This is a genomic window from Streptomyces sp. NPDC059499, assembly GCF_042749285.1.
Lineage (GTDB): Bacteria > Actinomycetota > Actinomycetes > Streptomycetales > Streptomycetaceae > Streptomyces.
On sequence record NZ_JBHYTT010000004.1, the window covers coordinates 310,068 to 366,792 of the forward strand.

Sequence of the window (56,725 nt, forward strand, 5' to 3'; positions counted from 1 at the left end):
TTGGTGTGCAGCGACTGGGTGTGGCCCTGGGTGGCCGCCATCGCCTCCACGCACGTCCGCGTGACGTTGTTGAAGACGTCCTGAGCGGTCAGCGACCACCCGGATGTCTGCGAATGGGTGCGCAGCGACAACGACTTGGAGTTCTTGGGCTCGAACTCCTTCACCAGCTTGGCCCACAGGAGCCGGGCCGCGCGCAGCTTGGCGATCTCCATGAAGAAGTTCATGCCGATCGCCCAGAAGAACGACAGCCGCGGCGCGAACGCGTCCACGTCGAGGCCGGCGTCGCGTCCCGCCCGCAGGTACTCCACACCGTCGGCCAGCGTGTAGGCCAGCTCCAGGTCGGCCGTCGCCCCCGCCTCCTGGATGTGGTAACCGGAGATGGAGATGGAGTTGTAGCGCGGCATCTTCTGCGAGGTGAACGCGAAGATGTCGGAGATGATCCGCATCGAGGGACCGGGCGGATAGATGTAGGTGTTGCGGACCATGAACTCCTTGAGGATGTCGTTCTGGATGGTCCCGGCCAGCTTCTCGGGCGGCACGCCCTGTTCTTCCGCGGCCACGATGTACAGCGCGAGCACGGGCAGCACCGCGCCGTTCATCGTCATCGACACCGACATCTTGTCCAGCGGAATGCCGTCGAAGAGCTGGCGCATGTCGTAGATCGAGTCGATCGCCACGCCCGCCATGCCGACGTCACCGGTCACCCGGGGATGGTCGCTGTCGTAGCCGCGGTGCGTGGGCAGGTCGAACGCGACCGAGAGACCCTTCTGGCCGGCCGCCAGATTGCGCCGGTAGAAGGCGTTCGACTCCTCGGCCGTGGAGAACCCCGCGTACTGCCGGATCGTCCAGGGCTGGTTGACGTACATCGTCGGGTACGGGCCGCGCAGGTACGGGGCGATGCCCGGATAGGTCTCCAGGAAGTCGAGACCCTCCAGGTCCTGCCCGGTGTACAGCGGCTTGACCGCGATGCCCTCGGGGGTGTCCCAGAGCAGCTCGTCCTCGGACGTTCCGGTCGACTCCTTCACCGCGGCGCGCCACTGGTCGGCGGACACCTCCGCGGGGGCTTCGGCGGCCAGGGGGACATCGGAGAAGTCCGGAACAGGTGTTCCCGCACCCGGGGTCCCGGAGGTCTCGGTGGTCTGCATCACGCCACTCCCATGCAGTCGAGTACGGAGGAGAGGACGGCGACCACATCGCAGCCCGCGAACACGTGGCCGTCGACGGCCGGGTAGTCGCCGGGCCGGCCCGCGAGGAGGACCTGCAGGGCTCCGGCCGAGGCGAGGGCCCCGGCGACGGCGTCGGCCTGCTCGGCGTAGAGCGCGTCGGAGGAGCACAGGCAGGCGATCGTCGCCCCGCTGGCGACGAAGGCGCCGGCAGCGGTGGTGGCCTCCACGGAAGCCGGCTCATGGACGGGTTCGATGCCGCCCGCGACGAAGAGGTTCGCTGCGAAGGACGCCCGCGCCGTGTGCACCGATGCCGGGCCCAGGGCGGCGAGGAACACCTTCGGGCGGCTACCGGTGGCGGCCAGGTGGCGGTCCGACCGGGCCCGCAGGGCCTCGAAGGCCTCGTCGCGGCGGACCTTGGGCAGTCCTCCCGACGCGGGGGCGGGGTGGGGCTCGCGCTCCACGGGCCGCTCGCTGAGCGTCGGGAACTCGCTGACGCCCGTCACCGGTTCCTTGCGCCGGGCCAGGTCCTTGCTGCGGGCGGCCCAGGTACCGGCGAGCCTCTCCTCGACCATGCCGGAGCGCAGCGCGGCGGCCTGACCGCCCGCCCGCTCGACCTCCTGGAAGAACGACCAGGCCGCTGCGGCGAGTTCATCGGTCAGACGCTCCACGTACCAGGAACCGCCCGCCGGATCGATGACCCGGGCCAGATGCGACTCCTCCATGAGGATCGTCGACGTGTTCCGGGCGATCCGCCGGGCGAACGCGTCCGGCAGACCCAGTGCGTGATCGAACGGCAGAACGGTGACGGAGTCGGCCCCGCCGACCCCCGCGCCCAAGCAGGCGAGCGTCGTCCGCAGCATGTTCACCCACGGATCGCGGCGGGTCATCATCACGGGCGAGGTCACGACGTGCTGCTGCTGCGCACCCGCCGCGGTGCTTCCGCACACCTCTGCGACCCGGGCCCACAACCGTCGCGCAGCCCGCAGTTTCGCGATCGTCAGGAACTGGTCGGCCGTCGCCGCGTACCGGAACTCCAGCTGCGCACACGCCTCTTCGACGGAGGCTCCCGCCTCGGTCAGCGCCCGCAGATAGGCGACGCCCGTCGCCAGCGAGAGCCCCAGCTCCTGGGCGGCCGAGCCGCCCGCCTCGTGGTACGGCAGTGCGTCGACGGCCAGCGTGCGCAGCCCGGGGTACTCGCGGCCGCACAGCCGCGCCCAGTGGACGGCGGCCGTCAGGTCCGGCTCGCCGCCGGTACGGGCCGCGTGGCCGAGCGGATCCGCGCCGAGGCTGCCGCGCGCGGCGGACTTCGCGACGCCCCGCGCCTCGTAGAGCGCCAGCAACTCCCGTACCGCAGGCTCGAAGTCGCTCCCGGCGTCGAGCGATACGGGCGCCAGGTCGAGATAGACGCCTTCGAGCGCACGGGCGAGGCCGGTGGCCGGAACCCCGCCGGGCCCGCCCACGGCCAGCCACAGCGAGGTGACGCCGTTCTCGAGGTCGCCGAGTACGGCCTCGTTCAGGCGTACGGGGTCCGTCAGCGCGTGGCGTTGCCGTACGTCCCAGCCGCCCGCGATGCTGCCCGCGGCCTTGCTGCCTCGGGTGAAGGGCGCAAAGCCGGGGAATCCGGGGTCGGCTGATACGTCGTCGGAGGTGTACAGGGGGCGGGCGGTGAGCCCGTCCCCGAGCGCGGTGGACAGCGCTTCCTCGGCGGCCGTGCCCGTGACCTCATTGCCAGACTTGCGCAGTACGCCTTCGACAAGGCTCTGCCACTGATCATGGGAGGGGTCAGGGAACTCGGCGGCCAGGGAGAGCCCGTCAGCAGGCAGGACCGTCATGCTCAGATGCTAGGTCAGCGCTCTGGCGAGCAGCAGTGGCACCGGCTGTGACCTTGCCCTCTCCGGAACGCACCTGATCCTTTACGGACCGTCGCGTTTCGCCCGTCCGGGGGACGAGCGGGTCCGGCCCCGTCGTACGCATCGATGATGTGCAATGAGATGAATACGTTGTCTTAACCATGAAGTCTCACAGTGCGTCACTGAATGTCCGAAGTTATGCTTCTGACGTTCCAGCAACGCAGGAAAGGGGCGCGTCGTGGCCGTGGGACCCGTGGAGTACCTCGTCGTCGTCTTTCCCGGCAGCACCCTCACCGGTCCGATGGCATCGGCTCTGGCCGACGCGGTCGCGTCCGAGGCGGTGCGGGTCCTGGACCTGGCCTTCGTCCACCGCGGCGAGGGCGGCACGCTCGCGTTCAAGGAGCTGCGGGACGTCGACCCCGACGGGCTGGTGTCGTTCGAACCGGTCGCCGGTGAGGTGGCAGGCCTGTCGGCCGTCAAGGACATCGACTCACTCGGCCGGAACGTACCACCGGGCAACTCGGCCGCGCTGATCGTGCGCGAGGACCTCTGGGCGGTGCCCGTCACCCGTGCGGTCCAAGAGGCCGGCGGACAGCTCGTGGCGCATGAGCGCCTTCCCGCGGAGGGGGGCGCGGAGGAGCCCAAGGACGGCGGGGACGATGTCATCACGCTGCTCGAGCGGCTCGCCGAGCTGCGGCAGCAGGACGTACTCACCGACGCCGAGTTCGCGGCGCAGAAGACGAGGATCCTCGCCGACTGACATCCACGCCGGTACCCGGCTCTTTCCTTTGTCGATTTTCGCGCTACGTGCGACGTTGATTCTGACCTGTGGAGTTCGTCGGGAATGAGGCAGTTCATCGTGCAGACAGCCCGGGCCGTCCCTGCCGCCACCGTCGTCAACCTGCGCGACCTGGGCGGCATCGCCCTGGGGCGCGACCGCCGCCTGCGCCAGGGAATCCTGTTGCGTTCGGGCCAGCTGAGCGACTTCGACGCCGAGAGCGACATGGCGGTGTCCGCGCTCGGCATCCGTACCGTCGTCGACCTCCGCACCGCGGACGAGCGCCAGTGGGCGCCCGACCGCCTGCCGCCCGGCGCACGGCTCTTCGTCGCCGACGTGCTGGGAGACAACCCCGGCGTCGCACCGGCCAGGATCAGGGCGCTGCTCTGCGACCCGGACGGCGCAGCGAGTGTGCTCGGCGACGGGAAGGCCGAGGAACTGTTCGCCCAGACCTACCGGAAGATGGTTCTCTCGCCCGGTGCCGCGGCCGCCTACCGCGCCTTCCTGGAGACAGCCGCGGACCCGCGTGCGCGACCGGTGCTGTTCCACTGTGCGACCGGCAAGGACCGGACCGGCTGGGCCGCCGCGCTCCTGCTGCTCATGGCGGGCGCGTCGCGTGACGTCGTCCGGGCGGAGTTCCTGGCCGTGAATCCGGCGGTCCGGGGCGCTTTCGGGCCCGCCGTCCAACGCTTCCTCGAGGCGGGCGGCGACCCGGACATCGCGTCCGCGATCATCGAAGTCCGCCCCCGCTACCTCGAAGCGGCCCTGGACGCGATGGACGAGAAGTGGGGCGGACTCGACGGCTATCTCCACAAGGCGCTGCGGGTACCCCCGGCGGTGGTGGAGCGGTTGCGCGCCGACCTGGCGGTACCGGCCTGAAACGCCGCGCGGCCCGGTGCGACGTCCTCGAAGGACATCGCACCGGGCCGCTGTCGCGGGGTCCGGGTCAGACTCGCAGGAGCCGTTCGCCGACGTCACGGTACTGCTGCAGGGCCACCCGCAGCTCTTCCGTCCGGGCCTCGGTGTCCTGTGCCTGCCAGCTCGTGCGCAGGCTGCGCCTGCGCTCCTCGAGCGCCTCGGTCAGATCCGCCACGATCCTGTCGAACGTGCTTTCAGCCTCCTCGACCGCCTGGCGCGGGCTCTCGACGAAGTCGGCGACCGCCTGCTGCATGCGCTCGGTCAGCGACTCCTGCTCCTTGACGGGGAGCAGGGGCATGCCCGCCGGGGTGGCCTCCGGCCGTCCGGCCTGCCTGCCTGCCGGGGCCGACGCGGTGGACGGGCGTGCGGCGGGCGGCGCACCGGCATCGCCGGGACCCCGGTTCATGACCTGGGTCGGGTCGGGGCCGGGTGTCGCGGTCCGCGTCGCGGCAGTCCCGGGCGCCGGGTCGTGCCGCGGTTCCGGGGTGGTCCGGGGTGTCTCGGTGCGCCCCGTTTCCGTCGAGGCCGGAGAGGTCTCGACGCGTCGCGCTTCCGCCGCGGTCCGGGTCGTCCCGGTGCGGGGGGCCTCGGTCGCGGAACTGTCAGTGGGTCCGGTGCGGTGCATCATGCGGTCCTTCCGTTCGTCCGGTGCCGGCTCGCGTGGGCCGGTTCGTCCGGGGCGTGTCCGAGCAGTACGTCGAAGAGGGCGCGGGACTCGATCAGCGCCTTGCGCATGTCCTCGGTGCCACCCTGGCCGCGCACCGCCGTGTGCACCTTGCGGTACGCGTCGACATGCTCGGCGTGGTGCACCGAGAGGGCGGCCGTCTGCTCCTCGAAGCCGGCCCCGTCGGGGAAGCCCCGGTCCCGGGCGAGCTGCGCCAGCAGCGCGTCGGCCTGCGCGACCGCTTCGGTGGGCGAGTCGATGAACTGCTCCTGCACCGCGGCCCAGCGGTCGGTGTATCCCTCGCGCACCTCCGGGGGCAGGGGTCGCTCCTCCAGGTGGCCGTGCAGCTTCACGCGCTCGGCGAGCTCGTGCTCGGCGGCCTTCGTGTCACCGTTGTGCCGCTCGACCGTGCGGTCGTACTCGGGTCCGAAGCGGCGCCGCAGCCCATGGCCGCCATCCGTCCGGCGACGGACGAGGAAGTAGCCGAGTGCCGCCAGCAGGACGACGGCAACGATGATCACCACAGTCGTCATGACTGACCCTCCTGTCGGTTCGCGGTCGGTGCGTAGCGCTGTCTCACTTTCGTCAACTCCCTTCGGACGGGCCCGGTCGACGTGCCGGGCCGTGTGCAAGCAGTCGTGTACCCGCTTGACGGAGTTCATGCGGACGGGCCGCTCGGTATCGTGGAAAGCGCCGGACCCGGGTCCGAACCCGGAGTCCTGCCGGACGAGTTCTGAGAGGGGTACACGGTGACCGAGCGCAAGCCCACCGGCGTCAGCTTCGAATCCTGGGTGGACAAGCAGATCCACGAGGCCGAACAGCGGGGCGACTTCTCCGCGTTGCCCGGTTTCGGCAAGCCGATCCCCGGGCTCGAACGGCCCTACGACGAGACGTGGTGGATCAAGGCCAAGATGCAGCGGGAGGGGCTGTCCGTGCTCCCGCCGTCGCTGACCCTGCGGAAAGAGGCGGAGGACGCCAGAGAAGCGGTCTCGGCTGCCAGGACGGAAGCCGAGGCCCGGCGCCTGCTGAACGAGATCAACGACAAGATCCGCAAGGCGCTCCTCATGCCGCCCGAGGGCCCGCCCCTGAACCTCAGGCCCTTCGACGTCGAGGCCGTCGTGGGGGAGTGGCGGGAGCAGCGGGGCCGGGGCTGAGCCGGAACCGGTGGGCCTCCTGGGCACCGGGTCCCTGCGCGCCGGGAGTGGTGGGTACGTAATACTCGCAGTATGAAGTCGAGCGTTACGTACCGGCGTGGCGGGTCCACCGGACCCGCAGGGGTCCGCATCAGGCGGGCCGTCGCACGGGATGCCAAGCGGCTCACGCGTCTCGTCACCACCTCCCGCGCCTACGACGGGCCGTACGCGCCGATGGTCCAGGGGTACCGGGTGGGCCCGGACTACATCGAGGCCCACAGGGTCTTCGCCGCCGTCGGCGCCGACGACCGCGTGCTCGGCTTCTACTCGCTGATCGTCTCCCCGCCCGAACTCGACCTCATGTTCGTCGGCGACGACGCCCAGGGGCTGGGCATCGGGCGCCTCCTCATCGGTCACCTGCGGGACGAGGCGCGCCGCGCGGGACTCAGCGGCGTGCGGGTGGTCTCGCACCCGCCCGCCGAAGGCTTCTACCTCGGTGTGGGCGCGGAGCGCACCGGTACGGTGGCGGCCCGCCCGCCCGCCGTGATGTGGGACCGCCCCGAACTGACCCTCCCGGTCGAGGGAACCTGACGGCGGGTGGCCCGGCCGGATCCCGGCCGGGCCACCCGGATGCGCTACGGACTGCCGCTGTTACGACCAGCCGCCGTAAGGGCGGGTGATGAGTTCCATCCCGTGCCCGCTCGGGTCGGGGAAGTAGATCCCGCGCCCGCCGTCGTTGTGGTTGATCTCGCCGGGGATCTTCTGATGGGGATCTGCGTAGTACGTGATCCCCTGCGCCTTGATCCGCTCGAAGGCCGTGTCGAACTCCGCCTCGGAAATGAGGAACGCATAGTGCTGCGCGGTGATCGATTCGGCCGGAATGGTCGCGAAATCCAGCGTGATGCCGTTCGCGAGAACGAGCGGAATGAAGGGGCCCCATTCCCTTCCGGCGCCCAGGCCCAGAATGTGCGCCAGGAAATCGGCGGACTCACGGTTGTCCCGGCAGTGAATGATGGTGTGATTCAACTCGACTGACACTGTGGAATGCCTCCAAAAGGCATCTCACGGGCTACCTCCACGCCTCACCCGGACGGTGACCGACGCGCGATGCCGTACACAAGATCTTAGGCGAGGGGTCACGGTGCGTCGAGGGCTTGGCCTCTGATCGCCCGGTTCCAGCCACTCGCCGGCTGCCGTCCGCACCGCCCGAGGGTGAGGACGACTTGGCCGCATGGTGGATTCCCAGGCAGGTGCCACCATGGACAGCACGCGCGAGTGCCGTCCCCCTGCGCACAGCCGGTCGGCCGGTACGGGCCCGGGCCCACGATGGCCCGGACGGATCACCACGTGCCTTCCGCTGAAAGGATTCGCAGCGCGACCGCGGGGCACCAGTACCACCCACTCGACGTGGTGGAGGCACCGATGGGACGGATATCGGCGGGCGCCGGCGGCAATGGTGGGCAACGGGACGCGGCGGGCGGGAGCGGCCGTGAGGAGACGGAGGAGGAGCGGGCGGACCGGCAGTGGACGGATCTGCTGCAGGAGCTGCGGGTCGCCCAGACCGGCGTGCAGATCCTGTTCGGTTTCCTGCTCGCGGTGGTCTTCCAGCCCCGGTTCGCCGACCTCTCCACTGTCGACCGGAACATCTACGTCGTCACCGTCATGCTGGGATCGGCCACGGCCGCCGCACTGATCGGGCCGGTTTCCTACCATCGGCTGCTCACCGGCAGACGGATGAAGCCACAGACCGTGACCTGGGCCTCGCGCCTGACGAAGCTGGGGCTCGGACTCCTCTTCTGCACGATGTGTTCGACCCTGCTGCTCATCCTGCGGGTGGCGCTCCACAATGTCCTGGCCCTGTGGCTGGTGGGCGCGATGGCGCTGTGGTTCTTCGCCTGCTGGTTCGTCTTCCCTCTGTGGGCCATCGCGCGGGGCGGGAACCCGAAGTCCGGCGGCGGCCGGCGGGGCGACGGGGATTCCGGTTCGGCCGGGTGACCCCGTCAGTCGTCGTCCGCGTCGGCGGGGCTGCGTACGTCCGTCACGGTGAACAGCCCGCCGTCCGGGTCGCGCAGCGTCGCCTCGCTGCCGTGGGGCACGCTGCGCCGCTCCATGAGCGTGCCTCCGTGCTCCTCCGCGAGGCGGACCGTCGCCGTCACATCGGTGGTCGGGAACTGCACCTGCCAGTGCGGGCGCACCATCGGGTCGGGTGCGGCCTCGACCGCCCCCGAGCTGATCCTGGCCAGCGGGCGGCCGTCGCAGCGCACGAGGACCTCCTCCTTGACGTACGAGACCTCGCAGCAGCCGGGTGCCCCGCTCTCCCAGTCGAGCACCTCGCCGTAGAAGATCGCCGCGTCGAAGGCGTTCCTGGTGCGCAGCCTGAGCCAGGCGTGCGCCCGGTGACCCGACGGCGCGAGGGAGGCCGCGCGCCCCGTCCACTCCCAGACGCCGAAGGACGCGCCGTCCCGGTCGGCTGCCAGGACGGCGCGTCCCTTGCCGATGGTCAGCGGGCCCACCGCCACCGTGCCGCTGCGTTCGCGGATGCGGGCGGAGGCCACGTCGGCGTCCCGGACCGAGAAGTACGGGGTCCAGGCCACGCCCACCTGGTAGGCGGAGGCGACTGCGCCGATTCCCGCAACGGGCACTCCGTCCGAACGGGCCATGGCGTAGTCCCTGCCCAGTGGGCCGGTGCGGAACGTCCAGCCGAGGACGGCACCGTAGAAGCGCTGGGCGGCCCCCAGCTCCCGGGTCACGAGATGGACCCAGCACGGCGCGGTGGCGCCGGTCAGCGGTGCCGGTTCGCTTGCGGTCATGGTCGCTCTGCCTTATCGGTTCTGCGGCATGACTTCTTCGGTGCCGCGGGGGCCAGCACCAGCCTCATGTGTGCCGACCGGTCCCGCAACACACGACCTCCTCGCCGTCGAGGCGGCGAGGAGGTCGCGGCAGGATGCGCGCTCGGGCCCGGGCGCCCGTGTCTCAGTCACGCGGGCGGTCGGTGTCGGGCGGGATCACCTCGTTGCCGTGGTCGCCGAGCTCGTAGGGCGAGAGTCCCCGGCCGTTGTCGGGAAAGTTGTCCGAGCCGTGCTTGCCGCTCTCCCGGATCTCCGTCCGGTGATCGGGACGGTGCGGCTGCTCCTCGGGGCGCGGCGGCGGAAGTTCCTGGTCCCGGCGCCGCATGCCCCACCAGAAGGCGCCGATCAGCACCACTGCCACGGCAAGTCCCGCGATACCGACGACAACACCGATCGTGCCGGGCCCGGCAAGCGTGACGGCGAGAGATTCCCTGACTCCGTTTGTTACGTCCATGCATGGCGCATACCCGGGAGGATCGAAAACAGACAGTTGCTGAAGGAATTTCATATTTTGTGACGGTGTCCTGGTGAAAGTGTTTCACGCGGGCGGAACCGGCTACACGATCACGAGAGGGCGGGTCGCCCCCTGTCCGCCGGCTGAACCTGCTCGTGTCGCCGACACGCGGCCACCGGGTGAGCCTGGAGAGTGGGTGCGCTCCGCGGCAGGCCGCGCCTGCGCGTCCGCACGGGGCGGAGTGGCCGCTCGCCCGGGATCCGCAGCCCCGCGTACCGCGTCGTCGTCCGGACCCGGCCGTCGTCTGGCCCCCCACGTGGGCTCGCACGAGTGAACCGGCCGACAGGTTCGTGACGATCCGCCCCGGCAGCGGTATCGCCTTCCTCGAAGCCGAAAGGAACCACTGTGAACAGCACGGACGTACAGGCACAGGAGCATCGGGAGAGCGGCGACGTAGTGGTGGCGGTGACCGGCTGCGCGAAGGAGGACGCGCGCACCGTGTTCGACGTGCTGCGCCGTGCCTTCGTCTCGGACCGTGCGGCCGGAGACACCCCCGAGGAGGCGTCGACGACACGCCCGACCGTGTGGATGGCGACCGTCGACGTGTCCGAGGAACTCGCCGGTGCCCGGCCCACGCAGCTGTCCGCACCCGTGACCGTCGAGGCGCAGGGCGGCTACTGGGCGGTCGACCGCCTCCGTCAGCACCTGGCGGACACCTTCGCCGTCCGGGTCGTCGGGACGGCCGCGGGTGACCAGGAACAGGAGATCCGGCTGCGACTGGAGAGCCGCGGTCCCGCGTGATGCCCGCACCGCACGAGACCGGAAGGCACCCGTCCATGGACCTCACCCCCGGGAACGGCGATCCCGACGCCGGACAGGTTCCCCCTCCCGGCACCCGCTCGACCTTCACCCTGCACATCAACGGCACCGCACGGACGGTGACGCTCGATCACCGCACCACGGTGCTGGACGCGCTGCGCGACCACCTCGGACTCACCGGTTCGAAGAAGGGCTGCGACCACGGCCAGTGCGGTGCCTGCACCGTGCTCGTCGACGGCCGGCGCGCCAACAGCTGCCTGCTGTTCGCCGTCGCTCAGGAGGGCGCCCGTATCACCACCGTCGAAGGGCTGGCCGACGGCGACCGGCTGCACCCCCTGCAGGCGGCCTTCCTGGGGAGGGACGCCCTGCAGTGCGGCTACTGCACCCCCGGACAGATCTGTTCGGCGGTCGGCATGCTCGGCGAGGCGGCGGACGGATTTCCCTCCCACGTCACGCCGAGCACGGCAACCGCCCCCGACGGTCCGGCGGCCCTCGGACCGGAGGAGATCCGCGAACGGATGAGCGGCAATCTCTGCCGGTGCGGCGCGTACCCCCACATCGTCCGAGCGATCGAGGACGTGGCCCCGTGAAACCCTTCGCCTATCTGCGCCCCGGCTCCGTGGCCGAGGCCGTCCGCGCCTGTGCCGAACGCCCCGGAGCCCGGTTCCTCGCCGGTGGCACCAACCTCGTCGACCTCATGAAGCTCGGCGTGGAGTCGCCCGGCCTGCTCATCGACATCAGCCGGCTCCCGCTGGACCGGGTGACGCGGACGGACGACGGCGGCCTCCGGATCGGTGCGACCGTACGCAACAGCGACCTCGCCGCCCACCCCGATGTACGGACCGACTACCCCGCCCTGTCGCAGGCTCTCCTCGCCGGCGCCTCCGGGCAGCTGAGAAACACCGCCACGACCGGCGGAAATCTGCTCCAGCGCACCCGGTGCCCCTACTTCCAGGATGTCTCCAAGCCCTGCAACAAGAGGACTCCTGGCTCCGGCTGCCCGGCCCGTGAGGGAACCCATCGCGATCTCGCGGTGCTCGGCCACTCGCGGGACTGCGTCGCCACCAACCCCTCGGACATGGCGGTCGCCCTCGCGGCCCTCGACGCCACCGTCCGGCTGCACGGACCCGAGGGCGAACGGACCGTGCCCGTCACCGGCTTCCACCGGCTACCGGGCGGCAACCCGGACCAGGACACCGTGATCAGGCCCGGCGAGCTGATCACCGAAGTGGTGCTGCCGCCGCGTCCGGACGGTGCCGCCTCCCTGTACCGCAAGGCCCGCGACCGCGCCTCGTACGCCTTCGCGCTCGCCTCCGTCGCAGCCGTGCTGACCGTCCGCGACGGCCGTGTCGAGCAGGCTTCGCTCGCCTTCGGCGGGCTCGCCCACCGGCCGTGGCGCGCCCTGGCCGCGGAAGAGGTGCTGCGGGGCGCACCCGCTACCGACGAGACCTTCGCCCGGGCGGTGGACACCGAACTCGAAGCCGCCGAGCCCCTGCGTGACAACGGCTTCAAGGTGGCACTGGCACGCAATCTGGCGATCGGGGCCCTGGCGGAACTCGCCGCCCTGCCCGCACCGCCCCGCTGAGCCGCCCGGCCCGACCCCGACGAACCGAGGACCTCCGCCATGAGCCACCCAGCCCAGCCCCCCGGCGCCCCCGTCGTCCGACGCGAGGGCCGGGACAAGGTCACCGGCACGGCCCGGTACGCCGCGGAGCACACCCCGCCAGGCTGCCTGTACGGCTGGATCGTCCCCGCCACGGTCCCGAGCGGGCACGTCACCGCGACCCGCACCGCCGACGCTCTCGCCGTGCCGGGAGTGCACACCGTCCTCACCCTGGAGAACGCGCCGCGGCTGGAGGAACCCGACGACCCGATCCTCTCGGTCCTCCAGGACGACCGGGTTCCGCACCGGGGCTGGCCCGTCGCCCTCGTCCTGGCCGAGAGCCCCGAAGCCGCCCGCGCCGGTGCGGCGGCCGTCCGCGTGGAGTACAGGACGACCGGCCACGACGTGATCCTCACCGGGGACCATCCCGGCCTCTACACCCCCGAGCAGGCCAACGGGGGCCACCCCGCGGTACGCGAACGCGGCGACGCCGACGCCGCGTTCGCCGGTGCCCCGGTACGGATCGACGCCACGTACACGCTCTCCGGCCTGCACAACCACCCCATGGAACCGCACGCCTCCACCGCCCGGTGGGCCGACGGGCATCTGACCGTCCACGACTCGAGCCAGGGCTCCGGCGCGGTGCGCGACAGCCTCGCCCGTGCGCTGGGGATCGAGCGGAACCGCATCACCGTCATCTCCGAGCACGTCGGCGGCGGCTTCGGCTCCAAGGGCACCCCGCGCCCCCAGGCCGTTCTGGCCGCGATGGCCGCGCGCCACACCGGTCGCCCGGTCCAACTCGCGCTGCCCCGCCGTTACATGGCGGCGATCGTCGGCCACCGGGCACCCACGGTGCAGCGGGTGCGGCTGGGTGCCGACCGGGACGGGGTACTGGTCTCCGTCTCCCACGAGATCGTCACGCACACCTCGACGATCAAGGAGTTCGTCGAGCAGGCCGCCGTACCGGCCCGCGTCATGTACGCCTCGCCCCACAGCCGCACGGTGCACCGGGTGAGCGCCCTCGATGTGCCGAGCCCTTCCTGGATGCGCGCACCGGGCGAGGCACCGGGAATGTACGCCCTCGAATCCGCCATGGACGAACTGGCCTGCGTCCTCGGGATCGACCCCGTCGAACTGCGCCTGCGCAACGAACCGGCGGCCGAACCCGACAGCGGACGCCCCTTCAGCAGCCGCAACCTCGCCGCCTGTCTGAACGAAGGGGCCAGGCGGTTCGGCTGGTACGACCGGGACCCGAGCCCCGCCGCCCGGCAGGAGGGGCCATGGCTGCTCGGCACCGGGGTCGCCTCGGCGACGTACCCGGTGCTCGTCACGAAGTCCGCCGCCTCCGCGCACGCCGCACCGGACGGTTCCTTCCGTATCGGGGTGAACGCCACCGACATCGGCACCGGCGCCCGCACCGTCCTGGCCCAGATCGCCGCCTCGGCACTGGGCACCCCGCAGGAGAACGTCCGGATCGACATCGGCAGCAGCGACCTGCCCGAGGCCTCCGTGGCCGGTGGGTCCTCGGGCACGGCGTCCTGGGGGTCGGCGGTGCACAAGGCGGCCACCACCCTCGCGGACCGGCTCGCAGGACACACCGGGCCGGTACCGCAGGACGGCATCACCGTCACGGCGGACACGGAACAGGAGACCGCCCAGGAGTCCCCGTACGCCCGGCACGCCTTCGGCGCGCACTTCGCCGAGGTGGCGGTCGACTCCCTCACCGGTGAGGTCCGGGTGCGGCGGATGCTGGGCGTCTTCGCCGCCGGACACGTCCTCAACTCCCGTACCGCACGCTCCCAGTTCATCGGAGGCATGGTGATGGGCCTCGGCATGGCCCTCACCGAGGGCAGCACCATGGACCCGGTCTACGGCGACTTCACCGAGAGCGACCTGGCCTCTTACCACGTGCCGTCGTGCGCCGACGTCCCCGCGATCCAGGCGCACTGGATCGACGAGGACGACCCCCACCTCAACCCGATGGGCAGCAAGGGCATCGGCGAGATCGGCATCGTCGGCACGGCGGCCGCCATCGGGAACGCCGTGCGGCACGCCACCGGGGCGCGGCTGCGCACACTCCCGCTCACCCCGGACAAACTGCTGCCCTACCTGTGACGCAGCGTGGCCCTGCCCCTCGGTTGCGCAACCGGCCCCCTCGGGTCACCCTGATGAGTGACCCAGAAGTGGATACTGCTCACGCTTCGTGTTCGGGGGTCGTTGGTACAGACGGGGTGAAGTACGTGGGCCTCGCGGTGAGGAGCCTCGACGATGACCGTTCCACTCGACCGGCACTATCTGGTCGAACTGCAGGTGTCGGCAGAGCGCATTTCCCAGTTGCGGCGCATAGTCGCCGCGCACCTTCGTCACTGGAGTCTCGATCTGCACGTCCGGCCGGTGTGCCGGGCCGCGGACGAGCTCCTGACCAACGTCCAGCGGCATGTCGGTGACGACAACAAGTGTGTCGTCGAACTCCGCTGGAGCGGCCGTCATCTGACGGTGTCCGTGGCCGACAACGATTCCCGGATGCCCAGGCTGCTCAGCGGCGGAGGCGGTGGCCTCAGCCGGGTCATGGCACTCAGCGACAGCTGGGGCACCTGTCGGACCACCGATGGCAAGGTCGTCTGGTTCACGCGCTACGCCGAGACACCGCGGACCACCGGACTGCTGCCGCGTACGCCGCTCCCCGGTGGCCGTACGTTCCTCAGCCGTCCCGATCCGGTGTCCGTCCTCGTGTGAGGAACGGCCCGGCGCCCGCCCGGCCGGCGCGGACCGCGTGCCTCGCGCACGCATGATCCGCGCCGGCCGGGTACGTGTGCACCACGGGTCGCGTTGCGCGGCAGGGCGTGGCGCGGCACGGTCGGAGAACCCATGCAAGGAGGCCACTGCCATGCCCATCGCGACGGTCAATCCCGCGAACGGCGAGACACTCGCGACATTCGACGCACTGGACGAGCAGGAGATCGAGCGCAGGCTCGCGGCCGCCGACGGTGCGTTCCGTCGCTACCGGACCACGGACTTCGCCGAGCGGGCCCGCCTGCTGAACCGGGCCGCGGATCTCCTCGACGAGGACCAGCAGGACATCGCGCGCACGATGACCGCCGAAATGGGCAAGCCGGTCAAGGCGGCCCGCGCGGAGGCCGCCAAATGCGCCAAGGCGATGCGCTGGTACGCGGCCAATGCGGAACGCCTGCTCGCCGACGAACATCCCGAGGACGCGGACGTCAAGGACTCCGGGGCGTCCCGGGCCCATGTGCACTACCGCCCGCTGGGCGTCGTCCTCGCGGTGATGCCGTGGAACTTCCCGCTCTGGCAGGTCATGCGCTTTGCCGCACCCGCCCTCATGGCGGGCAACACCGGGCTGCTCAAGCACGCCTCGAACGTGCCGCAGACCGCCCTGTACCTCGAGGACCTGTTCACCAGGGCCGGATATCCCGCCGGGTGCTTCCAGACACTGCTCGTCGGTTCCGGCGCCGTCGAGGCGATCCTGCGCGACCCCCGGGTCGCCGCGGCGACCCTCACCGGCAGCGAGCCGGCGGGCCGGGCGGTCGCCTCCGTCGCGGGTGACGAGGTCAAGAAGACCGTGCTGGAACTGGGCGGCAGCGACCCGTTCATCGTCCTGCCGTCCGCGGACGTCCGGAGGGCGGCGGATACGGCCGTCACCGCCCGCGTGCAGAACAACGGGCAGTCCTGCATCGCGGCCAAGCGCTTCATCGTCCATGCCGACGTCTACGACGAGTTCGCCGAGCGTTTCACCGCCGGGATGCGCGCCCTGACCGTGGGCGACCCGATGGAGGAGTCCACCGACGTGGGCCCCCTCGCCAGCGAACAGGGCCGTACCGACCTGGAGGAGCTGGTGGACGACGCCGTACGCGAGGGCGCCACCGTGCTGTGCGGCGGCAGCCGGCCCGAGGGACTGGCCGGTGGCCTCGACCGGGGCTGGTTCTACTCCCCGACCGTTCTGGCCGGGATCACCCCCGGCATGCGCATCCACCGGGAGGAGACGTTCGGCCCGGTGGCGACGCTCTACCGGGTCGCGGACCTGGACGAAGCCGTGGACCTCGCCAACGACACGCCCTTCGGGCTCAGTTCCAACGTCTGGACGCGCGACCCGGGGGAGACGAACCGCTGTGTACGCGACCTGGAGGCGGGCGGTGTCTTCTTCAACGGCATGACCGCTTCGCATCCGGCCCTGCCGTTCGGCGGAGTCAAGCGTTCCGGATTCGGGCGGGAGCTGGCCGGGCACGGCATCCGTGAGTTCTGCAACGTCACGACCGTCTGGCACGGCCCCGAGGTGGATGGCCGCTAGGAGCGACCGGTGTCAGCACCCCGGCCGGCCCGCTCGGAAGCGGGCCGGCCGGGGGCGTGCGGGGGTGTCTGTCCGCGGGTTTCGTGTGCTCAGCGCACCGTCGTGCGGACGACGGGTGAGACCGCGCCGCCGCCGACGATCCGGAGCGCGTTCTCGCCCTTGATGCCGAGCTTCACCCGCAGGCTGTAGCTGTTGCTGCCGGTGATCCGCATGGTGGCGGGGAGCGAGACCCAGTGCTTGCCCTGCTTCTGCTGGAGGGCTACGGGCGTGCCGGAGCGGATGTTCTGGGCGGAACCGTGGATGCGGAACTCCTGCCAGGCGCCGACGCTGTCCAGCGTCACCTGTGCGGTGAGTGCCGGCCGCGTCGCCAGGTCCTCCGCGCTCGCCCCGGAGGGCGGTGCGGGGACGTCGGACGACGCCGCTGCCCCGCCCACAGCGCCGGCGAGCACCGCCGCTGTCAGCAGGGCCGCCGCCGATGCGCGCCTGAATCGGTCCATGAATGACTCTCCTTCGTGCACAAGCGTGATCAGTGAGATCCCGGAGCGCCAAACCTAGACATAATTCACATAATCTCCATGTAGGGACACGCCGTCAGAAGCGCAGGACCGCCGAGATCCGGCCGTGGTCGGCGAGGGAGTCGTCCGCGACGAACGCCACCTCGCAGCCGCTGTCCAGTGCCGCCTCGATGAGCTCGTCGACGATGTCCTCGCGGACCTGGTCGTCCACCTCCCGGGTTCCCGCCGTGTCGACCGGCTCCAGGTGCTCGTCGGTGACCCTGACGGTCTGCTGGAAGTGCTCCTCGACCGCGACCAGCCCGGCGCGGCCCTCACGCACCGCTGCCCACACCTCGTCGAGTCCGCCGGCGAAGGAGCGGCTGCCTCGGGCGTTGTCGAGCCTGACCTGGATCTCGGCGGCTTCCTGCTTCCGCCGGTCCTCGAGTGCGGGGCGCAGGTCCTTGAGCAGCTCGGGCGCGGTCGTCTCCGGGGTCGTTCCCTTCGCGACCCTCCCGACCGCCGACTTGGAGCTCTCGCCGACTTCGTCGAGCAGGGCGAGTGCGGGGGCGAGGCCGACCAGGAACAGCGGCCGCGGATCCGCCGCGAGCACCGCGCGCAGTTTCTCGTCGACGGAGCGCAGGAAGTTGCGCGCGTCCTCACTGCTGTAGGTGCTCGGGGTGTCGCCGATCCGCTCCTCGCGCTGGGGATTGGGGGCCTCGTGCGGAGCGGTCAGAGGGAATCCGCCGGTCCGTTCGCCGCGCAGGTCGTCGTTCGTGCCGGACCACAGGGTGGCGTGCTCGGCGGAGACGGCGAGTACCCAGAACAGCTGGGCCCCGGCCTTCGCGGCGACCAGGTTGCGGGTCAGGTAGGAGTCGCTCAGGACCACCCGTTCGGGTGCCGTGCGCGGCAGTTGCCAGATCTGGTAGCCCTCGGCGTCGGCGAGGATGACCAGAGCCTCCAGCGCGCGGCGCTGGTCCACCTCCTCGGCTGCCCGCTGGAGCTGGGCCTTCACCGCGGCCCCGGCCTCGCGGGTGACGCGCGGGTCACCCTCCAGCCGGTTGCCCGCCTCGGCCACCAGATTGCGCAGCCGTACGGCGTCCTGGGCGTTGTCGGGCGCCCGGCGGTGGGTCGGCATCGTCAGGGACAGGGCCGGATAGGGCCTGGTCGCTCTCAGTTCCTGCAGCAGACCGGCGGTCAGGGCGTCCGTATCCATCGTTCCCTCCCGGAGGGTTCGGGGTTCGCGGTGCTGGGGTGCCCGCTCCCACGGAGAGGTGCGGGCCGTTCGACCGGTGCGGGTCGTTCAGCGAGTCAATTCATACCTTTTGATCCTAATATGAGCGAATTGTTACGTTTCCCTCAGGAGGTATGCGATGTCCACGCTCACCGTGTGGAAGTTCCAGACGGCCGAGGGCGCCGAGAACGTGGAGACGGCCCTGAAATCCCTCCAGAAGGAAGGCCTGCTCAAGATTCTTGACGCCGCCGTCGTGACCTGGCCGACCGAGAGCTCTAAGCCGAGGACGAAGCAGCTGATCAACCTCGTCGGTGCGGGTGCGCTGAGCGGCACCTTCTGGGGCATGCTCTTCGGGCTCATCTTCCTGATGCCGCTGCTCGGGGCGGCCATCGGAGCCGCGGCCGGGGCCCTCGGCGGGAAACTCGCCGACGTCGGCATCGACGACGACTTCATCGCCGAGGTCAAGCAGAAGGTGACCCCCGGGACTTCGGCGCTCTTCCTGCTCACCATGGACGAGGTGCCCAGCCGGATCGGTGAGTCCCTCCCGGGGGGCGGCGCCGAACTGCTGCACAGCAACCTCGACGCCGAGCGCGAGGCCAAGCTCCGCGACATCTTCGGTGACGACGCGCAATGAGCGGAGGGAGGCCGTCCCTCTCCGCCGGGACGGATCCGGGGACGGATCCGGGATGACCGCGTCCGACGCCGTCACGGACGCCCTGCGTGAACTGCACACCCGGTTCGCCGGTATGGGCGGTGGAGAACGTGCCGACTACATCCCGGAGTTGACCAGGGCCGACCCGGACGACTTCGGGCTGGCGCTCGTCAGTATGGACGGCCACTGCTACAGCGCAGGTGAGGCCGACGTCCCCTTCACCCTGCAGTCGGTCTCCAAACCCTTCGTCTACGCACTCGCCCTGTCCTCGCTGGGCCTCGACGAGGTGGGCCGGTGGGTGGGCGCCGAACCCAGCGGCGAAGCGTTCAACGCCATCAGCCTGGAACCCCGCACCGGCCGGCCGGCCAACGCCATGGTCAACGCCGGAGCCATCGTCACCACCGCGCTGGTGCCGGGAACTCCGGGCCTCCCCGCCTTCGACCGCATCCTGATCTGTCTCAGCAGGTTCGCCGGACGGCGGCTGGACGTCGACGAGGAGGTGTACGTGTCCGAGGCGGCGACCGGGGACCGCAACCGGGCGCTCGCCTACCTGATCCGCAGCACGGGCACCCTGCACGTCGACCCCGTGGCCGCAGTGGACACCTACTTCCGGCAGTGCTCGGTGCGGGTCACCGCCGTCGACCTCGCCGTGATGGCCGCCACGCTCGCGCACGGCGGAGTCAACCCGATCACCGGCGAGAGCGTCGTCTCCCCGGCCGTCGCCGCCCAGGTCCTCGCGGTCATGGCCACCTGCGGCATGTACAACGCCTCCGGCGACTGGCTGCTGCGGGTCGGGCTGCCGGCCAAGAGCGGTGTGTCGGGCGGGCTGATCGCCGCGGGCCCGGCACGCTTCGGCCTCGCCACCTACAGCCCGCTGCTGGACCCGGCCGGTACCTCGGTACGCGGACATGCCGCGCTCGGCGCCCTGTCCGAGCGGCTCGGGCTTCACCTCATGAGGAACCCGGCACTCCCCGGCTCCACCGTCACGCTGGCCACCACCGCCGATGTGCTGCCCTCCGCCCCCGCGAGCCGGCGGGAGCGCGCCCTGCACGAACGGGTCGGGATCGTCGCGGCGCAGGGCGCCCTCGACTTCACCGCCGCGGAGCGTGTGCTCTACGCCCTGGACGAATCGGGCCCCGAGCAGACCGGCTCCGTCGTGCTCGACCTGCGCGAGGTGACCGGTGCCGACTCCGTGGCCCTCACTCTGCTGCACGCCGGCCTGGCCCGTCTCGCCGAGGACGGGCGCCGCGCCGCCGTCGTCGACCCGGGCAACCAGCTCGGCCCACCCGACCTCGTCCGCGAGCGGACCGGCCTGGACCTGCCGCGCTACGGCACCCGTGAAGAGGCCGTGGAACGCTGCGCGCAGGCCCTGGCCGGCCCCGGCTGAGCCCTACCAGATGGCCTCGACCCATTCGGGGTGGTCGATGAACGGGTTCCGGTTGTGCTGGTAGGTGTCGAATATGACGTCGTTGCGGTGCTGCTCGAAGCTGTCCGGCGGGTCCTCCTGACTCCACTGCTTGAGCACGGAGAGCCGTCCGATGTTCGGGGCCGAACCGTTGCTCACGCTGTCGTTCGGTTCGAGGTCGGCGAAGGCGTCGTCACCCTCGTACCGCACGGCCATGTAGAGGATCATCCGGGCGACGTCGCCCTTGACCGCGTCGCGCGGCTCGAAGGAGTCGCTGTCGGTGAGGTTGCCGGGCGCTCCCGATACGGCGCTGCCGCCGTTGTCGAAGTCCTTGTTGCCGCGGATGGAGTTGACCTGGACGTCCTCGGGACGCAGGTGGTGGATGTCGGTGCCGGGACCCGTCGCCGTACCGAAGTCGCCGTGCGACTTGGCCCAGACGTGCTCGCGGTTCCAGTCGCCGGTGTTGCCCCCGTTGTCGCTCTTGGACTGGGAGCGGCCGGTGTAGAGGAGGATGACGTTGGAGGAGTTGGACGGGTCCTCGTCGGTGGCCTTGAGCGCGTCCCAGACCTGGCTGTAGGAGAGCTTGGTCTGGTCGCTGATGATCGTGTGCAGGGAGCCCTTGAGCGCGGTGCCGGTCTTACCGAGGGCGTCCTGGTAGTACGTGTCGTCGAGGGCGGTGAGCGACGCCGGGGCGGCAGTCGCGTCCTTGGGCGTCGCGGCGGGTGCGGTGGCCGCGACGCCGGTGATGACGGCGATCGCGGCAGCTGTTGCCAACAGTGGACGCGCGTAGAAATTGCGACGACTGGACATGTGGGGTGTCCTCTCCGAAGCTGCGGGAACCGCGCCCGCCGGCGGGGAAGGCAGGCGGGGAAGCGGTGCCACGGCGGCCGTGTGATGTCTGGTCAGCCGGGAGCCTTCCACACGCACCGTGCCGGTCGTGTGAACGTTGCGTATTCATCATGTGCAAGTCAAGTGACGTCGTGGGTCCCGGCAGGTGGGGCATCGGATGCGGCGACGCCGCCCCGGCGCGAGAATTACCGCAAGGACGAGGAGGCGGCATGAGCGAAGAGTCCGAATCCGTATCCGTACCCGTGCCGGAGATCAGGGGGGTGACTCCGGACCGTCTGCTGCACACCGGCGCCAGCGACCGGCCCGCCGCGGAGGATCTGGTGCTCGCCTCCGGGCGGGATCTGACCCCCGCGACCCTGGAGTGGGCGCAGCGCAGGCTGGCCGAGGAAGGTCGGTCGGCCATCGACAAGCAGCTTCCGTAAGGGCCCTGGGCGGGGAGCGTGCGGGGTGCTTCCCGCCACTCGGTTAGCCTGAACGCAATATGAACCGTTTGACTACGTCACAGGGCGGACTCGATCTCGCCCGATTCCCCGAGGACCCGCGCGACCCGTTCCGTGCCTGGGACGCCGCCGACGAGTATCTGCTGCGTCGGCTGGAGGATCCGGAGGAAGACGCACCGGTCGACCTGTCCGGCGAGGTCGTCGTGGTCGGCGACCGCTGGGGCGCGCTCGCGACCGCGCTCGCCGGACACGGCCCCGTGCAGATCACCGACTCGTACCTCGCGCAGCGGGCGACCCTGGCCAACCTGGCACGCAACGGCGCGGCACCCGGCTCCGTGCGGCTCCTGTCGGCGCGCGACACCCCGCCGGAGCGCATCGACGTCCTGCTCGTACGGGTGCCGAAGAGTCTCGCGCTCCTGGAGGACCAGCTGCACAGACTCGCCCCCGCCGTCCACGCCGGCACCGTCGTCATCGGCACCGGCATGGTCAAGGAGATCCACACCTCCACCCTCAAGCTCTTCGAGCGGATCATCGGACCGACCCGTACGTCGCTCGCGGTGAAGAAGGCCCGGCTCATCTTCTGCACCCCGGATCCGGCGCTGCCCCGCACACCCAGCCCCTGGCCGTACCACTACGACCTGCCCGACGACGTCGGCGCCGTCTCCGGCCGGACCGTCACCAACCACGCCGGGATCTTCTGCGCCGAGCGCCTGGACATCGGCACCCGCTTCTTCCTGAAGCACCTGCCCGGCCGTACCGGTCCGGACCGTGTCGTCGACCTCGGCTGCGGGAACGGCGTCGTGGGCACCTCCGCCGCGCTCGCCAACCCCGAGGCGTCCGTCACCTTCATCGACGAGTCGTACCAGGCGGTGGCCTCCGCGGAGGCCACCTTCCGGGCCAACACCGAGGCGGACTCCAAGGCCGACTTCCTGGTCGGTGACGGGCTCGCGGACGTGCCCCCGGGAAGTGTGGACCTCGTCCTCACCAACCCGCCGTTCCACTCCCACCAGGCGGTCACGGACGCGACCGCCCGCACCATGTTCCAGGGAGCGCGGGCCGCACTGCGCCCGGGCGGTGAACTCTGGGTCGTCGGCAACCGGCACCTCGGGTACCACACGCAGCTGCGCCGCACGTTCGGCAACTGCACCACCGTCGCGGGCGACCCGAAGTTCGTGGTCCTGCGGGCCGTCAAACGCTGACCCGAGGGCACCGGGGGCGGTACCGCCCCCGGTGCCCTGGCTTGGCCCGGCCCCTCCCCGGAACGTGCACGGTTGCGGTATGCATGGAGTGGTGCCGGGGTGGCACAGGACCTCGCACGCTCTTCCGACGGCGACCGCACCCCGGTGTGACCCGGCCGCGAGGCCTCCCCGTTCCACAGCCGAGCGGAAGGTACGAGCCGATGAGCGACGCAGACCCGGGCCTGTTCGGACCCGATTCCGTCACCTGGCAGATGCACGGGGACCCCATGATGTGGGTCGCCGGCGTACGCGCCCTCTACCTGCAGGCGCTGCACCCGCGCGCCGTACGCGGCGTCATGCAGAACTCCGACTTCCGCAAGGACGCCTGGGGACGCCTCATGCGCACGGCCGACTTCGTCGGCACGCTCACCTACGACACCACCCAGGCAGCTGAGAAGTACGGCGCCCGGGTCCGCAGGATCCACCGTCTCCTGAAGGCCACCGACCCGGAGACCGGCGAGAGCTACGGCATCGACGAACCCGGGCTCCTGCTCTGGGTGCACTGCGCCGAGGTCGACTCCTACCTCCAGGTGCAGCGCCGCTCGGGCTTCCGGCTCACCGACGCCCAGGCCGACCGGTACGTCTTCGAGCAGCGCGAGAGCGCCCGCCTCGTCGGCCTCGACCCCGCCGGCGTCCCGGCCACGACCGCTGCACTCGCCTCGTACTTCGACCGGGTCCGCCCCGAACTCGCCGCCGGTCAGGAAGCGCTGGACGTCGACGACTTCCTGCGCAACCCGCCGGTCCACGCCCTGCTGGCCCCGGCGCGCGCACTGCTGTGGCGGCGCGTGGCGGCACTCGCGTACGACTCCCTGCCCCCGTACGCCCACGAGCTGTACGGCAGGCAGGCGCCGTCCCCGGACGTCGTCGACCGCCGCCTGCGCACCACCGGTACCGCCCTGCGCCGCATTCCCGCACGCATCCGCTGGTGCCTGCCGCCCGGGCACATTGTGAAGGCGATGGCACGACTCGGCCCCGGGAGCCGCCCCGCCCCGTACAAACTCCGCAGACAGGCCGCCATACTGGACGAGCCGGGGAGGGCGCAGCAGTAGGCGATGCGACGGGGGCGACAGCAGGCGATGGCGGACACCAGGCTGATCCAGAGCCGGTACCGGCTGCTCGATCTGATCGGGCGCGGTGGCATGGGCGAGGTGTGGCGTGCCCGGGACGAGTCCCTGGGGCGCCAGGTGGCCGTCAAGTGCCTGAAACCGATGGGGCCCCAGCACGACCCGTCGTTCACCCGCATCCTGCGCGAACGCTTCCGCCGCGAGGCGCGGGTGGCAGCGGCGCTCCAGCACCGAGGTGTCACCGTCGTCCACGACTTCGGAGAGTCCGAGGGCGTCCTCTACCTGGTCATGGAGCTCCTGGAAGGGCGCAACCTCAGCCAGCTGCTGGAGGACAACAAGCAGAACCCGCTGCCCGTACCCGACGTCGTCGACATCGCCGAGCAGGTCGCCGACGCCCTCGGCTACACCCACCAGCAGGGCATCGTGCACCGCGATCTGAAGCCCGCCAACATCATGCGGCTCGGCGACGGCACCGTGAAGATCTGCGACTTCGGCATCGCCCGGCTCGGGCACGACATCGGCTTCACCTCCCGCCTCACCGGCACGGGCATCGCCATGGGCACTCCGCACTACATGTCGCCCGAGCAGATCAGTGGCGGCGAGGTCGACCACCGCAGCGACCTCTACTCGCTGGGCTGTGTGCTGTACGAGATCGCCACGGGCGTACCGCCGTTCGACCTGGACGACGCCTGGGCGGTCCTCGTCGGACACCGTGACACCCAGCCCGAGCCCCTGCGCACCCACCGTGCCGAACTTCCCGGGTTCTTCGACCGGGTCGTCCTGGACCTGCTGGCCAAGACTCCCGAGGGCCGGCCGGCCGACGCCGGCGACCTGCGCAGGCGCATCACGCTCGGACGCACCGGCGAGCAGACCCAGGGCCAGGACACCGGGAGGGTCCGGCTGGCCCCGCCCGCCCCCGTCCTGCGTCCCGCCCGTCGGCCCGCGGGCGGCGGGCAGGGACTGCCGTCCTGGACCCGCAACATGACCACCGGTCACAAGGCGACGGGCGCGATATCCCCGGGCACCGCGCCCATCGACCTCTCGCTCGGCCTGACCGGCTCCTGGACGACCGGAACCGACCTGCGGGTTCTGCCCGCCGGCCTTCCCGCGGCCCGGACCGACCGGCCCACCCCGTCGCCCGAACTGCTCGCCACCCTGGCCAGCCGGCACAGCGCGGGCCTCAACCTGGGGCGCCTCGGCCACTGGGACGAGGCGGGCGAAGTGCACCGCGCGGTCGCCGCCGAACGCGAGCAGGCCCTCGGCCCCGACCACCCCGACACCCTCTCCAGCCGGTACGAGGTCGGCTTCACCCTCAGCCGCACCGGACGCGCCACGGATGCCCTGCGCGAGTTCGGCCGGGTCGCGGACGGCCGCGAACGCACCCTGGGGCCCGACCACCCGGAGACACTTGCGGCCCGGCAGGAGACGGCGTACGTCCTGGGCCAGCTCGGCCGGCACTTCGAAGCCCACCAGGTGTACGCGGCGGTGCTCGCCTCCCGGGAGCGTTCGATGGGCCCGGATCACCCGGACACCCTGCGCTGCCGCCACAACCTGGCGTTCAACCTCAGCAGGCTGGGCCGCCTGGAGGACTCGTACCGCATGGCCCGCGACGTGGCGAACGCCCGCAGCCGCCTCCTCGGCGCGACCCACCCGGACACCCTGGTCACCCTGTACGAAGTGGCGTACACGCTCGGCCAGCTGGACCGGTGGCCTGAGGCACTGCAGACCTATCGCGACGTCGCGCAGGCCCGAGCGGTGGCGCTCGGGGCCGACCACCCGGACACCCTGTCCGCCCGCTACGAGGTCGGCATCAGCCTCGGCAGGCTGGGCCGCAGCGCCGAGGCGCTCGAGTTGTACCGCGTGCTGGTCGACGACCGCACCCGGGTCGACGGAGCCGCCCACCCGGAGACCCTGCGCGCCCGGCACGGACTCGGCGTCAACCTGGGGCGGATGGCGCGCTGGGAGGAGGCGCTCGTCGAATCACGCGAGGTGTGCGCGATCCGGGAGCACACCCTGGGATCCGACCACCCCGACACGCTCGTCAGCCGCCGGGAGGTCGCCGTCGGCCTGGGCTGGCTGGGCCGGTGGGCCGACGCCCTCACGGACTACCGGAAGGTCGCCGAGGCCCGTGAGCGGGTCCTCGGCGCCGACCACCCCGACGCGCTCGCCAGCCGCAACGACGAGGCGCACTGCCTGGAACAGCTCGGGCGCAGCACCGAAGCGGTGGACCTCTACCGGCGGGTCGCGACCCTGCGCCGGCAGCGTGGGATACCGCCGCACTGAGCGGGCGTCAGATGTTCTTCCCGCGGTACAGGTCACGGAGCAGAGCGATCTCGGCGCCGTGGTGCAGCAGCTCCTGATTGACCCACCAGACGATGTCGATGAACGGGTCCTCCGGGTCGCTGCCGTGCGGGTACGTGCTGTACCCGACCGTGTCCAGAGCGGTGTCGTCGGCGCCCAGCAGGGCTGTCCGCCACGCGGCGGCCGCGGTCCCGAAGGCGGCGAGCGCCCCGGCCGCGTGCCCCTCGACGCGGAAGTCGTCCCGGGTCAGGCTGTGGCTGCCCGCCGAATGGTCGGCGCGCAGGGCCAGTAGTTCGGTGAGATGGCTCAGGCGCCACGCGATGGTCGTGAACGGCGGTGGCGAGGGGTGCGGGAATGCCGCTGTGTCACGCCCCCAGTCGCCGGTGCCGGCCAGAGCGGTCGCACGCGGTCCGGGACCCGCGGTACGCGGACGGACCGACCAGCAGTCGGGCACCGGCTCCCAGAGGTACTCCTCGTCGGTCATCGGCGGGGCCTCGACATCGGTGCCGTTGCCGCTGTCCACGACCGGCCCGGTCATCCGGTTGCCGAGGCGTTCACGCGCCCAGTCGAACTGTTCGAGCAGCGGGATCAGGCGTGCCGGTGTGGCCATGAACTCTCCTGGGGCGGGGCGGGGCGGGGCGGGGCAAGCGAAGGCGGGGGACAGCGTTCCGGGAAGGCACCCTGCCACAGCGGTCCCGGGCCGCCCACCGATTTCCGTGCCGGTGCACCCGCCCCGCCGCCCTCCTCCCCGCACCCGCACCCCGACACCCTCCGGTCCTCCGGCCCTCTGGCCAGGGATGATCGTTCCGTGTTACGAAGGGCCCATGGCCACAGACGAGACGCACACGCCCGGCACACCCGCGCACGACAGCTACGACACGGTGATCGTCGGCGGCGGCCACAACGGTCTGGTGGCCGCCGCCTACCTCGCCCGTGCCGGGCAGTCCGTCCTCGTCCTGGAGCGCCTCGGCAGCACCGGGGGAGCGGCTGTGTCGACCCGCCCCTTCGACGGGGTCGACGCCAGGCTCTCCCGTTACTCGTACCTCGTCTCGCTGCTCCCGCAGAAGATCGTCCGCGATCTCGGTCTCGACTTCGCCGTCCGCAAGCGCACGGTTTCCTCGTACACCCCGGCCGTGCGCGGCGGACGGGCCACCGGGCTGCTCGTCGGCGGCGACAACACCCGGGCGTCCTTCGCGGAACTCACCGGCGACGACCGCGAGTACGAGGCCTGGCAGCGCTTCTACACGATGACGCAGCGGGTCGCCGAGCGTGCCTTCCCGACGCTCACCGAACCCCTGCCGAGTCGCGACGGGCTACGGGCGCGGATCGACGACGACGAAGCCTGGCGCACGCTGTTCGAGGAGCCCATCGGCGTCGCCGTCGAGGAGAGGTTCACCGACGACCTCGTCCGCGGAGTGGTGCTGACCGACGCCCTGATCGGCACCTTCGCCGATGCCCACGACCCGTCCCTGCTCCAGAACCGCTGCTTCCTCTACCACGTCATCGGCGGCGGCACCGGGGACTGGGACGTCCCGGTCGGCGGCATGGGGGCACTCACCGACGCCCTGGCCGGAGCGGCCCGGGCGGCGGGCGCCGAGATCCGCGTACGGCACGAGGCCACCCGTATCGAGACCGACGGGACCCACGCCGAGGTCACCGTCCGCTCGCCCGCCGGAGAACGGGTGCTGGGCGCCCGCAGGGTGCTCGTCAACGCATCGCCGCAAGCCCTGGCCGGGCTCCTCGGGGACGAGCCGCCGGCCCCGGCGGAGGGGGCGCAACTGAAGGTGAACATGCTGCTCACGCGGCTGCCGAAGCTGCGTGACCACTCCGTCGACCCGCGCCGGGCGTTCGCCGGAACCTTCCACATCGCGGAGGGGTACGGGCAACTCGCCGACGCCTACCGCGAGGCGGCGGCGGGACGGCTGCCCGCCGCCCCGCCGTCCGAGATCTACTGCCACTCACTGACCGACCCGTCGATCCTCGGCCCCGACCTCGCGGCAGGCGGCTACCAGACCCTCACCCTCTTCGGGCTGCACACCCCCGCCCGGCTCTTCGCCGCCGACAACGAGGCCACGCGCGCGGCCCTGCTCAAGGCCACCCTCGCGGAACTCGACGCCCATCTGGAGGAGCCGATCGCCGACTGCCTGGCACTCGACGGCAACGGCGAGCCGTGCATCGAGGCGAAGACGCCGCTCGACCTGGAGCAGGACCTGAGGCTGCCGGGCGGCCACATCTTCCACCGGGACCTGTCCTTCCCGTACGCCACCGAGGACACCGGCCGCTGGGGCGTCGAGACCGCACACGCCAACGTCCTGCTGTGCGGAGCGGGCGCGGTGCGCGGCGGCGGAGTCAGCGGGGTGCCCGGCCACAACGCCGCCATGGCGGCGCTGGGCCGGTGACGGACGGCCCGTCGCCTACCGGCCGAACACGCCGCGCAGCGCGGAGAGCTTGCGCGGCAGGTCGTACTCCGCGCCGCCCTCGTGGCCGTTGTACGGGAACACCTCGATCTCGGCCGGACCGGCGTAGGCGTGGTAGGCCGCGTACACGGTCGAGGACGGGCAGATCCGGTCCATCAGCCCCACCGAGAACCACGCCGGAGCGGTCGCCCGCGCCGCGAAGTTGACGCCGTCGAAGTACGACAGGGTCTGCATCGCCTCCTCGACCCGGAAGCGGTGCCCCGACAGCCAGCGGGCTATCTCGGCGTAGGGTCCCGCGTCCGTGATCTGCGAGCCGCGCCGGAAGTGGCACAGGAATGGCACATCGGCCACCGCCGCCGCCACGTCCTCGCGAAGCCCGGCCACGGCGAGGGCGAGGCCGCCGCCCTGGCTGCCGCCGAGGACGGCGACGCGGGAGGAGTCCACGGCCTCGTGGGCCTTCGCCGCGTCGACGGCCCGGACGGCGTCGGTGATGAGCCGCCGGTAGTAGTGGCGGGAGGGGTCCTCGATGCCCCGGGTCAGGAACCCGGGCGAGGAGGAGCCGTGCCCGTCGGGGCCGAGGTCGGGGGTGTCGGAGGTGTTCTTGCCGCCGCCGCCCTGACCCCGGTTGTCCATGACGAGGTGGGCGTAACCGAGTGCGCTCCAGGTCAGCCAGGAGTACGGGATGCCGCGGCCACCGTTGTAGCCGATGTACTGCACCACCGCAGGCAGCGGCCCGGAGCGGACACGCGGCAGCATCAGCCAGGCCTTCACCGGCTGGCCGCCCCAGCCGCGGAACGTCACGTCGAACACGTCCACGGTCGCGAACCCGGCGTCGTACGGCACGAAATCGGCGTCCAGGTCGTGCCGGGCCGTCTCGGTGAGCGTCTTCTCCCAGAAGGCGTCGAAGTCGGCCGGCTCCTCCGGCTGCGGCCGGTACTCGCGCAACCGCTCCAGGGGCATGTCGAACAGCAAGGGTCTAGCTCCTCTTCAGGGTGAGGTTGAGGGTTGCGCCGTGCCGGTCCGCCGTGTCGGCGGTGATCCGGATGCCGCGGCCGGTGGAGGTGGCACTGACGCCGGGGTCCGCCGCGACGACCGTCAGGCCGCGCCGGGCGAGGTCCACGACCACCGAGGACCTCAGCTGCGTCGGGTCCGAGAGCGCCACCGTGACCGTCCGTCCGTCCGCCCGCACCAGCACCGAGGCGGGGCCGTCGGCGGTCAGCTCCTGCGCGGTGCCCGCGGTCCAGAAGTTCGCGGCGAGCAGACCGTCCGCACGGCGGCGTACGGCGTGTACGGCCGTCGAGTCGGAGACGAGCTCCACCGGGGGCGCGGCCGCCCACTGCCTCGTGCGCGCGGCGGACGACGCCGGCGCCTGCAGCCAGAAGTAGCCGGCGTCGGCAGGTGCGGCGCCGTGGTCCTGCCACAGCGTCAGGTAGGGGCGCGTGACGGGCGTGTCGGTGCCGTACTTGAGGTTGATCTCGCGCCAGGTCGCGGTGCGCTCCTCACGCAGGCCGCGCAGCGTCACGGGCTTCGGGAAGACGTAGCCGCCGGTCCCTTCGGCATGCAGCCAGCGCACCCCGTCGAGCCGCGCCGACCAGCCGGGGCCGGACGGGGTGGCCTTGCCGTTGACGAGGAGGGCGGCGCGCGGGTCGCGGAGCTTGCGGTTCTCCACGACGGTCTCCACGGGCCCCGTGTCCGAGGTGATGCCGGAGCCGACGCACGCGATCACGTCGTCGAGGCAGAACCAGCTCTTGAGGCCGTGCAGCGAACTTCCGTACGCCCGCAGCTCCATGCCGTAGGCACCGAGTGTCGTCCCCGGGAGAGCGGTGCCGCCCGCCCAGTCGGCCGTACTCGTCGTGCGCTGTCCCGCCGCGTTCGCCGGCCGGCCCGCGACGACCGTGGTGCCGGGCAGCCTGGCGGCGTCGACGGTGGGCCAGTAGTCCTCGCTGTAGTGCCCGAGGTCGTCGGTGTACAGCAGCACCATGCCGTCGGAGAGATGCCAGCCGTGCAGATTCTCGTTCTGGATCGACTCGTAGTTGTAGATCCGGCTCGAGTACGCCGAGATGCCCAGCGCGAACGACGGCCTGTGGTGCGCCGCCTTGTCCATCCGGGGGTGCTGCTTGTGGGCGACCAGCGGGCCGCGCGCGGGGACGGGCGAGTCGAGGATCCGGCGGACGGCGACGAGCGATGCCAGATCGGTGACGGCCAGGAAGTCCCGGTAGGTGTCCTCGGCGATCCACTGCTTGACCAGAGCGGTGAACCGGTCGGCGGTCTCGCCCGGGAAGCTCGGGATCAGCCGCAGCACCGCCTCGATGACCGTCTGCGCGGAGGCGTGGCCCTGCTTGCTCGGACGCGCGATCTCCCGCCCGCACACCGACGCCATCACGTCGCCGCGGGCGAGCAGCGGGTCGAAACCGTCGTCGACCCAGCCGCGGACGTTGTCGAGATCAGGGTCGGTGACCGTCCAGCCCGTGCCCGCGAGCAGGTTCAGCAGCCGGGAGAGGTTGTTGAGCAGTTCCTTGCCGTAACCGCCGTTGTACGGGTGCTTGTAGTGCTGGAGGAACGAGCCGTCGGAGTAGAAACCCTCACCCGTGCCCGCCGAGCCGTCCGCGCGGTCGTTGAAGGCCAGGACACTGTTGGCACCTGAACCCTCGACGTCCGAAAGAGCGTCGCGGACCCGGGTGAGGGCGTCCCCGTCGTCACGCAGAACGGCGTTGACCGCGACCACGGTGGAGATCCACACCCGGTTCGCCCCGGTCGCGATCTGCCGGTCCGCCCGCCACAGGTTCGGGTCGGGTGTGTAGTGCCGCACGGCCTCGGTGATACGCGTGAGGCGCTCCGTGCCGAGCACGTCGTACAGCAGCACGGACGCGTCGTTCAGCGCGAGAGCCGAGCCGATCTCCCAGTCCCAGTCGTTGTCGAACCGGGTGTGCTCGGGGCCGTAACGGTGTGTCAGCATCCAGTCGATGCCCGCGAGCAGCAGGTCTCCGAGGGCCGCGTCCCCGTACTGCGGGGTGCCGGGTACCGCCCACGCGGTGGCGATCGTGGCGAGCCGTTTGAACGACGTGGTGACGTGGTTGGAGAGCGTGGTGCTGGTCAGGTCGGGGAACAGGCCGTCGGTGCGCGCCGGGTCCAGGCCCGTCGCCGCAGTGGTCGCGGTACGGCCGGTCCGGGCGACGGCCGCCGCGATCCGCTCGTCCGTCAGGTCGAGGCCGGTGCCCCCGGTGAGCAGGGTGTGCCAGCGGGCGCGCAGTGCTGCCGCGTCGCCCGCAGCCGCGTGCGCGGCCCCGGACGTAAGGGTGAGGGGCAGGGTGACGGCCGCGCCGAGCGCCGCCGCTCCGGCCAGGACGGTGCGTCGGGTGGTGCCTCTGCCGGTGCCTGGGGTCATGTGTCGGGCCCTCACAGGAGGTGTCGGCGGTCGACGGCCGCGGCGAGCGCGGCGTGACCGGAAGGATTGGGGTGCAGACCGTCGCCGCTGTCGAACGCGGGCAGCAGGCGGGACGGCTGTGCGGGATCGTGCAGCGCGCGGTCGAAGTCGGCGACCGCGTCGAACAGCCGGCCGGTGCGCACGGCGCGGTTGATCTGCTGTCGGACCGCGTCGAGTTCCGGTGTCCAGCGGGTCCACCCCTCGAACGGGGTGATGGTCGACCCGACGATCCGCAGCCCAGCGTTCCGGGCCCGCAGGACCAGCTGGCGGTAGCTGGCCAGGACGAGCGCGGGGTCCGTCTGGGAAGGTGGCTGCTGGAGGTCGTTGATACCGAGATGGACGAGTACGGTGCGCAGCCCGGGCAGTGAGAGGACGTCGCGGTCGAAGCGCGCCTGCCCGCCGGGCCCGAACCGGGCGTCGTCCAGCAGCAGCCGGTTGCCGCTGATGCCGAGGTTGGCGACAGCCGATCCGGGGAGTCGTCGGGCCAGTTGGTCCGGCCAGCGCAGGTCCGCGTCGTCGGGTGTGCCGACCCCCTCCGCGATGGAGTCGCCGAGCACCGCGAGCACCGGCCCGTGGGCGCCGGTCACCTCGACCCCGGTCAGCAGGAACACCGAGGTGGTCCGCACCCCGTCGACGGAGTGCGAGGCGTGGGTGTTGCGGTGGAAGGACAGGGGCCCGGTGGGGCCGGGCAGCCGGGTCTCCACCGTCAGCCGTGACGCAGCCGGAGCGCGCAGACCGTCGACCGGATCACTCGTCAGGGAGGCACCCGCGGCGAGCCACGCCTGCCGTCGGCCGCCGAACGTCACCGCACGCCCGCCGGCCGTCACCGGGCCGATCAGGACGGGTACGGCGCCGAAGGCGTTCCCGTACCGCAGACGCACCTGCCCGCCGGCCGACAGCCGCAGGACGGCGGTGAACACCCCGTCGGTGAGGCCGCCGGCCGCCACCGTGTCGGTCCCGGTCGGTGCGGTCTGTGCCGTCGCCCAGGACGTGGCCCAGCGCGACCTGCCCGCCGTGGCGCCGCTGCCCTGCGTGGCCGGGGCGGCCTGGGCTCCGGGCGCGGCGAAGGCCACTGCCGCCACGCCCGCCGCCGCCGTCAGTACCCCGCGTCTCGCGGGCCCCCGGCCGGTCACTGCGGGCACGCACCGGTCGGCGCGTACTCGCCCGCGTACGTACCGACCGCGTCGCCACCGGTGTTGCCGCTCATGGTGTTCGTGCACACGGGGCCCTGCGGGGTGCGCATGAACTTGATGCCGCCGCCCGCGTTGCCGGTGATGGTGTTGCCGTACACGCTCGTGTCGATGCCGTCGGTCGCGGTGTCACCGCCGAGCCTTACACCGGCGCCGACGTTGTCGTGCACCGTGTTGTAGCGGAAGATGTTGCCGCTGCCGCGTGCGTCGAGGCCGCCGGAGCTGGCGTCCTTCTGGCCGCTGCAGTCGTTGTACTCGACGTAGTTGTTGGTCGAGTTCTCCTTCACGTCGACGCACTCGTTGCCCTGGGTGGCGATGGTGTTGTGGTGGATGCGGTTGTTCCTGCTGATGTCCGCCGCGGCGTCCGGGGCGCCGTTCGCGCCCTGCTGCTCGGGGGCCGTGCCGAGGTAGATGCCTTCGCCGTTCTTGCCACCGCCGCCGAACTTGAAGTCGGCGACACCGCAGTTGCTGACCGTGTTGTCGTCCACCTCCGCGCCGGTGACCAGATAGCGCAGCCGCACGCACTCGTCGGCGGCGTTCTTGAGCGCCATTCCGGTGATGCGCAGGCCGCCCACCCCGTTTCCGGGAGTCGTGCTCATGACATATATGAGCTTCAGGCGGTAGCCCGCAACGTCACCGGACGAGCCGTGCAGCCCGTCCACGGTGAAGCCGCTCAGCGTCGTCGAGTCGTGTTGCACCTGGATGATCCGGGCGTCACCCGCTCCCTTCACCACGGCGTTCGACGGGCCCGTGAGTGTGACGCCGGGGCGCTTGGTCACCGCGTCCTGCCGGTAGGTTCCGGCCGCGAGGTTCACCACCGCTCCCGTGGGCGCCAGGTCCAGGGCCTTCTGGATCGTGGCGAGCGGCGCCCCCGCCGACGTACCGGCGTTGGAATCGCTGCCGGACGGCGAGACGTAGTACGCGGTGGCCGCCTCGGCGGCCACGGACGGAGCCGGGAGAAGGAGCGAGGTGCCCGCCGCGAGCGCGGCGGCCAGGGTGGTGCGCAGTGCATGGCTCATGAGATGTGCCTCCTGGGATCAGCGAAGGACAGAGCGAGCAGTACGGGGATGCTCGGGCCCAGCAGCAGTGGCCCGAGCGGTACGACGAGGGAGAGCAGCACGGCGGAGATCACCGCGCCGAGCAGTGCGGTGCCCCGGGCCGGAGACCCGAAGCCGAGCGCCAGCGCCCCGGCCGACCAGGTGCGGACCGAGCCCCGTGGTGTCCGTCCGGCCTCGGCCGCGAGCGCGATGTGATGGATGACGAGCGCGGTGGCGATGCCCACCTGGGCGGCGAGCACGACGAAGGTCCACGGCTCCGAACGGGTCAGCAGATACACGATGTTCGCGCCGAGGACGACCGCCGCCGCCGTCGACAGCAACCCGTGGCGCCACAGCGCACGCCAGTAGCGGGGGAACGCGGCGAACGCGTTGACGAACACGCGGCTGTCCCCCTCCGCCCGCCACAGCTGAAGCGCGTGGCCCATGGCCGCGAGCGCGGGCAGCCAGGTGACGACACCCAGGGACAGCACACTGCACGCGGCCCCGGCGACGGCCGGGTAGGCGATGAACTCCAGACGCCGCAACAGCGTCGGCCAGCCGGACGAGAGGGTTGCCTGCATGATCAGCCGACCTTTCCTGTGTACGGCTCCGGCACATCGAGGAGCACGTGCCCGTCCAGCTCCAGCCGGGTGCACCGCACGACGAACGGCGCGGCGCCCTCGGAGATCAGCACGGCGGCACCGTCGGCGCTCACCCGTGCCGCACGGATCCGCCGGGCGACGGGGGACAGCAGGACGGTCTCCCCGGCCTCCGCGAACGTGACACCGCGTCCGTCCGGGCACGCGACCTGTTCGCCGGCCGGTGCTCCACCCGGCGTAATGGCGGTGAGGAAGAGACCGTCCGACGACCGCGGGGTGGTCGCACGGAGCGTGTGGAGCGTCCGGGTGAGCCGCAGCTCCGGCGTACTGGACGTCGGATTGGCTTCGACCTCGGTGACCTCGCAGACGACCGAGGCGTCGTGGGGCGCGAACTGCCGTACGAGAGCGGTGGCCGCGCCCGACCTGATCAGCCGGCTGCCGTCCGGCTGCGGCTCCGTGGGGCGGTCGGTCTGCAGCAGGAACGTCCACTCCCGCTCCGCCTCCGCCTCGGCCAGGTCGAGCAGAACGAGCCGGCCCGACGGGGTGAACACCAGGGTGCGGTCCAGACGACGGACGCCCAGCGCCGGGTCGTACATCGCGGCGATCTCGGCCGTGGCGTGCGCCCAGCCCGCCTCGGCGTCCACCAGCACATCGCGCTGCCTGGCCTGCCGCTCGTACGGAATGTCCTTGTAGACGTGATAGCGGTCCTCGTCCGCGTACCCCTGTCCGTCCACCAGCAGCAGATTGTGGTGCGCCGCGCGCTTGCGGTTGCTGTAGCCCTCGTCCACGGCGAGGAACGCCCCGTGCGAAATGAGCACGAACGACCCCGAGTCCGGGTGGTGGTGCCCCTGGTTCAGGGTCTCCCAGCCCAGCTCGGCCCGGTGTTTCGCGGAGGTCTCCCACGCGGTGTGGCCGCCACCCGGACTCGCCTTGAACGACACCAGCGTCGCATCGTCGTCCCACCCCGTGCGGGCGGCGAGCAGCCCCAGATCAGGGAAGAACGCACGGGTCTCGGTGGGCCGGGAAGCCGCTACGGACGGGTCGTACCAGAGGTACTCCAGATAGGCCTCCGGCAGGATTCCCGGCCGCACCCCGCTCTCCGCCGCCTCCTGCCACAGCAGTTCGCCCGAGGCCAGATCGCCCATCCACTGGGCCTCCGCGATGCCGTACTGCGAGGCGAGCCGGTAGTACAGGCCCGCGCTGTGACCACTGCGCCGGTCGTGGCAGTCACCGTGGTCGACGTTGAACGCGAAGCCGGGCGCCGTCTGGTGGAGCCGGTAGCGGAAGGTGTTGGCGAGGAAGCCGCCGCGCTCCCACCAGTCGACCCCCTCCGCCTCCTTCAGGAGATCCAGATGGATCGCCAGGAAGGGCACACCGTAGCGCCAGTACACGACACCCTCGGCATGCGAACCGTCGGCCGGCATCAGGTCCAGGACCGTGCCGAGGTTGTCCTTGGCCCGCTCGGTCCACTCCTCCTTGCCCAGGACGTAGCCGGCGGTCGCCAGACCCGCGTAACAGATCCAGTTGTGGTTCTGCCAGTACGACGACGACCACCAGCGGCCCTCGCTCGCCACCGCGAACTCGTACATGCGGCGGCCCTGCAGCAGCAGCTTGTACCGCAGCAGCGCCCGTACCCCGTCCGGCAGTTCGTCCCCGATCCACCGGTAGGCGAGCGACAGGTGGTGGAGCAACCAGCCCGCGTCCAGGTCGTGGTCCGGCAGATGGGCCCGGCCCCAGTGCGGCAGCCGCACGGCCGCCTCGATCCAGCGCCGGCTCTCGTCCAGATGCGCGCGGTCGCCGGTGGTGCGGAAGGCCAGAGCCGGGTTGGAGGCGGCCGGGCCCAGCCAGGTGATGCTGGCCAGGGGGTGCGTGCGGGGCGGGGTGAGACCGCGGTGGCGCGCGGCCTCCTCCCGCAGCCGGACCTCCTGCGCGGGGCGCGGGCCGGGCGGCGGAGTGGCGGAGAGCAGCACGACTCAGCCCTCCGTCCGGAAGCGCGCGGTGGAGCCGTCAGCCAGTTCCACCGTCAGCTCCTCGCCGTCGAGTCGCACCTCGCTCACCGCAGGACCCGCCGATGCCGCCTGGTACACCGAGGCGAAGGTGACCCGCTCCGCATCGGCGGTGAAGTCGACCCGGGTGCGCATGCGCTGCGGATCGTCCGCCGGACCGGGGCCGGGCCGGGTCACGGGCCGGACCGGCACCCCGGCGGTGTGGGTGTGCCAGCCGTGCAGGGTCTCGTCGCCGTACCAGGTGGTGCGCACGGGACCGGCGGCCTGCAGCTGGACGTCGAGCGCCGTTCCCGGGCGCAGCTGGGCCGTGACGCGGTGCGCCTCACGGCCCGTCACCGTCAGGAGATCCACCAGGTAGCAGTCGCCGGCCGCCACCCGCCGTACCGCGCGCACCCCTTCGTACGCGGTGGTGACCTCGGCGGACAACGAGGCGGTGTCCGAAGCCAGCAGCGCCCCCGTGCACTCCGCCTGTTCGGCGCCGTCCACCCGGAACGCCGGATGTGCCTCGGTCGAGGCGTACAGATCACGGAACTCGGCGTGCGCGTAGGGCACCTGGCCGGGGTCCGGCTGCCACAGGGTCGTGTCCCCGTACAGGTACAGCGACAGCTTGTCGCGGTGCCCGTGCGAACCGCCGTGCGGGCCGAAGTCCAGCAGTGCGTGGATGCCCGCCGCCCGTACCACTCCGTAGCCCGCCGACGGGAAGACGGTGACGGCACCGGGCGCCGCCCGACGGGGGAGCGGCGGACCGGCGAACCAGCCGCCGAGCTCCCGGTCCAGCTCGTCGTCGCGCTCGCCGAGCTCGGCCCGTGCGCGTACCGCCACCGCATCCAGTGCTGCGGACGGCACCAACTGCTGGGCAAGGGCTACCAGTTCGAGCCACTCCAGGGCCAGCGGGGGCCGCGCGTACGGACCGTCGTGCAACGCCGGGAGAATGCCGCCGTCCGTCGCGATCACCGCGAGGACGTCCGTCATCCCGGCCAGCACGCCCACCACATCGGACGGGATCGCCGCCGGGTCGGTGGAGCGCAGTGCCAGCAGGGCCGCCCGCAGCACGAACCCGTGGTAGTAGGTACTGCCCTCCCACTCCCAGCCGTCCTCGGCGACCGCCACGCGCAGATGCGCGTACAGGCCGTGATCGCCCTCCAGCCACTGCCCGGCACCGTCCCACTCCCGGCCGCGGACCGCGGCCGCGGCCCGGCTCGTGGCCACACCTGCCGCGTTCAGCCACGCGGTGTAGTTGGACGCGAGGTGCCCCTGGCCGGTCAGCACGTCACGGGCGTCGAGTGCCGCCTGCTCCAGGTCGTCGAGCAGCGGCAGTACCGCCGCGAGTCCTTCGGTGTCCTTGACGGCGAGCGTGTTCACCGCGTGCCCGATGTTCACCGCCCAGATCGCGTCGGTCAGCGCCTGGTGGAAGAGCCGGCCGCGCAGCATCCATGTCTGCGCCTCGCCGTGCCGCTCCGTGGCGAGGCCGGCGTACACGTCGGCGTACTCGACGAGCCGGGCCACCGCCTCCGCGCGATCGCCCTGATGGGCGAGCACCCGCAGGTGCCGCGCCCACGCCTGGTGCGAGAGCACCAGCCAGGCGCCGCGCACGGCCTCCGTGTCCACGCGGCAGCCGTGCGCGCAGCGCGCACCGTCCTCGGGGAAGACCCCGCCGAGCAGATCACCGTGGTCGAGTTCCACCCCGTGGGCCGGGCAGACGTACGCGTGCCACCAGCCGCCCCGCTCCCGGGCGATGCGCCTCAACGCGGCCACACGCCACCGTCGATGTCCACCGTGGTGGCGGTCAGGAAGCCCGAAGCGGGCGAGGCCAGATGGACGACGGCGTGGGCGACGTCCTCCGGCGTGCCGGCCCGGCCGACGGGGATGCCGGCCTCCATCGCCTGCTGGGCCTGGGGAGCGGTGAACGTGTCGTGGAAGGCCGTGCCCTTGATGAAGCCGGGTGCCACCGAGTTGACGGTGATCCCCGTGCCCGCGAGTTCCTTCGCCAGGCCCTTCGTGAAGCCGCGGATGCCCGCCTTGGCGGCCGCGTAGGCGACCGAGCCGGGGCCGCCGCCGTTGTGCGCGGCGAGCGACGACATGGTGATGATGCGTCCGGCCGAGGACTGCGTCAGATGCGGCAGGGCGGCTCGTACCGTGCGGAACGCCGACGTCAGATTGACGGAGATGACCTGGTCGAAGTGGTCGTCCGACATGGATGCGATCTTCTCGCGACCGATCAGATGACCCGCGTTGCAGACGAGGACGTCCAGGCCGCCGAGGAATCCGGTGGCCTCCTCGACCAGTGCGTCCACCTCGCCGCTCACGGTCGCGTCGGCCTGGAACGCCTTGGCCCTGCGTCCCAGCGCCTCGATGGCGGAGACCGTCTTCGCGGCCTCCTCGGCGGAGGAGTGGAAGTGGACGGCGACGTCGGCGCCGGCCTCTGCCAGGGCGACGGCGATGGCGCGGCCGATGCCGTGGCCCGCTCCCGTCACCAGTGCGCGGGAGCCGTTGAGATCAGCAGACATGGGTGAAGCCCTTTCGGTGACCGGCCCACGAGGGGCCGGAACCGGTCACTTGAGACCGGCGGTTGCGAAGCCCTGTACGAAGTAGCGCTGGCCGATGAGGAAGAGGACGACCATGGGAAGGGTGGCGAGCGTGGTGCCGGCCATCAGGAAGTGCCACTGGGTGCCGTTCTCCGTCTTGAAGACGGAGAGCCCGACCTGGATCACCCGCATGCTGTCCGTATGGGTCACCAGGAGCGGCCAGAGGAAGTTGTTCCACGAGGACTCGAAGGTCAGCAGCGCCACGGTGATGAACGCGGGCTTGACCTGCGGGCTCATGATCCGGGCGTAGATGCTGAATTCGCCGAGACCGTCGAGCCGGGCCGCCTCCTCCAGCTCCACCGGCAGGTCCAGGTAGAACTGCCGGAAGAGGAAGACCGCGAACGGGGTGACGGCGCCCGGGATGATGAGCGCCCACCAGCTGTCCAGCCAGCCGCTGCCGCCCTGGCCGAGGATGTCGTTACCGCCGGCCAGCGGCATGAAGCGGACGATCAGGAACTCCGGCAGCACCTTGGTGTACGTGGGGATCATGAGCGCCGCGATGAAGAGGTAGAAGATCATCTCGCTGCCGCGGAACCTGATGCGCGCCAGGGCGTACCCCGCCATCGAGGCGACCAGCACGTTGAGCACGGTGTGGCTGAAAGCGATGATGAAACTGTTCCGGGCGTACGTGGCGAAGGGCGCGGCCTTCAGCGCGTCGGCGTAGTTCCCGAACTGCCAGTGCTCCGGGAGCAGTCCGGCTTCCTGCGACGCGATCTCCACCGGCGTCTTGAGTGAGGTGAGGACCATCCAGACGAACGGCACCATCATCAGCAGCGAGACCGCGGACAGCGTCACGTAGAGCGCGACGCGGCCGGCGGAGACCGGTTTGCCCTTGGCCGTGGCCCTCGGCACCGGAGCCGGGGCCGGCTTCTGCAGCTCAGCCGTGGCCACGACTGCCTCCCATGATCCGCTTGTTGACCAGGGTGAAGCCCATCAGCAGCACGAAGAGCACGAGTGACTGTGCGCTGGCGTAGCCGACGCGGAACTCCCGGAAGGCGGACTTGTAGATCTCGTACGTCATCATCGTGGTGCTGTTGGCGGGGCCGCCGTCGGTCAGGATGTAGATCTGGTCGAAGGACTGGAAGGCGCTGATCATCGAGGTGATCAGCACGAAGAACGTCGCGGGCTTCAGCAGCGGCAGAGTGATCGAGAAGAACTGCCGGACCTTGGACGCGCCGTCCACGGACGCCGCCTCGTAGAGCTCCTTGGGCAGGGACTGCAGCGCGGCCAGATAGATGAGCATCTTCATGCCGATGCCCTGCCAGATGCCCACCAGGATCACCGAAGGCATCGCCCACGTCGTCGAGGAGAGCCAGGCGGGTCCTTGGACGCCCAGGAACGACAGCAGGGTGTTGAGGAGGCCGTTGCCGGGGTTGTAGATCCAGAGCCAGACCAGGGCGATCGCGACGGTCGCGGTGACCTGCGGCAGGAACACCGCCGTGCGGAAGATGCCGCGCGCCTTGAGGCCGGTGTGCAGAGCCAGTGCCACCAGCAGGCCGAGGGCCATGCCGAAGGGCACGGTGAAGAAGGTGTAGACGAGCGTGTTGCCGATGGACTTGACGAAGACCGCGTCGTCCAGCATGTCCCGGAAGTTGGCCAGGCCCACGAACTCCGGCGCCGTCAGCACGTCGTACTTCGTGAAGGCCAGGGCCACCGAGACCACGACCGGAAGACCGATCCACAGCGAGGCGTGCAGCAGTGCGGGCGCCACCATCAGCATGCCCGCACGTCGCCGACGGCGTCCCGGGCCCATGGGAACCCGGCCCGTACGTGTCGTCCTCGGTGCCTCGGGAGAGGAAGGCGGCCGCGCGGGCCGTGCCTTCACCACAGATGTCGCTGGCACAGTGTCGGGTCCTTACATCCGGCCGATGGCGGCCTCGGCGAGACGGCCGAGCTCCGCGATGGCGTCCTTCGCGGACTGACCGCCCACGATCGCGGGCTCCAGCGTCGGCTTGATCTTTTCGCGGATCTCCATCCAGGCCGCGGTGCCGCCCTCGGAGACGGCGTGCTCCAGGTTCTGCAGGGAGAGATCGACGAACTGGTTCTCCTTGACGTACCCGGACTCGTTGAGGTCCCGGAGTCCGGGTACCGAGCCACGCTGCTCCGCCGCACCGAGGATCGAGTCGGGCGACGCGAGGTACTCGACGAGCGCGCGGGCCGCGGCCGGGTGCTTGGAACGCGCGGACTGGGTGACGAGCGTGCCGCCCTGGAGCATCGCCGGCCTGCGGTTGGCCAGGACGAACGCACCGAGCTTGTCGCCCTCGATCAGCTCCGGGTTCTGCTCCTTGGCCTGCACCCACAGGGCGCTCGTCGACATCATCATCGACGCCCTGCCCGTCTGTACGTTGGACGGGGCGCCGGCATCCGTCTTCTTCGCGTAGTCCGCCGAGCCGTCCTTGATCAGGTCCTTGAAGAACTGCAGCGCCTCGACGCCGCGCGCATCGGTGAACAGCACCTTCTTGCCGTCCGCGCTGAACAACTGGCCGCCGTTGGCGAAGAGGAAGGTCTCCCAGCACTGGCGCAGGTCGATGGAGAACGGGTCGAATCCGACGCGGCCGTCCTTCGTCAGCTGCTTCGCGACGGCGCGCAGCTCCGCCCAGTTGGCCGGGGTCTTCTTGATCCCGGCCTCCGCGAAGTGGTCCTTGCGGTACACGACGATGCGGGTGTCGAGGACCACGGGCAGCGCGTAGAGCTTGCCGTCGTAACGCGACGGCTCCAGTACGCGCTTCTCGTAGTCGTGCGCGGTGGCGAGCGACTCGGGCAGCTCGGCGATCGCCTTCTTCGCCGCGAATGGGGGTATCCACCCGACACCCATCATGAGTACGTCGGGCAGCAGCCCGCCCGCGAGACCGGTGGTGATCTTCTCGTTGAGCTGGGCGTACGTGGTGTAGTCCACGTTCACCTTGACGTCCGGATACTTCTTCCGGAACCCGCCGAGGATCTCCTGCTCCAGCAGGGTCTTGCCGTTCGCACCTTCGTAGATCGGGGTGAGCAGCGTGATCTCGCCCTCGGCGGGGCCGTCGGCCGAACCGGCAGCCGTGGAGCCGCCGCCGCAGCCGGCGAGTGCGGCAGTGGCGGTACCCGCGCCGATGGCGGCGAGTACAGATCGTCTTGTGAGTTCCATGGGACACCCCTTTTGAGGTGGAGTCAGTGGATCGATCCAGCGATGACTTCCCGCACATGGCTGGGAAGCACTGGTAAATCGATGCACTGATGCTAAGAACGCGTCGAGAGTGGCGTCAACAGCTGATGCACAAGAATTTTCAGGGATGTTAACGGGTGTACCGGTGGAGCCCGTTCAGTAAATCGGTACACTAAGCTCAGCAGTGCGTTCCGAACCGGAGGTGGCATGAGCGGGGTAACGATCCATCAGGTCGCGGAGGCAGCAGGAGTCTCCGCGAGCACGGTCTCCAACGTTCTCAACGGACGTACGGACCGTATGCAGGCGGCCACCCTGGCTCGTGTGGAGCAGGTGATAGAGCAGCTCAGCTACCGGCCCAACAGGGCGGCGCGCATGCTGCGCACCGGCCGCATCAAGGTCATCGGCCTGATCGTGCCCTCCGTCGCCAACCCCTTCTGGGGCGCGCTCGCGAGAGAGCTGGAGGCCATCGCGCTCGCCGAGGGCTACCACGTACTGCTGTGCAACAGCGAGCGCGATCCCGCCCGTGAGCTCAAGTACGGGGAGGAACTGCTCGCCGACGGGGTCAGCGGCGTGGTCCTGTGCTCCTCCCTGCCCTCGCTCGACCACGTCGCCCCGCTGCTCAGCCGGGGTCTGAAGATGGTCGCCTTCGACCGCACCGCGCAGGCGGGCGATCCGCCGTCGCTGTCCAGCATCAGTGTGGACAACGCGATGGGCGCCGAGCTCGCCACCCGCCATCTGATCGAACTGGGCCACCGAAGGCTGGCGTTCGTCTCCGGCTCGGTCAACAGCGTCAACCGCCGGGAGCGCCTGCGCGGCTTCCGGGCCGCGCTCGAATCGGCGGGACTCGACCCTGCCGACGCGATCGTGTGGCCCGGTGCGGACACCACCGAATTCGGGGACAAGGACGCCGCCGAGCTGGGCCGGAACGCCGCCCGGGAACTGCTGTCGCAGCCACGCCCGCCCACCGGATTCGTCGCGATCAACGACATGTGCGCGATCGGCGTCTGCCGCGGCGCCAAGGACGCCGGACTCCGCGCGGGGCGGGACGTCTCGGTGGTCGGGTTCGACGACATCCTGCTCGCCGATCTCTTCGAACCGCCCCTGACCACGGTCCGCCAGCCGCTTCCGGAGATGGCGGCCGAGACCTTCCAGCAGCTGCGGGCCCGGATCGACTCGGCCCCGGGTGCCGGACGGTCGCTGCTCATCAGGCCACGACTGGTGGTACGGGAATCCACGGCACCTGCGCCGTCCGCCGCTCCGGCACCGTCCCCCGCCCCCGCCCCCGCCCCCGCCCTGGCCGAGGCCGGATAGCGGCGACGGCGAACCGCCCCGCCAGGTCTCGGGACCGGGCGGGGCGGTGATGAGGAACGGGGCGGGTGGGTGCGGGTTTCACGCGCCCCGTTCCGGCCGGTGGCCGGCTCCGGTCAGGAGGCGGTGCAGGAACCGACGGTGGGGGCGGAGGTGTTGCCGTTCGTCGCGACGGTGAACCCGAAGCTCGTCGAGGCGCCCGCGGCGAGACTGCCGTTGCCGCTCGGTCGCACGGTCATCACGTTTCCGCTCGAGTCCCAGGTGGGCGAGCCGTTCCAGGTGGCGCTGACCTTCTGCGGAGAGGCCACGGTCACCGGCACCGTCCACGTACTGATGGCGGAACTGCCGGCCTTGACGGTCACCTGTCCGTTGTACCCGCCGTTCCAGGTGGCGGTCTGCGTGTACGTGGCGGTGCAGCTGCCGGTGCCACCGCCGTCGCCTCCACCGGTGGAGCCGCCGAGCGCGGCGAGCACCGCGTCGTACGCCGGCTTCTTGTTGTAGTTGCCGTCGAAGAGGAGCGGCGTACCGCTGCTGCGCCACGAGTACTTGTCCGTGACACCCCAGACGGTGATGCCGGTGCAGCGCGACACGGCCAGGCAGGCGTTCACCACCTTGGTGTAGTTGGCGGCCTGGGCGGAACCGGACCCCTCGATGTCCAGCTCGGTGATCTGCACGTCGACACCGAGGGCGGCGAAGCGCTGAAGGTTGGCCTGGAAGTCGCTGGGAACGGGGGAGTTGCTGTTGAAGTGCGACTGGAAGCCCACGCAGTCGATCGGCACACCCCGCGCCTTGAAGTCCTTGACCATGTCGTAGACCGCGTTGCTCTTCGCGTTCTGGCCGTCGGTGTTGTAGTCGTTGTAACAGAGCTTGGCGTTGGCATCCACCGTGCGGGCGGTGCGGAACGCCTCCTCTATGAAGCCGTTGCCGAGCTTGTCCTGGAACGGTGAACTGCGCCGTGCCCCACTGCTGCCGTCCTGGTAGGCCTCGTTCACCACGTCCCAGGAGTGGATCTTGCCCTTGTAGTGCGTCATCACCTGGGTGATGTGGTTGTTCATCGCCGTACGCAGATCGGCGGTGCCCAGGCCGCCGACCCAGCCGGGAAGCTGGGAATGCCACACGAGCGTGTGCCCGCGGACCTTCATCCCCTTGCTCTGGGCATGGCTGACGATCTGGTCGGCCGACGCGTAGTTGAACGAGTTGCGGGTGCTTTCGAGCGCGTCCCACTTCATCTCGTTCTCGGGCGTCACCGAGTCGAACTGGGCGTCCAGCGTGGACGCGTACTGCGCCTCGCCGAGGTGATTGGCGGCCACCGCCGTACCGAAGTACCGGCCCTTCGCCGCCGCGGCGTTGCCGAGCGTGCCGACCGCCTCGGCCGTACCGGCGAGAGAGACCACACCCGCCGCGGCGAGGACGCCCGCCGTGATGAGCGAGACCGCCCGTCTGGCACGGGCCGGCAGGTGCGGACGGGCGAGGGGGCCGCCGGGGGACTTCTTGGCCATCACGTTTCCAGCCTCTTCTTCCGGTTGCCGGGCGGAGCGAACTGGGGACCCGGCAAGGTGGTTCGGACCGTTCGAGGTGCTGTGCAACCGCCGCGGGCGCACCCGGTGGGCACTCCCGCGGCGGGGACGAGCGTTGGAGCAGCAGGGGGCGCGAGGGAGAGTATGCGCTCAACGTGACGAACCGTCAACGCCACATTTCCGAAACATTTCCGAGCGAACAACCGCTCATGTGTGAGCGGACAGTGAGATGACCTGCGCAGATGGTGTGACTCCAGCACGTATGGGAATTCATCCGGCAGCGTCCCCCGTAATCACGCTCGGGCGTTACGAAAGACATTCATGAGTGTCGACGAAAGTTTCGGATCCGGAAACGGCGGAGCGCGGACCACCTTCGGGTGGCCCGCGCTCACTGTCCGTCTCTCTCATGCTCCGCGCGCCGAGGCGTGCGTCATCAGCCGCTGCTGAGGGAAAGCCCGATCACGACGCCCGCCGACACGGACACCCTGCCCGGCGTCAGGTCGGCCTCGCCGCCGCCGTACGCGCCCGGGCGCGCAGCTCCTCCAGCGTCATCCAGCCGGCCGGAACGCTCAGTCGGCGGAGAGGATCCAGCCCGTCGCCTCGATGCGGCCGGAGTCGCCGGGCCTGTTCCCGTCGAAGAGCGTGCGGCTGCCGTCCCGGACACGTACACCGTCGACGTACGCGCCACGCCCGACGTACAACTGGTCGGTGGTGTACCGCCATCGCAGTACGACCTCCGTGCCGCGCCAGGCGGCCAGATCCGCCTCCAGACGATGCCAGACCCGGCCCGACCAGCCCGACACCGAGCCCGCGGGGTGCGGCTCCGGCTGCGGGGGCCGGGCTCCGTCCGCCGGTACGGTCGTGAACGGCACGGGCTGCCACGTCGCCCCGGAATCGGACGACGCCTCCAGCCGCAGGGAGTCCGAGCCCGGCTCGGTGTCCCACCAGAGCGCACAGCTCAGCACCGCGTGCGCGGACGCCGGACGGAGCGCGGGCAGGGCGAGCGTGGCGGTCGAGGCGCTCGCCATGCCGGAGAACCAGGCGGTACGGCCATGGGCGGGACGGACGGGAACGGCGCGTGCCATCCGGTTGGCCGCGGCGACCCGCGGCGCACTGCCCGACCGCCAGCTGCGCACGGGGTGCACCGAGTTGCCGAGGACGATCAGGAACGAGTCCGTCGTCGGATCGAGGACGAGGCTGGTGCCGGTGAACCCGGTGTGTCCCGCGGTGCGCGGCGTGGCCATCGCACCCATGTACCAGTGCTGGTAGAGCTCGAAGCCCAGGCCGTGCTCATCTCCCGGGAACGCGGTGTTGAAGTCGGTGAACATCAGCTCCACGGAGTCCTCGGACAGGATCCGGGACCTGCCGTAGACGCCCCCGTTGAGCAGCGTACGGGCCAGGATCGCCAGATCCCAGGCGCAGGAGAAGACCCCCGCGTGCCCGGCGACCCCGTCCAGGCTGAAGGCGTTCTCGTCGTGGACCTCGCCCCAGACCAGTCCGCGGTCCAGGCCGGACCAGGGCAGCCGGGAGTCCTCGGTGGCGGCGATCTTCGGCTTCCAGGAGGCGGGCGGGTTGTAGCGGGTGCGGTGCATCCCGAGCGGAGCGGTGATCTCCTCACGGAGCAGCACGTCCTGGGCGCGGCCCGTGATCTTCTCCAGGACCAGCTGCAGCGAGATCAGATTGAGGTCGGAGTAGAGGTACTTCGTGCCGGGGGCGGAGGCCGGCACCTCGTTCCACAGCAGACGGAGCTTCCCCTCCCTGGTCGGCTCCTTGAAGAGCGGGATCCAGGACCGGAAGCCCGAGGTGTGCGTGAGAAGCTGACGTATGGTCACGTCCTGCTTGCCGCCGCCCGCGAAGTCCGGCAGATAGGAGGCGACCGTCGCCTCGAGCTCCAGCGCGCCCCGCTCGATCTGCTGCACGGCCAGGATCGAGGTGAACAGTTTGGACACCGACGCCAGATCGAAGACCGTGTCCTCGGCCATCGCGATCTGCTGGTCCGCGGGGAACTCCACCCCGGTATCGGTCTTCTCGTCGTACGCCGCGTAGCGCACCGCCTTGCCGATGGGCCGGTGCAGGGCCACGGTGCCGCCACGCCCTGCGAGCAGCACGGCCCCCGCGTACCAGGGGTGCTTGGGGGAGTCGGCGAGGTACGTCTCCGCGTCGGCGACGAGCTGGTCGAGCGGCTCGGACAGCAGCCCCGCGCGCTCGGCCGAACCGCGGCGCAGTGTGGGCCTGCCCTGCCCCGGACTCATACCCGTACCAGCTCCCGACTGTGTGCCCGCTTCCGCCCCGCGTCCGGCGGCCACCGCCGCACCCGCGAAGGGCATCGGCGCGAGGGCGAGGGCTCCGCCCAGCGTCAGTATCCCGCCCCCCAGCCTCCGACGGCTCATTCCCCTGCCCGACACGTCCCCGGCCATTCGGAACCCCTTCCCCTGATGTGGACAGCACGTGAGCGAAAGTAACTTTCGAAATCTCGCCCGAGCCTGAAACTTCCTGCCGAAGCAGAGATTACTGTCACCCCTGCCGTCCCGTACGTCTCTGACGGACAGAAGAATCTGACGTGACATCAGGAGACCGTGTGCGTGCGGATCGCGACGCGTTGGCGATCGCGAAGACGGGAGCCCGTGTTCCCGGCCGGCCCCGGCGCCGTGCCACCGAGCGCTCCCGGGTCGCCTCTGGCAGCCTGTGGCCATGAACGTGAGCACAACGGCCCGGGCCCTGGTCACCCAGTGGACCGTTGCGGTACCGGTGATCGCGGCCGTCGCGCTGGTACTCAGCTGGGGCCGCGAACTGTCCCCGACGGCCGTAGCCGTGGTGGCCCTGTGCCTCGCGGGCGCGGTGCTCGCCGCCGTCCACCACGCCGAGGTGATCGCGCACCGGGTCGGCGAACCCTACGGCTCGCTCGTCCTCGCCGTCGCCGTGACCGTTATCGAAGTGGCCCTGATCGTCACTCTCATGGTCGACGGCGGGCCGAAGACCTCCTCCCTCGCCCGCGACACGGTCTTCGCCGCCGTCATGATCACCTGCAACGGCATCGTCGGACTCTCCCTCCTGGTTGGGGCCGTACGCACTCGGGTGGCCGTCTTCAACGCCGAGGGCACCGGCGCCGCACTGGCGACAGTGGCGACACTGGCCACCCTGAGCATGGTCCTGCCCACCTTCACGATCGGAAAGGCCGGCCCCGAGTTCTCCTCCGCCCAGCTCGGCTTCGCCGCCGTGGCCTCGCTCCTCCTGTACGGGCTGTTCGTCGCCGTACAGACCGTGCGGCACCGCGAGTACTTCCTGCCGCTCACCCAGGACGGCCGGCCGCGCAAGGCCGAGGACGACCCCGTGCCGCTGCCCGGGCGGGGCGCGACCGTACTCAGCGTGGTCATGCTCCTGGTGGCCCTCGTGGCGGTCGTCGGCGACTCCAAGGCCGTATCGCCGACCATCGAGTCGGGTGTCGAGGCCGCCGGGATGCCGCAATCCGTGGTGGGCGTCGTCATCGCGTTGCTGGTCCTTCTGCCCGAGACCCTCGCCGCCGTACGGGCCGCGCGGCGCGAGCGGGTGCAGACCAGCCTCAATCTGGCCCTCGGCTCGGCGATGGCCAGCATCGGCCTCACCATCCCGGCCATCGCGCTCGCCTCGATCTGGCTGGAAGGACCGCTCCACCTCGGCCTCGGTGCCACCCACATGGTTCTGCTCGCCCTGACCGTCGTGGTGGGCGCCCTGACCGTCGTGCCGGGGCGTGCCACCCTGCTTCAGGGCGGGGTGCACCTCGTCATCTTCGTGGCGTTCGTCTTCCTGGCGATCAGCCCCTGACGCGTCCTGCCGGTGCGTCAGGGGCCGATGCCGGACGGAGCGGGACCTATCGCCTCTCGTGGACCCGCACGACCCACAGCGCGGGTGAGCGTGCGATGTCCTTCTCGCAGAACCGCGACGTCACCCAGCGCTCGCCCGAGTACAACCGGGTCTGGTCGCTGTAGTGCGGTGACGCCGGGTTCGACGACTGGGAGTACGTGAGCAGGGTCCGGGCCACCGGGCACGGACCGCCGTCCCAGCCGACCACCTGGATGTAGCTGGAACCGGCCGACACCTCCGTGTAGCCGCCGCCCGCCGCGTTCCACACGGGTTCGGTCTTGTTCCAGACGCCGAGTGACTCCGTGCCGCCGCCCACCGGGATGCGCTTCCCGTTGCGTACGACGAACTGATGGCTGCCCAGAGGAGCGTCCAGCGCGATCCCCGCCGCCCGCAGCTCGGCCACCGCGTCGGCCAGTGCCGCGGCGACCCCGGGCGCCGAGGTGTTCAGGGTGTTGGGGGTGCGGACCGGATCGGCAGCGGAGAACGGCACCTTCCACAGTTTGTCGGCGGGGACCGTCGCGGTTGCCCTGCGCCAGAAGCGGTCGAAGAGCAGGGCTCCGGCACTGTCGGTGTCCGTGGTCCGGTCCCAGCGCTTCAGCACCCCGCACGCCGTCGACACGTCGACGGGCGAACCGTCGGCCCCGGGCGCGGTGCCGCCGGGCAGCGCCGAGCATGCCCGCGCCAGATCACCGGCCGCCATGTCACCGGCGGGAGCCCTGTTCGCGAACTGTTGGCGCTGCAGGTCACCGACGGTCAGCCGGCCCTTCTCCGCCATCGCGGACACGTCCTCGATCGCACCGCGGGTACGCATGGAGCGCGGTGTGCCGATGGTGCCGAAGACACGCTCGTAGCCGGTCAGCGGTGTCTGCGCATGGGTCAGCCAGGCACTGTCGTTGGAGTTCTCCACGTACGGGGTGTCCTTGAGCACGGGCATCCTGCCCGGCCCGAAGATGCCGGGCTGGAGGGCGTCCGGGTCGGATCCGAGCGCGCACTCGCTCCTCGACCCGTCGAGCACCGCAAGCCCCGACGAGGGGTACGTGGCCTTGCCGAGCGCGGTGGAGCAGCGCTGTGCCAGGTCGTCGGTGATCCTCGGCAGCACCTGGGACTGGGAGAAGAAGGAGTGCCCCCGGGAGTCGGCCGCTACCGTGTTCACCCACGGCAGGCCCTGGGTGCGGCGCAGCGCCGACTCGATGTCCGCCGTACTGCGAGCCCTGCTGAAACCGAGCGAGGTGTCCGAGGCGCGCAGGTTCGAGGCGTTGGGATCGTTCAGCGCGTACGCGGTCGTCGCCGTCCAGGGCAGCGGCAATCCCGCCCCCAGTGAGGTGACCACGGGACCGTAGCGGGTCCACCACTGGCTGCGGGTCACCGGGTCGGCGCCCTTCACGGGAACCGTGACCGTCCGCTTCGTCATCCGCTCGCTCCGGCCGTCCACCAGGTAGGCCGTCGGATCGGCGGGGTCGAGCGTCAGCTGATGCAGGTTGAGCGTGACCCCCGTGGCGACGGTATGGCTCCAGGCGATGTTCCTGTTGTGGCCGATCGACATCGTCGTCGAGCCGAGCAGGGAACCGCCCGCCACATCGAGCTCGCCGGGAATGGTCTGCTGGGACTGCCAGAACCGGCGCCCGCCCTGCCACGGATAGTGCGGGTTGCCGATCAGCAGCCCGCGCCCACCGGCCGTCGTGGACCCGTTGAAGGCGACGGCGTTGGAACCCATGTCGGCGTTCTGCGTGGACAGCAGCCGCAGCGCGGCGCCGGCGGCCTCCTCGGGGGACACACCCGGGACGGCCGGGACCGAGGACGGCGGCTGCGCGGCCGTGATGCCTTCGATGCCACGGCCCTGACCGCCGAGTACCGAGATCGCGAAGCCCCGGACGGCCACGTCGAGCGTGGTGACGGGCCGTACCCAGGAGGCGCCCCGGCAGGCCGGATCCGTGATCCGGTTCTGCTTGATCCACGCGTTGTACCCGGCGGCCCAGCCGCGCATGGTCTCCTTGACCTCGTGACTCGGACCGGCCGGCGCCGGGACCTTCAGCAGCTTCTCGACGGTGCCGCTCGCGCGCACCCCGCGGAAGTACAGATCGCTGGAGAGGTTCTTCGTCGCCGAGGACAACGAGCCGTCGGGGGCGGCGTCCTGACCGAAGTACGCCGACCGCTCGCCCCGCACCGTGACGAATCCGTCGGCGAGGACGCACACCTGGTCGGCGGCCTGTGCCCAGCCGTTGCCGAAGCCCAGGTCCGCGTAGCCCTTCGCCACGATGTGCGGGATGCCGTACTCGGTGTACCGGATGACGGCGGACAGTCCGCCGCCCGAAGGGTGGTGCTCGGGCGAGGTGCGGGCCGCGGCCGGAGGCAGCGACGCGGCCGCGGTGAACAGGGCGAGTCCGGAGACCGCGAGGAGTCTCAGACGATTACGGAGGGGCAAGGGTCCTCCCAACTGTGAGGGTGGGAACAGCGGTTGCCCGGGAGCCCCGGACAGCCACGCGCCACTCAGTCAGCCCCACCGTGCACCTGTCAACCGGCTGGTCGGTATCCGGGCCCTTGACCCCCGGGGGCGGGGCCGCCCAGGATCACGCCATGACAGGTGTACGCAGCAGCACAGTCGACGGAGTCGTGGCGCGCAGCGCCCGGCGCACCCCCGAGCACATCGCCGTCCGCTACGCCGGGCGGTCCTGGACCTATGCGGCCCTCGACGCGTCCGTCAGCACGGCCGCCGCGGTGCTGACCGGCGCACACGGACTGCGTCCCGGTGACCGGGTCGCCTCCTTCGCCCACAACTCCGATGTCTATCTGATCGCCTACCTGGCCTGCGCCAGGGCGGGGCTGGTCCACGTGCCGGTCAATCAGAACCTCACCGGTGACGACCTGGCGTACATCCTCGAACAGTCCGGCAGCTCCCTCGTCCTCACCGACCCCGACCTGGCTTCGCGCATCCCGGAGGGACACGCCGTACGCGCACTGCGCGACGCACCGGACTCGCTCCTCGGTGAACTGGACACCCGGCGCCCCTTCACCCCCGACCGTGCGCCCGGCGCCGACGACCTGGTCCAGCTGCTGTACACCTCGGGCACCACGGACCGGCCCAAGGGCGCGATGATGACGCACGGCGCCCTGGTCCACGAGTACGTCAGCGCCGTCACCGCGCTCGACCTGCGCGCCACCGACCGGCCCGTGCACTCGCTGCCGCTCTACCACTCCGCGCAGATGCACGTGTTCCTGCTGCCGTACCTCGCGGTGGGCGCCGAGAACACCATTCTCGACGCCCCGGACGCGGGCCGGATCTTCGACCTGGTCGAGGCAGGGCAGGCGGACAGCCTTTTCGCCCCGCCCACCGTCTGGATCGGCCTCGCCAACCACCCGGACTTCGCCACCCGTGAGCTCGGTGCCCTGCGCAAGGCCTACTACGGTGCCTCGATCATGCCGGTGCCCGTACTGGAACGGCTGCGGGAGCGGCTGCCCGGGCTGGCCTTCTACAACTGCTTCGGGCAGAGCGAGATCGGCCCGCTCGCCACCGTCCTCGGCCCCGACGAGCACGAGGGCCGGATGGAATCGTGCGGGCGGCCCGTGCTCTTCGTCGAGGCGAAGGTGGTCGACGAGCACGGCAAGGACGTACCTGACGGCACGGCAGGCGAAGTGGTGTACCGCTCCCCGCAGCTGTGCCAGGGCTACTGGGACAAGCCGGAGGAGACCGCGGAGGCGTTCCGCGACGGCTGGTTCCACTCCGGCGACCTCGCGGTCCGCGACGCACAGGGCTACTTCACCGTCGTCGACAGGGTGAAGGACGTCATCAACTCCGGAGGCGTGCTCATCGCCTCACGACAAGTGGAGGATGCCCTCTACACCCATCCGGCAGTGGCCGAGGCGGCGGTCGTGGGGCTGCCCGACGAGCGCTGGATCGAGGCCGTCACCGCGATCGTCGTGCTGCGTGGCGAGGTCACCGAGCCCGAACTGATCGCGTACGCCCGTGAGAAGCTCCCCCACTTCAAGGCGCCGAAGAGGGTCCTCTTCGTGGACGGGCTGCCGCGCAACGCCAGCGGAAAGATCCTCAAGAGGGAGCTGCGGGACCGGTTTTCCGGCAGCCGGACCCTGAGACCGGGGGAGTAGGCGGCGGGTGCCCACCGCCTTCGGCACGGTCGGGTCACCCGCCGCGCTTAGCCCGTTCGCCGTCCGCCCGCCGGATCCTCCGCCGCCCCCGCCGCCGCTTCCGTGACCTGCGTAAACGATCACGCGGGGGCGGATTCCTGCGCCTGGCCGGGTGACGTATACGGCGACATGTCATGTTGCGGATGTGACGGACTGTCGGTTGCCTCGGGAGCGAAGCACAGCAGAGGTGCCGCGCAGACAGGCCGGACCCTGCTCCCGTAGGAGGATCCTCATGCGCAACACACGCGTCGGTGCGGGTATCTGTCTGATCGTCGGTGCCCTCGGGCTCACGGCCCCGGCTGCGGTCGCCGCCGTCGAACCCGCCGCCGAGCCCAGTATCCGCATCAGCCCCGGCAAGGCCACGCCCGGTTCCAAGGTCACGGTCAGCACCAGGGCATGCGGCAAAGAGACGTACGGCAAGGGCACGTCGGAGGTCGGCGGGGCGTTCCACCTCTTCGCGGGTGAGCGCAAGGGCACGCTCGTCGGCGTGTTCGAGATCCCGGCGGGGACGGTCGCCCGCACCGACACCGTGATCGTGAAGTGCCCGCCGCGGATCATGATCACTGATACGTACCGGATCGCCGACCGCGTCCAGAGCGGCGGGGGCGCCCCGAACGGCGGGGAGGCCCCGAACGGTGGGGGCGCCCCGAACGGCGGGGGTGCTCCGAGCGGCGGCGTCGAGGCCGGCTTCGGGGCTCCCACGGACAAGGGCACGCAGCTTGCCGCGGGAAGCGTGCTGCTGGCCGGTGCGATGGCCGGAGGCGTGGTCAGGATGCGCCGTCGGGCGAGCGCCGTCGGAGCCTGACCGCGTTCGTGTCCGGCCGCAGGCGTTTCCCGATCGGGTCGTGTCCCGACAGCGGCCGAGTCCTGTCTGCGGGCCCCGGATGCCGTACCGGCCCGGGGTCCCGCGGACTCTCCCCAGTAGTTCACCCGCTGCGAAGCAGAGGCAACCGAGATGGAAACCGGGCGCAGGTCCAGCACGTCACCGCAGGCGTTCCCCGCGGTCAAGCATCTTGTCTGGGCCCTGGTCGCGGGCACCGCGCTCGTGGTCAGCGGAATGCGGGACGACACCCCACCGCAGCCGCCGGCCACGCAGGCCATCGTGGCTCCTTCACCTTCCGCGCCCGTCCGCAGCGCTCCGGCGCCGGCCGCCGCCCCTCCCGCGCGACCGGCGATCTCCCAGGCCTACACGGCCCCGCTAGGTGCCACCCGAGCGGTGCCCGTCTACGTGAGCCCCGCCCCCGTGCCGCCGGAGCTCGCACCCCGGCCACCCGTACGTCCGGCCCCCCTGCGTCCCCTGCCGGCCACGCCCGCCCCGGTGACCCCGGCCCGCGTGACTCCCGCCCCGTCCCCCAGCCCCAGCGCCCCGGTCGCGCGGCCCACCGTCGACCCGCTGCCGCCGTCGGACCCGGTCCGGCTGCGTATCCCCACCGTCGGCGTGGATGCCCCGGTGGCCCGGCTGGCCCTCGACGCGGCGGGAGCGCTGCAGCCTCCGCCGGACGACAACCCGGTCCTGGCCGGCTGGTACGCCGACGGCACCGCTCCCGGCGCCGTCGGCACCGCGATCACCGCCGGACACGTGGACACCCGTGTCGGACCCGGCGTCTTCCACCGGCTGGGATCCGTCCGCAAGGGCGCCACGATCGAGGTCATCCGGGCGGACCTGCGCACCGCCGTGTTCACGGTCTACGCCGTCGAGTCCTACGACAAGAAGAACTTCCCGGACAAGAAGGTCTACGGTCCGTCCGCCCGCCCCGAAATCCGGGTGATCACCTGTGGCGGGGGCTACACCAAGAAGTCGGGGTACCGGAGCAATGTCGTCGTCTTCGCGGCTCTGACGGCGACCCGCTGACCGGCCGGGTCCGCACCGGGGTGCGCCTCAGGTGGCGTTTCTGAGGTCGATGATCCGCTTGATCTTTCCGACCGACCGCTCCAGCACCTCCGGATCGACGATCTCGACCCCCACCGTCACCCCGACCCCGTCCTTCACCGCCGCCGCGATCGACCGGGCGGCGGCGGCACGTTCGTCCGTCGTGGCCCCGGCCCGCGCCTCCGCGCGTACCGTCAGGGCGTCCAGGCGGCCCTCGCGGGTCAGCCGCAGCTGGAAGTGCGGAGCCACCCCCGGCGTCCGCAGCACGATCTCCTCGATCTGCGTCGGAAAGAGGTTCACCCCGCGCAGGATCACCATGTCGTCGCTCCGCCCGGTGACCTTCTCCATCCGCCGGAAGACCCGCGCCGTACCGGGAAGCAGCCGCGTCAGATCACGGGTCCGGTAACGGATCACCGGCATGGCCTCCTTGGTGAGCGAGGTGAACACCAGCTCGCCCTCCTCACCGTCCGGCAGCACCTCGCCGGTGAGCGGATCGACGACCTCCGGATAGAAGTGGTCCTCCCAGATGTGCAGCCCGTCCTTGGTCTCCACGCACTCCTGCGCGACACCCGGGCCCATCACCTCGGACAGCCCGTATATGTCGACCGCGTCGATGGCGAACCGCTCCTCGATCTCCCGGCGCATCTGCTCGGTCCACGGCTCGGCCCCGAAGATGCCGACCTTCAGCGACGTCGTACGGGGATCGACCCCCTGACGCTCGAACTCGTCCAGCAGGGTCAGCATGTACGAGGGAGTGATCATGATGATCTCGGGACGGAAGTCCTGGATCAGCTGAACCTGGCGGGAGGTCATGCCGCCGGACGCGGGAATGACGGTGCAGCCGAGGCGCTCCGCCCCGTAGTGCGCCCCGAGTCCGCCGGTGAAGAGCCCGTACCCGTAGGCCACATGGACTTTGTGCCCCGGGCGCCCGCCCGCGGCCCTGATCGACCGGGCCACCACGTCCGCCCAGGTGTCCAGATCGCGTTCGGTGTACCCGACCACGGTCGGCCGGCCGGTCGTCCCGCTGGACGCGTGGATGCGCCGTACCCGCTCTTCGGGGACGGCGAACATCCCGAAGGGGTAGTTGTCCCGCAGGTCGGCCTTGACGGTGAACGGGAAGCGGGCGAGGTCGGCGAGCGAACGGCAGTCCTCGGGCCGCAGACCGGCCTTGTCGAAGGACGCCCGGTAGAAACCGACGTTGTCGTACGCGTGCCGCAGCGTGGCCCGGAGCCGTTCCAGCTGCAGTGCCTCCAACTCGTCGCGGCCGAGCCGCTCGGCAGCGTCCAGCAGAGCCGTCATGCGGATGATCCTCTCGCCGAAGCGGGCGACCGATCGTTCGGTCGATGTCCCTGGGAGTAGTAATTCAGGATGCCGACGCCATGGCAAGAGGCGTGAAGCCCCTCAAGAGGTGCCGGGCGGGCAGCCGCTCCGCTCCC

At 71.0% G+C, this 56,725-nt stretch carries 49 protein-coding genes (1 of these 49 running past the window's edge); 23 read left to right on the plus strand and 26 right to left on the minus strand.

The window, feature by feature from the left end; genetic code table 11:
- A protein-coding gene (gene scpA / locus ACFW9O_RS13105) for a methylmalonyl-CoA mutase (protein WP_351175501.1) crosses the window boundary here: on the minus strand, positions 1–1,145 show its 5' portion. 1,096 nt of this gene lie to the left of the window's left edge; the window shows 1,145 of its 2,241 coding nt (coding positions 1–1,145); it begins with the start codon at positions 1,143–1,145; the stop codon falls past the left edge of the window.
- Positions 1,145–2,998 (minus strand): methylmalonyl-CoA mutase family protein, encoded by a 1,854-nt coding sequence (locus ACFW9O_RS13110; protein WP_384608436.1) that lies wholly within the window; start codon positions 2,996–2,998, stop codon positions 1,145–1,147. The genes scpA and ACFW9O_RS13110 overlap by 1 nt, the downstream gene beginning before the upstream one ends.
- 256 nt (positions 2,999–3,254) lie before the next feature.
- Here ACFW9O_RS13110 and ACFW9O_RS13115 point away from each other — a divergent pair, with 256 nt between their 5' ends.
- Both ACFW9O_RS13115 and ACFW9O_RS13120 read left to right on the plus strand, forming a co-directional pair.
- On the plus strand, positions 3,255–3,776 hold the full coding sequence (locus ACFW9O_RS13115) for a DUF6325 family protein (protein ID WP_384608439.1): 522 nt from the start codon (positions 3,255–3,257) through the stop codon (positions 3,774–3,776).
- 99 nt (positions 3,777–3,875) lie between these two features.
- Positions 3,876–4,673: a tyrosine-protein phosphatase gene (locus ACFW9O_RS13120; protein WP_351175519.1), complete on the plus strand. Its 798-nt coding sequence runs from the start codon at positions 3,876–3,878 to the stop codon at positions 4,671–4,673.
- A gap of 67 nt (positions 4,674–4,740) precedes the next feature.
- On the opposite strand, the gene ACFW9O_RS13125 is transcribed toward ACFW9O_RS13120, so the two are convergent.
- Together ACFW9O_RS13125 and ACFW9O_RS13130 are read right to left on the minus strand one after the other, a co-directional pair.
- Positions 4,741–5,340, minus strand: a complete 600-nt coding sequence (locus ACFW9O_RS13125) for a hypothetical protein (RefSeq protein WP_384608441.1) — start codon at positions 5,338–5,340, stop codon at positions 4,741–4,743.
- Positions 5,337–5,909 carry a hypothetical protein gene (locus tag ACFW9O_RS13130; RefSeq protein ID WP_384608444.1) on the minus strand — a complete coding sequence of 191 codons (573 nt, stop codon included), beginning with the start codon at positions 5,907–5,909 and terminating at the stop codon, positions 5,337–5,339. Before ACFW9O_RS13130 ends, ACFW9O_RS13125 begins: the two co-directional genes overlap by 4 nt.
- Positions 5,910–6,125: 216 nt before the next feature.
- On the opposite strand from ACFW9O_RS13130, the gene ACFW9O_RS13135 reads away from it, so the two are divergent.
- Together ACFW9O_RS13135 and ACFW9O_RS13140 are read left to right on the plus strand one after the other, a co-directional pair.
- Complete coding sequence (locus ACFW9O_RS13135; protein WP_384608447.1) at positions 6,126–6,530, plus strand: DUF1992 domain-containing protein; 405 nt, start codon at positions 6,126–6,128, stop codon at positions 6,528–6,530.
- 72 nt (positions 6,531–6,602) lie between these two features.
- Entirely contained in the window at positions 6,603–7,100 is a 498-nt protein-coding gene (locus ACFW9O_RS13140; protein ID WP_384608449.1) for a GNAT family N-acetyltransferase, read from the plus strand.
- Positions 7,101–7,160: 60 nt separating this feature from the next.
- Here the strand turns inward: ACFW9O_RS13140 and ACFW9O_RS13145 are convergent, their stop codons facing one another.
- On the minus strand, positions 7,161–7,547 hold the full coding sequence (locus ACFW9O_RS13145; protein ID WP_384608451.1) for a VOC family protein: 387 nt from the start codon (positions 7,545–7,547) through the stop codon (positions 7,161–7,163).
- A 384-nt stretch (positions 7,548–7,931) separates the two neighbouring features.
- Here ACFW9O_RS13145 and ACFW9O_RS13150 point away from each other — a divergent pair, with 384 nt between their 5' ends.
- The gene (locus ACFW9O_RS13150) at positions 7,932–8,504 is read left to right on the plus strand and encodes a DUF6328 family protein (protein WP_384608453.1); all 573 of its coding nucleotides are present in this window, start codon (positions 7,932–7,934) and stop codon (positions 8,502–8,504) included.
- Between the two features lie 5 nt (positions 8,505–8,509).
- Here ACFW9O_RS13150 and ACFW9O_RS13155 read toward each other — a convergent pair whose 3' ends face one another.
- Positions 8,510–9,319, minus strand: coding sequence for a VOC family protein (locus ACFW9O_RS13155; protein ID WP_384608455.1), 810 nt, complete (start codon positions 9,317–9,319; stop codon positions 8,510–8,512).
- Positions 9,320–9,482: 163 nt separating this feature from the next.
- Positions 9,483–9,812, minus strand: coding sequence for a DUF6479 family protein (locus ACFW9O_RS13160; protein WP_384608458.1), 330 nt, complete (start codon positions 9,810–9,812; stop codon positions 9,483–9,485).
- Positions 9,813–10,217: 405 nt separating this feature from the next.
- Between ACFW9O_RS13160 and ACFW9O_RS13165 the strand changes: the two genes are divergently transcribed.
- The 6 genes from ACFW9O_RS13165 to ACFW9O_RS13190 all read left to right on the plus strand — a co-directional run bounded on the left by ACFW9O_RS13165 (position 10,218) and on the right by ACFW9O_RS13190 (position 16,540).
- Complete coding sequence (locus tag ACFW9O_RS13165) at positions 10,218–10,613, plus strand: hypothetical protein (RefSeq protein WP_351180929.1); 396 nt, start codon at positions 10,218–10,220, stop codon at positions 10,611–10,613.
- A 35-nt stretch (positions 10,614–10,648) separates the two neighbouring features.
- Complete coding sequence (locus ACFW9O_RS13170) at positions 10,649–11,221, plus strand: 2Fe-2S iron-sulfur cluster-binding protein (protein WP_384608462.1); 573 nt, start codon at positions 10,649–10,651, stop codon at positions 11,219–11,221.
- Positions 11,218–12,216 carry an FAD binding domain-containing protein gene (locus ACFW9O_RS13175; protein ID WP_384608464.1) on the plus strand — a complete coding sequence of 333 codons (999 nt, stop codon included), beginning with the start codon at positions 11,218–11,220 and terminating at the stop codon, positions 12,214–12,216. Before ACFW9O_RS13170 ends, ACFW9O_RS13175 begins: the two co-directional genes overlap by 4 nt.
- Positions 12,217–12,255: 39 nt before the next feature.
- A complete protein-coding gene (locus ACFW9O_RS13180; RefSeq protein WP_384608467.1) occupies positions 12,256–14,349 on the plus strand; it encodes a xanthine dehydrogenase family protein molybdopterin-binding subunit in 2,094 nt (697 codons plus the stop codon).
- Positions 14,350–14,502: 153 nt separating this feature from the next.
- Positions 14,503–14,970 (plus strand): ATP-binding protein, encoded by a 468-nt coding sequence (locus ACFW9O_RS13185; protein WP_384608470.1) that lies wholly within the window; start codon positions 14,503–14,505, stop codon positions 14,968–14,970.
- Positions 14,971–15,121: 151 nt separating this feature from the next.
- Positions 15,122–16,540, plus strand: a complete 1,419-nt coding sequence (locus tag ACFW9O_RS13190; protein ID WP_384608473.1) for an NADP-dependent succinic semialdehyde dehydrogenase — start codon at positions 15,122–15,124, stop codon at positions 16,538–16,540.
- A gap of 89 nt (positions 16,541–16,629) precedes the next feature.
- Here ACFW9O_RS13190 and ACFW9O_RS13195 read toward each other — a convergent pair whose 3' ends face one another.
- Both ACFW9O_RS13195 and ACFW9O_RS13200 read right to left on the minus strand, forming a co-directional pair.
- Positions 16,630–17,037, minus strand: coding sequence for a hypothetical protein (locus ACFW9O_RS13195; RefSeq protein WP_384608476.1), 408 nt, complete (start codon positions 17,035–17,037; stop codon positions 16,630–16,632).
- Between the two features lie 94 nt (positions 17,038–17,131).
- The gene (locus tag ACFW9O_RS13200) at positions 17,132–18,247 is read right to left on the minus strand and encodes a chemotaxis protein (protein WP_384608479.1); all 1,116 of its coding nucleotides are present in this window, start codon (positions 18,245–18,247) and stop codon (positions 17,132–17,134) included.
- Positions 18,248–18,404: 157 nt separating this feature from the next.
- Between ACFW9O_RS13200 and ACFW9O_RS13205 the strand changes: the two genes are divergently transcribed.
- Together ACFW9O_RS13205 and glsA are read left to right on the plus strand one after the other, a co-directional pair.
- On the plus strand, positions 18,405–18,899 hold the full coding sequence (locus ACFW9O_RS13205; protein ID WP_351181738.1) for a DUF1269 domain-containing protein: 495 nt from the start codon (positions 18,405–18,407) through the stop codon (positions 18,897–18,899).
- A 52-nt stretch (positions 18,900–18,951) separates the two neighbouring features.
- Entirely contained in the window at positions 18,952–20,304 is a 1,353-nt protein-coding gene (glsA, locus tag ACFW9O_RS13210; RefSeq protein ID WP_384608482.1) for a glutaminase A, read from the plus strand.
- Between the two features lie 3 nt (positions 20,305–20,307).
- Here glsA and ACFW9O_RS13215 read toward each other — a convergent pair whose 3' ends face one another.
- Positions 20,308–21,132: an endonuclease I family protein gene (locus tag ACFW9O_RS13215; protein ID WP_384608485.1), complete on the minus strand. Its 825-nt coding sequence runs from the start codon at positions 21,130–21,132 to the stop codon at positions 20,308–20,310.
- 248 nt (positions 21,133–21,380) lie between these two features.
- Here ACFW9O_RS13215 and ACFW9O_RS13220 point away from each other — a divergent pair, with 248 nt between their 5' ends.
- The 4 genes from ACFW9O_RS13220 (at position 21,381) to ACFW9O_RS13235 (ending at position 26,196) form a co-directional block, all read left to right on the plus strand.
- On the plus strand, positions 21,381–21,593 hold the full coding sequence (locus ACFW9O_RS13220; protein ID WP_351181729.1) for a hypothetical protein: 213 nt from the start codon (positions 21,381–21,383) through the stop codon (positions 21,591–21,593).
- A 59-nt stretch (positions 21,594–21,652) separates the two neighbouring features.
- Positions 21,653–22,810, plus strand: coding sequence for a methyltransferase (locus ACFW9O_RS13225; RefSeq protein ID WP_384608488.1), 1,158 nt, complete (start codon positions 21,653–21,655; stop codon positions 22,808–22,810).
- 200 nt (positions 22,811–23,010) lie between these two features.
- The gene (locus ACFW9O_RS13230; protein ID WP_384608490.1) at positions 23,011–23,898 is read left to right on the plus strand and encodes an oxygenase MpaB family protein; all 888 of its coding nucleotides are present in this window, start codon (positions 23,011–23,013) and stop codon (positions 23,896–23,898) included.
- A 27-nt stretch (positions 23,899–23,925) separates the two neighbouring features.
- Positions 23,926–26,196: a tetratricopeptide repeat protein gene (locus ACFW9O_RS13235; RefSeq protein ID WP_384608912.1), complete on the plus strand. Its 2,271-nt coding sequence runs from the start codon at positions 23,926–23,928 to the stop codon at positions 26,194–26,196.
- A gap of 7 nt (positions 26,197–26,203) precedes the next feature.
- Here the strand turns inward: ACFW9O_RS13235 and ACFW9O_RS13240 are convergent, their stop codons facing one another.
- Complete coding sequence (locus ACFW9O_RS13240) at positions 26,204–26,824, minus strand: DinB family protein (protein WP_384608492.1); 621 nt, start codon at positions 26,822–26,824, stop codon at positions 26,204–26,206.
- Positions 26,825–27,038: 214 nt separating this feature from the next.
- Here ACFW9O_RS13240 and ACFW9O_RS13245 point away from each other — a divergent pair, with 214 nt between their 5' ends.
- Positions 27,039–28,613: a phytoene desaturase family protein gene (locus tag ACFW9O_RS13245; protein ID WP_384608495.1), complete on the plus strand. Its 1,575-nt coding sequence runs from the start codon at positions 27,039–27,041 to the stop codon at positions 28,611–28,613.
- Positions 28,614–28,628: 15 nt separating this feature from the next.
- On the opposite strand, the gene ACFW9O_RS13250 is transcribed toward ACFW9O_RS13245, so the two are convergent.
- The 11 genes from ACFW9O_RS13250 to ACFW9O_RS13300 form a co-directional block, all read right to left on the minus strand.
- Complete coding sequence (locus tag ACFW9O_RS13250; protein WP_384608498.1) at positions 28,629–29,603, minus strand: acetylxylan esterase; 975 nt, start codon at positions 29,601–29,603, stop codon at positions 28,629–28,631.
- Between the two features lie 4 nt (positions 29,604–29,607).
- Positions 29,608–32,016, minus strand: coding sequence for a polysaccharide lyase 8 family protein (locus ACFW9O_RS13255; RefSeq protein WP_384608499.1), 2,409 nt, complete (start codon positions 32,014–32,016; stop codon positions 29,608–29,610).
- 11 nt (positions 32,017–32,027) lie between these two features.
- The gene (locus ACFW9O_RS13260) at positions 32,028–33,197 is read right to left on the minus strand and encodes an SGNH/GDSL hydrolase family protein (RefSeq protein WP_384608501.1); all 1,170 of its coding nucleotides are present in this window, start codon (positions 33,195–33,197) and stop codon (positions 32,028–32,030) included.
- A complete protein-coding gene (locus tag ACFW9O_RS13265) occupies positions 33,185–34,264 on the minus strand; it encodes a DUF1565 domain-containing protein (protein ID WP_384608502.1) in 1,080 nt (359 codons plus the stop codon). The genes ACFW9O_RS13260 and ACFW9O_RS13265 overlap by 13 nt, the downstream gene beginning before the upstream one ends.
- Entirely contained in the window at positions 34,261–34,863 is a 603-nt protein-coding gene (locus tag ACFW9O_RS13270) for a hypothetical protein (protein WP_384608505.1), read from the minus strand. Before ACFW9O_RS13270 ends, ACFW9O_RS13265 begins: the two co-directional genes overlap by 4 nt.
- 2 nt (positions 34,864–34,865) lie before the next feature.
- On the minus strand, positions 34,866–36,851 hold the full coding sequence (locus tag ACFW9O_RS13275; RefSeq protein WP_384608507.1) for a hypothetical protein: 1,986 nt from the start codon (positions 36,849–36,851) through the stop codon (positions 34,866–34,868).
- A gap of 3 nt (positions 36,852–36,854) precedes the next feature.
- Positions 36,855–38,642, minus strand: a complete 1,788-nt coding sequence (locus ACFW9O_RS13280) for a heparinase II/III family protein (RefSeq protein ID WP_384608510.1) — start codon at positions 38,640–38,642, stop codon at positions 36,855–36,857.
- A complete protein-coding gene (locus ACFW9O_RS13285) occupies positions 38,630–39,394 on the minus strand; it encodes an SDR family NAD(P)-dependent oxidoreductase (RefSeq protein ID WP_384608513.1) in 765 nt (254 codons plus the stop codon). The genes ACFW9O_RS13280 and ACFW9O_RS13285 overlap by 13 nt, the downstream gene beginning before the upstream one ends.
- 45 nt (positions 39,395–39,439) lie before the next feature.
- Positions 39,440–40,363: a carbohydrate ABC transporter permease gene (locus tag ACFW9O_RS13290; protein WP_384608516.1), complete on the minus strand. Its 924-nt coding sequence runs from the start codon at positions 40,361–40,363 to the stop codon at positions 39,440–39,442.
- A complete protein-coding gene (locus tag ACFW9O_RS13295; protein ID WP_384608519.1) occupies positions 40,350–41,192 on the minus strand; it encodes a carbohydrate ABC transporter permease in 843 nt (280 codons plus the stop codon). Before ACFW9O_RS13295 ends, ACFW9O_RS13290 begins: the two co-directional genes overlap by 14 nt.
- Before the next feature lie 135 nt (positions 41,193–41,327).
- Positions 41,328–42,596, minus strand: coding sequence for an ABC transporter substrate-binding protein (locus ACFW9O_RS13300; RefSeq protein ID WP_384608522.1), 1,269 nt, complete (start codon positions 42,594–42,596; stop codon positions 41,328–41,330).
- Positions 42,597–42,821: 225 nt separating this feature from the next.
- Between ACFW9O_RS13300 and ACFW9O_RS13305 the strand changes: the two genes are divergently transcribed.
- Positions 42,822–43,925, plus strand: a complete 1,104-nt coding sequence (locus ACFW9O_RS13305) for a LacI family DNA-binding transcriptional regulator (protein ID WP_384608524.1) — start codon at positions 42,822–42,824, stop codon at positions 43,923–43,925.
- 113 nt (positions 43,926–44,038) lie between these two features.
- Here the strand turns inward: ACFW9O_RS13305 and ACFW9O_RS13310 are convergent, their stop codons facing one another.
- Complete coding sequence (locus tag ACFW9O_RS13310; RefSeq protein WP_384608915.1) at positions 44,039–45,421, minus strand: endo-1,4-beta-xylanase; 1,383 nt, start codon at positions 45,419–45,421, stop codon at positions 44,039–44,041.
- 587 nt (positions 45,422–46,008) lie between these two features.
- On the minus strand, positions 46,009–47,856 hold the full coding sequence (locus ACFW9O_RS13315; RefSeq protein ID WP_384608527.1) for a serine hydrolase: 1,848 nt from the start codon (positions 47,854–47,856) through the stop codon (positions 46,009–46,011).
- A 274-nt stretch (positions 47,857–48,130) separates the two neighbouring features.
- Between ACFW9O_RS13315 and ACFW9O_RS13320 the strand changes: the two genes are divergently transcribed.
- Complete coding sequence (locus tag ACFW9O_RS13320; RefSeq protein ID WP_384608530.1) at positions 48,131–49,240, plus strand: calcium:proton antiporter; 1,110 nt, start codon at positions 48,131–48,133, stop codon at positions 49,238–49,240.
- Positions 49,241–49,286: 46 nt separating this feature from the next.
- Here the strand turns inward: ACFW9O_RS13320 and ACFW9O_RS13325 are convergent, their stop codons facing one another.
- Positions 49,287–51,701: a penicillin acylase family protein gene (locus ACFW9O_RS13325; RefSeq protein WP_384608531.1), complete on the minus strand. Its 2,415-nt coding sequence runs from the start codon at positions 51,699–51,701 to the stop codon at positions 49,287–49,289.
- A 152-nt stretch (positions 51,702–51,853) separates the two neighbouring features.
- On the opposite strand from ACFW9O_RS13325, the gene ACFW9O_RS13330 reads away from it, so the two are divergent.
- The 3 genes from ACFW9O_RS13330 to ACFW9O_RS13340 all read left to right on the plus strand — a co-directional run bounded on the left by ACFW9O_RS13330 (position 51,854) and on the right by ACFW9O_RS13340 (position 55,271).
- On the plus strand, positions 51,854–53,380 hold the full coding sequence (locus ACFW9O_RS13330) for an acyl-CoA synthetase (RefSeq protein WP_384608534.1): 1,527 nt from the start codon (positions 51,854–51,856) through the stop codon (positions 53,378–53,380).
- 271 nt (positions 53,381–53,651) lie between these two features.
- Positions 53,652–54,224 carry a sortase gene (locus tag ACFW9O_RS13335; protein ID WP_384608536.1) on the plus strand — a complete coding sequence of 191 codons (573 nt, stop codon included), beginning with the start codon at positions 53,652–53,654 and terminating at the stop codon, positions 54,222–54,224.
- A gap of 150 nt (positions 54,225–54,374) precedes the next feature.
- Complete coding sequence (locus ACFW9O_RS13340) at positions 54,375–55,271, plus strand: class F sortase (protein ID WP_384608538.1); 897 nt, start codon at positions 54,375–54,377, stop codon at positions 55,269–55,271.
- A gap of 27 nt (positions 55,272–55,298) precedes the next feature.
- On the opposite strand, the gene paaK is transcribed toward ACFW9O_RS13340, so the two are convergent.
- On the minus strand, positions 55,299–56,588 hold the full coding sequence (gene paaK / locus ACFW9O_RS13345) for a phenylacetate--CoA ligase PaaK (RefSeq protein WP_351172400.1): 1,290 nt from the start codon (positions 56,586–56,588) through the stop codon (positions 55,299–55,301).
- Positions 56,589–56,725 lie beyond the last annotated feature (137 nt).

What these genes read in the sequence shown, in the direction of transcription:
- ACFW9O_RS13335 (WP_384608536.1), top strand. Translation starts at nt 53,652, where the DNA reads ATGCGCAACACACGCGTCGGTGCGGGTATCTGTCTGATCGTCGGTGCC.
- glsA (WP_384608482.1), top strand. Translation starts at nt 18,952, where the DNA reads ATGACCGCGTCCGACGCCGTCACGGACGCCCTGCGTGAACTGCACACC.
- ACFW9O_RS13265 (WP_384608502.1), bottom strand. Translation starts at nt 34,264, where the DNA reads ATGAGCCATGCACTGCGCACCACCCTGGCCGCCGCGCTCGCGGCGGGC.
- ACFW9O_RS13225 (WP_384608488.1), top strand. Translation starts at nt 21,653, where the DNA reads ATGAACCGTTTGACTACGTCACAGGGCGGACTCGATCTCGCCCGATTC.
- ACFW9O_RS13140 (WP_384608449.1), top strand. Translation starts at nt 6,603, where the DNA reads ATGAAGTCGAGCGTTACGTACCGGCGTGGCGGGTCCACCGGACCCGCA.
- ACFW9O_RS13240 (WP_384608492.1), bottom strand. Translation starts at nt 26,824, where the DNA reads ATGGCCACACCGGCACGCCTGATCCCGCTGCTCGAACAGTTCGACTGG.
- ACFW9O_RS13110 (WP_384608436.1), bottom strand. Translation starts at nt 2,998, where the DNA reads ATGACGGTCCTGCCTGCTGACGGGCTCTCCCTGGCCGCCGAGTTCCCT.
- ACFW9O_RS13340 (WP_384608538.1), top strand. Translation starts at nt 54,375, where the DNA reads ATGGAAACCGGGCGCAGGTCCAGCACGTCACCGCAGGCGTTCCCCGCG.
- ACFW9O_RS13155 (WP_384608455.1), bottom strand. Translation starts at nt 9,319, where the DNA reads ATGACCGCAAGCGAACCGGCACCGCTGACCGGCGCCACCGCGCCGTGC.
- ACFW9O_RS13295 (WP_384608519.1), bottom strand. Translation starts at nt 41,192, where the DNA reads ATGCTGATGGTGGCGCCCGCACTGCTGCACGCCTCGCTGTGGATCGGT.
- ACFW9O_RS13255 (WP_384608499.1), bottom strand. Translation starts at nt 32,016, where the DNA reads ATGACCCCAGGCACCGGCAGAGGCACCACCCGACGCACCGTCCTGGCC.
- ACFW9O_RS13205 (WP_351181738.1), top strand. Translation starts at nt 18,405, where the DNA reads ATGTCCACGCTCACCGTGTGGAAGTTCCAGACGGCCGAGGGCGCCGAG.
- ACFW9O_RS13235 (WP_384608912.1), top strand. Translation starts at nt 23,926, where the DNA reads ATGGCGGACACCAGGCTGATCCAGAGCCGGTACCGGCTGCTCGATCTG.
- ACFW9O_RS13195 (WP_384608476.1), bottom strand. Translation starts at nt 17,037, where the DNA reads ATGGACCGATTCAGGCGCGCATCGGCGGCGGCCCTGCTGACAGCGGCG.
- ACFW9O_RS13315 (WP_384608527.1), bottom strand. Translation starts at nt 47,856, where the DNA reads ATGGCCGGGGACGTGTCGGGCAGGGGAATGAGCCGTCGGAGGCTGGGG.
- ACFW9O_RS13150 (WP_384608453.1), top strand. Translation starts at nt 7,932, where the DNA reads ATGGGACGGATATCGGCGGGCGCCGGCGGCAATGGTGGGCAACGGGAC.
- ACFW9O_RS13190 (WP_384608473.1), top strand. Translation starts at nt 15,122, where the DNA reads ATGCCCATCGCGACGGTCAATCCCGCGAACGGCGAGACACTCGCGACA.
- ACFW9O_RS13230 (WP_384608490.1), top strand. Translation starts at nt 23,011, where the DNA reads ATGAGCGACGCAGACCCGGGCCTGTTCGGACCCGATTCCGTCACCTGG.
- ACFW9O_RS13245 (WP_384608495.1), top strand. Translation starts at nt 27,039, where the DNA reads ATGGCCACAGACGAGACGCACACGCCCGGCACACCCGCGCACGACAGC.
- ACFW9O_RS13130 (WP_384608444.1), bottom strand. Translation starts at nt 5,909, where the DNA reads ATGACGACTGTGGTGATCATCGTTGCCGTCGTCCTGCTGGCGGCACTC.
- ACFW9O_RS13270 (WP_384608505.1), bottom strand. Translation starts at nt 34,863, where the DNA reads ATGCAGGCAACCCTCTCGTCCGGCTGGCCGACGCTGTTGCGGCGTCTG.
- ACFW9O_RS13320 (WP_384608530.1), top strand. Translation starts at nt 48,131, where the DNA reads ATGAACGTGAGCACAACGGCCCGGGCCCTGGTCACCCAGTGGACCGTT.
- ACFW9O_RS13285 (WP_384608513.1), bottom strand. Translation starts at nt 39,394, where the DNA reads ATGTCTGCTGATCTCAACGGCTCCCGCGCACTGGTGACGGGAGCGGGC.
- ACFW9O_RS13200 (WP_384608479.1), bottom strand. Translation starts at nt 18,247, where the DNA reads ATGGATACGGACGCCCTGACCGCCGGTCTGCTGCAGGAACTGAGAGCG.
- ACFW9O_RS13305 (WP_384608524.1), top strand. Translation starts at nt 42,822, where the DNA reads ATGAGCGGGGTAACGATCCATCAGGTCGCGGAGGCAGCAGGAGTCTCC.
- ACFW9O_RS13215 (WP_384608485.1), bottom strand. Translation starts at nt 21,132, where the DNA reads ATGTCCAGTCGTCGCAATTTCTACGCGCGTCCACTGTTGGCAACAGCT.
- paaK (WP_351172400.1), bottom strand. Translation starts at nt 56,588, where the DNA reads ATGACGGCTCTGCTGGACGCTGCCGAGCGGCTCGGCCGCGACGAGTTG.
- ACFW9O_RS13125 (WP_384608441.1), bottom strand. Translation starts at nt 5,340, where the DNA reads ATGATGCACCGCACCGGACCCACTGACAGTTCCGCGACCGAGGCCCCC.
- ACFW9O_RS13330 (WP_384608534.1), top strand. Translation starts at nt 51,854, where the DNA reads ATGACAGGTGTACGCAGCAGCACAGTCGACGGAGTCGTGGCGCGCAGC.
- ACFW9O_RS13310 (WP_384608915.1), bottom strand. Translation starts at nt 45,421, where the DNA reads ATGGCCAAGAAGTCCCCCGGCGGCCCCCTCGCCCGTCCGCACCTGCCG.
- ACFW9O_RS13180 (WP_384608467.1), top strand. Translation starts at nt 12,256, where the DNA reads ATGAGCCACCCAGCCCAGCCCCCCGGCGCCCCCGTCGTCCGACGCGAG.
- ACFW9O_RS13185 (WP_384608470.1), top strand. Translation starts at nt 14,503, where the DNA reads ATGACCGTTCCACTCGACCGGCACTATCTGGTCGAACTGCAGGTGTCG.
- ACFW9O_RS13300 (WP_384608522.1), bottom strand. Translation starts at nt 42,596, where the DNA reads ATGGAACTCACAAGACGATCTGTACTCGCCGCCATCGGCGCGGGTACC.
- ACFW9O_RS13160 (WP_384608458.1), bottom strand. Translation starts at nt 9,812, where the DNA reads ATGGACGTAACAAACGGAGTCAGGGAATCTCTCGCCGTCACGCTTGCC.
- ACFW9O_RS13170 (WP_384608462.1), top strand. Translation starts at nt 10,649, where the DNA reads ATGGACCTCACCCCCGGGAACGGCGATCCCGACGCCGGACAGGTTCCC.
- ACFW9O_RS13220 (WP_351181729.1), top strand. Translation starts at nt 21,381, where the DNA reads ATGAGCGAAGAGTCCGAATCCGTATCCGTACCCGTGCCGGAGATCAGG.